This window comes from Mesorhizobium sp. 43Arga (genome assembly GCF_053714255.1).
The window spans coordinates 335954-393624 of sequence record NZ_JBSKBO010000004.1 but is presented as its reverse complement, the minus strand read 5'-3'; the positions used below and the strand labels follow the sequence as shown (position 1 = coordinate 393624).

At 61.5% G+C, this 57671-nt stretch carries 46 protein-coding genes and 1 tRNA gene (2 of these 47 running past the window's edge); 16 read left to right on the top strand and 31 right to left on the bottom strand.

The features are described from left to right. Positions 1-632 carry the end of a hypothetical protein gene (locus ACWGS8_RS17490; RefSeq protein ID WP_454582095.1) on the top strand. It extends 1138 nt beyond the left edge of the window, so the window shows 632 of its 1770 coding nt (coding positions 1139-1770); the start codon falls outside the window, past its left edge; the stop codon is at positions 630-632. A 51-nt stretch (positions 633-683) separates the two neighbouring features. Here the strand turns inward: ACWGS8_RS17490 and bglA are convergent, their stop codons facing one another. The 10 genes from bglA to ACWGS8_RS17440 form a co-directional block, all read right to left on the bottom strand. Beyond that, complete coding sequence (gene bglA / locus ACWGS8_RS17485; protein ID WP_454582094.1) at positions 684-2318, bottom strand: beta-galactosidase BglA; 1635 nt, start codon at positions 2316-2318, stop codon at positions 684-686. Next, positions 2318-4375 (bottom strand): glycogen debranching protein GlgX, encoded by a 2058-nt coding sequence (gene glgX, locus ACWGS8_RS17480; RefSeq protein WP_454582093.1) that lies wholly within the window; start codon positions 4373-4375, stop codon positions 2318-2320. The genes bglA and glgX overlap by 1 nt, the downstream gene beginning before the upstream one ends. Before the next feature lie 172 nt (positions 4376-4547). Further along, positions 4548-6176, bottom strand: coding sequence for an alpha-D-glucose phosphate-specific phosphoglucomutase (locus ACWGS8_RS17475; protein WP_454582092.1), 1629 nt, complete (start codon positions 6174-6176; stop codon positions 4548-4550). Between the two features lie 3 nt (positions 6177-6179). Continuing rightward, positions 6180-7625 (bottom strand): glycogen synthase GlgA, encoded by a 1446-nt coding sequence (gene glgA / locus ACWGS8_RS17470; protein WP_454582091.1) that lies wholly within the window; start codon positions 7623-7625, stop codon positions 6180-6182. Positions 7626-7709: 84 nt separating this feature from the next. After that, positions 7710-8975, bottom strand: a complete 1266-nt coding sequence (glgC, locus tag ACWGS8_RS17465; RefSeq protein WP_454582090.1) for a glucose-1-phosphate adenylyltransferase — start codon at positions 8973-8975, stop codon at positions 7710-7712. A gap of 34 nt (positions 8976-9009) precedes the next feature. After that, the gene (gene glgB, locus ACWGS8_RS17460; protein ID WP_454582089.1) at positions 9010-11229 is read right to left on the bottom strand and encodes a 1,4-alpha-glucan branching protein GlgB; all 2220 of its coding nucleotides are present in this window, start codon (positions 11227-11229) and stop codon (positions 9010-9012) included. Positions 11230-11335: 106 nt separating this feature from the next. Next, positions 11336-13804: a glycogen/starch/alpha-glucan phosphorylase gene (locus ACWGS8_RS17455; protein ID WP_454582088.1), complete on the bottom strand. Its 2469-nt coding sequence runs from the start codon at positions 13802-13804 to the stop codon at positions 11336-11338. 131 nt (positions 13805-13935) lie between these two features. Continuing rightward, entirely contained in the window at positions 13936-14739 is an 804-nt protein-coding gene (locus tag ACWGS8_RS17450) for an ATP-binding cassette domain-containing protein (protein ID WP_245318013.1), read from the bottom strand. Next, positions 14715-15776 (bottom strand): ABC transporter permease, encoded by a 1062-nt coding sequence (locus tag ACWGS8_RS17445; protein WP_454582087.1) that lies wholly within the window; start codon positions 15774-15776, stop codon positions 14715-14717. The genes ACWGS8_RS17450 and ACWGS8_RS17445 overlap by 25 nt, the downstream gene beginning before the upstream one ends. Before the next feature lie 161 nt (positions 15777-15937). Beyond that, positions 15938-16915, bottom strand: a complete 978-nt coding sequence (locus tag ACWGS8_RS17440; protein WP_454582211.1) for a substrate-binding domain-containing protein — start codon at positions 16913-16915, stop codon at positions 15938-15940. A 267-nt stretch (positions 16916-17182) separates the two neighbouring features. Here ACWGS8_RS17440 and ACWGS8_RS17435 point away from each other — a divergent pair, with 267 nt between their 5' ends. The 4 genes from ACWGS8_RS17435 (at position 17183) to ACWGS8_RS17420 (ending at position 21183) form a co-directional block, all read left to right on the top strand. Then, positions 17183-18409: an ROK family transcriptional regulator gene (locus ACWGS8_RS17435; protein ID WP_454582086.1), complete on the top strand. Its 1227-nt coding sequence runs from the start codon at positions 17183-17185 to the stop codon at positions 18407-18409. Beyond that, complete coding sequence (locus ACWGS8_RS17430; protein ID WP_010914960.1) at positions 18410-18856, top strand: RbsD/FucU family protein; 447 nt, start codon at positions 18410-18412, stop codon at positions 18854-18856. Further along, complete coding sequence (locus ACWGS8_RS17425) at positions 18853-19776, top strand: carbohydrate kinase family protein (protein ID WP_454582085.1); 924 nt, start codon at positions 18853-18855, stop codon at positions 19774-19776. Before ACWGS8_RS17430 ends, ACWGS8_RS17425 begins: the two co-directional genes overlap by 4 nt. Positions 19777-20040: 264 nt before the next feature. After that, positions 20041-21183 (top strand): DegT/DnrJ/EryC1/StrS family aminotransferase, encoded by a 1143-nt coding sequence (locus ACWGS8_RS17420; RefSeq protein ID WP_454582084.1) that lies wholly within the window; start codon positions 20041-20043, stop codon positions 21181-21183. Positions 21184-21193: 10 nt separating this feature from the next. Here the strand turns inward: ACWGS8_RS17420 and cysQ are convergent, their stop codons facing one another. Genes cysQ through cysD form a run of 3 tightly spaced genes read right to left on the bottom strand, consistent with a single transcriptional unit; the run spans position 21194 to position 24841 of the window. After that, positions 21194-21985, bottom strand: a complete 792-nt coding sequence (gene cysQ / locus ACWGS8_RS17415; protein ID WP_454582210.1) for a 3'(2'),5'-bisphosphate nucleotidase CysQ — start codon at positions 21983-21985, stop codon at positions 21194-21196. Positions 21986-21995: 10 nt separating this feature from the next. Then, a complete protein-coding gene (cysN, locus tag ACWGS8_RS17410) occupies positions 21996-23933 on the bottom strand; it encodes a sulfate adenylyltransferase subunit CysN (protein ID WP_454582083.1) in 1938 nt (645 codons plus the stop codon). Positions 23934-23935: 2 nt separating this feature from the next. Next, positions 23936-24841, bottom strand: a complete 906-nt coding sequence (cysD, locus tag ACWGS8_RS17405) for a sulfate adenylyltransferase subunit CysD (protein WP_010914955.1) — start codon at positions 24839-24841, stop codon at positions 23936-23938. Positions 24842-25431: 590 nt separating this feature from the next. On the opposite strand from cysD, the gene ACWGS8_RS17400 reads away from it, so the two are divergent. Both ACWGS8_RS17400 and ACWGS8_RS17395 read left to right on the top strand, forming a co-directional pair. Then, on the top strand, positions 25432-26685 hold the full coding sequence (locus ACWGS8_RS17400) for an O-antigen ligase family protein (protein ID WP_454582209.1): 1254 nt from the start codon (positions 25432-25434) through the stop codon (positions 26683-26685). A gap of 18 nt (positions 26686-26703) precedes the next feature. Further along, complete coding sequence (locus tag ACWGS8_RS17395) at positions 26704-27657, top strand: NAD-dependent epimerase/dehydratase family protein (protein ID WP_454582082.1); 954 nt, start codon at positions 26704-26706, stop codon at positions 27655-27657. Here the strand turns inward: ACWGS8_RS17395 and ACWGS8_RS17390 are convergent. Next, on the bottom strand, positions 27636-28190 hold the full coding sequence (locus tag ACWGS8_RS17390; protein WP_454582081.1) for a sugar transferase: 555 nt from the start codon (positions 28188-28190) through the stop codon (positions 27636-27638). The two genes, ACWGS8_RS17395 and ACWGS8_RS17390, sit on opposite strands and share 22 nt — an antisense overlap. A 154-nt stretch (positions 28191-28344) precedes the next feature. After that, a complete protein-coding gene (locus tag ACWGS8_RS17385; protein WP_454582080.1) occupies positions 28345-30333 on the bottom strand; it encodes a UDP-N-acetylglucosamine 4,6-dehydratase in 1989 nt (662 codons plus the stop codon). A gap of 430 nt (positions 30334-30763) precedes the next feature. Between ACWGS8_RS17385 and ACWGS8_RS17380 the strand changes: the two genes are divergently transcribed. After that, a complete protein-coding gene (locus ACWGS8_RS17380) occupies positions 30764-32179 on the top strand; it encodes a phosphomannomutase (protein ID WP_454582208.1) in 1416 nt (471 codons plus the stop codon). Between the two features lie 83 nt (positions 32180-32262). Here the strand turns inward: ACWGS8_RS17380 and ACWGS8_RS17375 are convergent, their stop codons facing one another. Beyond that, positions 32263-33195, bottom strand: coding sequence for a glycosyltransferase family 2 protein (locus tag ACWGS8_RS17375; RefSeq protein WP_454582079.1), 933 nt, complete (start codon positions 33193-33195; stop codon positions 32263-32265). A 404-nt stretch (positions 33196-33599) separates the two neighbouring features. On the opposite strand from ACWGS8_RS17375, the gene ACWGS8_RS17370 reads away from it, so the two are divergent. Together ACWGS8_RS17370 and ACWGS8_RS17365 are read left to right on the top strand one after the other, a co-directional pair. Further along, on the top strand, positions 33600-34487 hold the full coding sequence (locus ACWGS8_RS17370; protein WP_454582078.1) for an ABC transporter permease: 888 nt from the start codon (positions 33600-33602) through the stop codon (positions 34485-34487). Positions 34488-34492: 5 nt separating this feature from the next. Further along, positions 34493-35194 carry an ABC transporter ATP-binding protein gene (locus ACWGS8_RS17365; RefSeq protein WP_010914947.1) on the top strand — a complete coding sequence of 234 codons (702 nt, stop codon included), beginning with the start codon at positions 34493-34495 and terminating at the stop codon, positions 35192-35194. A 139-nt stretch (positions 35195-35333) separates the two neighbouring features. Here ACWGS8_RS17365 and ACWGS8_RS17360 read toward each other — a convergent pair whose 3' ends face one another. The 10 genes from ACWGS8_RS17360 to ACWGS8_RS17315 all read right to left on the bottom strand — a co-directional run bounded on the left by ACWGS8_RS17360 (position 35334) and on the right by ACWGS8_RS17315 (position 47634). Further along, the gene (locus tag ACWGS8_RS17360) at positions 35334-37256 is read right to left on the bottom strand and encodes a rhamnan synthesis F family protein (protein WP_454582077.1); all 1923 of its coding nucleotides are present in this window, start codon (positions 37254-37256) and stop codon (positions 35334-35336) included. A 508-nt stretch (positions 37257-37764) separates the two neighbouring features. Next, complete coding sequence (locus ACWGS8_RS17355; protein WP_454582076.1) at positions 37765-39594, bottom strand: rhamnan synthesis F family protein; 1830 nt, start codon at positions 39592-39594, stop codon at positions 37765-37767. 160 nt (positions 39595-39754) lie between these two features. Beyond that, positions 39755-40813, bottom strand: coding sequence for an NAD-dependent epimerase/dehydratase family protein (locus ACWGS8_RS17350; protein ID WP_454582075.1), 1059 nt, complete (start codon positions 40811-40813; stop codon positions 39755-39757). A gap of 224 nt (positions 40814-41037) precedes the next feature. After that, a complete protein-coding gene (locus ACWGS8_RS17345) occupies positions 41038-42402 on the bottom strand; it encodes a hypothetical protein (protein WP_454582074.1) in 1365 nt (454 codons plus the stop codon). Beyond that, positions 42399-43304 carry a dTDP-4-dehydrorhamnose reductase gene (gene rfbD / locus ACWGS8_RS17340; protein WP_454582073.1) on the bottom strand — a complete coding sequence of 302 codons (906 nt, stop codon included), beginning with the start codon at positions 43302-43304 and terminating at the stop codon, positions 42399-42401. The genes ACWGS8_RS17345 and rfbD overlap by 4 nt, the downstream gene beginning before the upstream one ends. Then, the gene (gene rfbB / locus ACWGS8_RS17335) at positions 43301-44371 is read right to left on the bottom strand and encodes a dTDP-glucose 4,6-dehydratase (RefSeq protein WP_454582072.1); all 1071 of its coding nucleotides are present in this window, start codon (positions 44369-44371) and stop codon (positions 43301-43303) included. The genes rfbD and rfbB overlap by 4 nt, the downstream gene beginning before the upstream one ends. A gap of 19 nt (positions 44372-44390) precedes the next feature. Further along, positions 44391-44942: a dTDP-4-dehydrorhamnose 3,5-epimerase gene (gene rfbC, locus ACWGS8_RS17330; RefSeq protein WP_454582071.1), complete on the bottom strand. Its 552-nt coding sequence runs from the start codon at positions 44940-44942 to the stop codon at positions 44391-44393. 3 nt (positions 44943-44945) lie between these two features. After that, positions 44946-45827 carry a glucose-1-phosphate thymidylyltransferase RfbA gene (gene rfbA, locus ACWGS8_RS17325; protein ID WP_454582070.1) on the bottom strand — a complete coding sequence of 294 codons (882 nt, stop codon included), beginning with the start codon at positions 45825-45827 and terminating at the stop codon, positions 44946-44948. A gap of 132 nt (positions 45828-45959) precedes the next feature. After that, positions 45960-46979 (bottom strand): NAD-dependent epimerase, encoded by a 1020-nt coding sequence (locus ACWGS8_RS17320; RefSeq protein WP_454582069.1) that lies wholly within the window; start codon positions 46977-46979, stop codon positions 45960-45962. A gap of 64 nt (positions 46980-47043) precedes the next feature. Next, positions 47044-47634, bottom strand: a complete 591-nt coding sequence (locus ACWGS8_RS17315) for a biotin transporter BioY (protein WP_454582068.1) — start codon at positions 47632-47634, stop codon at positions 47044-47046. A 114-nt stretch (positions 47635-47748) separates the two neighbouring features. On the opposite strand from ACWGS8_RS17315, the gene ACWGS8_RS17310 reads away from it, so the two are divergent. Beyond that, positions 47749-48654, top strand: coding sequence for an MBL fold metallo-hydrolase (locus tag ACWGS8_RS17310; protein ID WP_454582067.1), 906 nt, complete (start codon positions 47749-47751; stop codon positions 48652-48654). Positions 48655-48709: 55 nt separating this feature from the next. On the opposite strand, the gene ACWGS8_RS17305 is transcribed toward ACWGS8_RS17310, so the two are convergent. Continuing rightward, on the bottom strand, positions 48710-49495 hold the full coding sequence (locus ACWGS8_RS17305; RefSeq protein ID WP_454582066.1) for a DUF1499 domain-containing protein: 786 nt from the start codon (positions 49493-49495) through the stop codon (positions 48710-48712). Positions 49496-49574: 79 nt separating this feature from the next. Further along, positions 49575-51203, bottom strand: a complete 1629-nt coding sequence (locus tag ACWGS8_RS17300) for a fatty-acid--CoA ligase (RefSeq protein WP_454582065.1) — start codon at positions 51201-51203, stop codon at positions 49575-49577. A gap of 323 nt (positions 51204-51526) precedes the next feature. Between ACWGS8_RS17300 and ACWGS8_RS17295 the strand changes: the two genes are divergently transcribed. Together ACWGS8_RS17295 and ACWGS8_RS17290 are read left to right on the top strand one after the other, a co-directional pair. After that, positions 51527-51883 carry a hypothetical protein gene (locus ACWGS8_RS17295; RefSeq protein WP_010914922.1) on the top strand — a complete coding sequence of 119 codons (357 nt, stop codon included), beginning with the start codon at positions 51527-51529 and terminating at the stop codon, positions 51881-51883. A gap of 127 nt (positions 51884-52010) precedes the next feature. Beyond that, the gene (locus ACWGS8_RS17290; RefSeq protein ID WP_454582064.1) at positions 52011-52400 is read left to right on the top strand and encodes a DUF427 domain-containing protein; all 390 of its coding nucleotides are present in this window, start codon (positions 52011-52013) and stop codon (positions 52398-52400) included. 30 nt (positions 52401-52430) lie between these two features. On the opposite strand, the gene ACWGS8_RS17285 is transcribed toward ACWGS8_RS17290, so the two are convergent. Beyond that, on the bottom strand, positions 52431-53171 hold the full coding sequence (locus ACWGS8_RS17285) for a polysaccharide deacetylase family protein (protein ID WP_454582063.1): 741 nt from the start codon (positions 53169-53171) through the stop codon (positions 52431-52433). Positions 53172-53419: 248 nt separating this feature from the next. Further along, positions 53420-56098, bottom strand: coding sequence for a pyruvate, phosphate dikinase (ppdK, locus tag ACWGS8_RS17280; protein ID WP_454582062.1), 2679 nt, complete (start codon positions 56096-56098; stop codon positions 53420-53422). 225 nt (positions 56099-56323) lie between these two features. Between ppdK and ACWGS8_RS17275 the strand changes: the two genes are divergently transcribed. The 3 genes from ACWGS8_RS17275 (at position 56324) to ACWGS8_RS17265 (ending at position 57352) form a co-directional block, all read left to right on the top strand. Further along, positions 56324-56668 carry a VOC family protein gene (locus ACWGS8_RS17275; RefSeq protein WP_454582061.1) on the top strand — a complete coding sequence of 115 codons (345 nt, stop codon included), beginning with the start codon at positions 56324-56326 and terminating at the stop codon, positions 56666-56668. Between the two features lie 128 nt (positions 56669-56796). After that, positions 56797-56871 (top strand) — tRNA-Gln (locus tag ACWGS8_RS17270). Between the two features lie 112 nt (positions 56872-56983). After that, the gene (locus ACWGS8_RS17265; RefSeq protein ID WP_454582060.1) at positions 56984-57352 is read left to right on the top strand and encodes a hypothetical protein; all 369 of its coding nucleotides are present in this window, start codon (positions 56984-56986) and stop codon (positions 57350-57352) included. 48 nt (positions 57353-57400) lie between these two features. Here ACWGS8_RS17265 and smc read toward each other — a convergent pair whose 3' ends face one another. Continuing rightward, a protein-coding gene (gene smc / locus ACWGS8_RS17260; protein WP_454582059.1) for a chromosome segregation protein SMC crosses the window boundary here: on the bottom strand, positions 57401-57671 show its 3' end. It continues 3188 nt past the right edge of the window; the window shows 271 of its 3459 coding nt (coding positions 3189-3459); its start codon lies off the right edge, out of view; its stop codon occupies positions 57401-57403.

Sequence of the window (57671 nt, the reverse complement as noted above, 5' to 3'; positions counted from 1 at the left end):
GCCTCGGCGGCGGCATCAGCCTGCTCGCCGTTAACCTGCCGCTCAATGTCGAAGTCGCCTATGCCGAGGCCAAGCTGACCGACATCACCTGTCCGACAGGGCCTTCCAGCATCAGCGTTTCCATCGCCGCACACCCGGGCGTCGCCCAACTGAACCTGGCCAACAGCAACAATCCCTCCGGCTTCGCCGATTTCAGCCAGCCGCAGACCTTCACCGATGCCGACATCGCAGATGTGAGCGTTCATCTGTTGCTGATCAACATCCCCCTGATCCAGGTGATGGGCTCGGCCGCGACCGCGATCACCAACAACAGCCCGCAGACCTTGACCTTCAACGCAACCGACATTGCCAACAAGACGGTGAAAACCGTTTCGACGCGCAACATCTCGCAGTCGCTCACCACGTCGCTGGTCAACAACCTGTCGCTTTCCGCCAACGTGCTTGGTCTCGGTATCGATCTCAGCTCCTTGCTCGGAACGGTCAAACCGGCGGTGGTGACCCTGCTCAACACCGTAACGGGGCCGGTCGACGACTTGCTTTACAATGTGCTGTCCGCCCTGGGTGTCGGCGTCGGCCAGGCCGACGTGCGCGTCACCGGTGCGACCTGCGGACGGGCGGTGCTCGTTCAGTAAGGTTTTCGTGGCCAAGCGGATCGCTTGGCCAAGGCGCGGTCGAACCGCCAGTCAGTCGAGCCGGCCAAGGAAGCAACCGACAGTCGGCAGCGAGAGCGCTTCTTCCTCGACAACAGCGGTGCCAGCCAGGACAGCAGCGACAGCGCCAATATCCGGTGGCAAGGGCCAATTCGCCGGCTCTGCAGCGAAATTGAAGACACAGAGCAGCCTCTGACCGCCGCCTTCGCGGATGAAGGCCAGCACGTCGCCGTCGGCGTCGAGAAAGCGGATCGAACCGCTGACCAGCGCGCGATGGCGCCGGCGCAAGGCAAGCGTCGAGCGGTAGGCGGACAGCACCGATTGCTCGTTGCCGTTCTGCACATCGGCGGCACGGGCGCGATGGCTGGCGGGGACCGGCAGCCAGGGCCTGGCCGTCGAGAAACCCGCATTGTTGGCGCCGGCCTCCCAGACCATCGGTGTGCGGCAGCCATCCCTGCCCTTCACACCGGGCCAGAAGCGGATGCCGACGGGATCGCGCAGATCCTCATAGGCAAGCTCCGCCTCCTCCAGGCCGAGCTCCTCGCCCTGATAGAGGCAGATCGAACCGCGCAGGCAGGCGAGCAGCATGATCGAGAATCTGGCCACCGCGTCCGCATCGCCGTCCGGCCCTGTCCAGCGGCTGACATGGCGCACCACGTCATGGTTGGAAAACGCCCAGCAGACCCAGCCGTCGGCGACCGCATGTTCGAAGGCCTCGACGCAGCCGCGCACATGCGCCGCCGAAAATTGCGGACCGAGCAGATCGAAGGTGTAGCACATCTGCAGCTTGTCGCCGCCGGAGGTGTAGGCGGCCAGCGTCTGCAGAGAGCGGCCCTCATCGCCGATTTCGCCGACGGCCGCGCGGTCTGGATATTCGTCGAGCAACGCCCGGAAACGCCTGAGGAAAGCCAGGTTTTCCGGCTGCGTCTTGTCGAACAGATGCTCCTGGTAAAGGTAGGTGTTGGTCTCGCCATTGGTGCCGGCGACGCTCGACGCCAAGGGCGGATTGCTGCGCAGCCAGCGGTCGTGGACATAGTAGTTGACCGTATCGAGCCGGAAACCGTCGACGCCGCGCTCGAGCCAGAAGCGCACCGTGTCCAGCAGCGCGTCCTGGACCTCCGGATTATGGAAATTCAGATCGGGCTGCGAGGCGAGGAAATTGTGCATGTAATATTGCCGGCGGGTCGAATCCCACTCCCAGGCCGGGCCGCCGAAGACGGACAGCCAGTTGTTGGGCGCGTTGCCGTCGGGTTTCGCATCCGCCCAGACGTACCAGTCGGCCTTGGGATTGTCGCGGCTGGCGCGGCTTTCGACGAACCACTCATGTTTGTCGGATGAGTGCGACAGGACCTGGTCGATGACGACCTTCAGGCCCAGCCGGTGCGCTTCGGCGACCAGAGCGTCGAAATCCTCCAGCGAACCGAACATCGGGTCGACGTCGCGATAGTCCGAAACGTCGTAGCCCATGTCGGCCATTGGCGACTTGAAGAAGGGCGACAGCCAGACGGCATCGACGCCGAGCGAGTCGATGTGGGCAAGCCGCGTGGTGATACCTTTGAGATCGCCGCTGCCGTCGCCGGTCGTGTCCTGGAAGGAGCGCGGATAGACCTGGTAGATGACGCAGCCGCGCCACCATTCGGCCCCCTGCCCCGCATTGTCATCGGCCATCACGACCCCTTCCTGGCGCGGCCCTTTGCGGTCCGGCGCGAACTATTTTTGTTTGCATCGGATTGCCCGAAAACCGGTTGCCACTTTTCGGTCCGATGCTCTGCCATGAAATGGACGCTGCGGCCCGGCAGCGGCCGCGCGAGGTCGATCGCCTGCGTCTCGATCGCCGGCCGCCAGTGGAAGCCTTCCCGTTCGGGCAAGGTGAAGACGCATTGACGGCGATCGCCGTTGATGATGACGGCAAGGCGGCCGCCTGCGTCGCGAAGCAGCATGACGAGGCGGTGCCGGGCGGGGTCGTTCCAGTCCGCCCCGGCAAGCGACATGCCGGTCTCGGTCAGCCAGGCGACGTCCGGGATGCCTGAAGCATCGGCCGGTTTTCCCGTGAAGAAATGCGTGTCCGACAGCGCGGGGACGGCACTGCGCAGCATGCCGAGCGCCGATGCGTAGCGCTCCAGCACCTGGTCGCGGCCGGCCCAGTCGAGCCAGGTGATGGCATTGTCCTGCGCATAGGCGTTGTTGTTGCCCTTCTGCGAGCGGCCGAACTCGTCGCCCGCCGTCAGCATGATGGTGCCGCGCGAGGCAAACAGCGTGGCGAGCAGCGCGCACTGGTCGTCGAATCGCGCTTTGGCGATCGCCGCGCTGTCCGTCTCGCCCTCGGCGCCATTGTTCCAGGACAGATTGTCGTTGTGGCCGTCGCGGTTCTGCTCGCCATTGGCCTGGTTGTGCTTGCGCTCATGGGCGACGAGATCGGCCAGCGTCATGCCGTCATGGGCGGCGATGAAATTGACCGTGCGGCTGGCTGGCTGGCTGGCCTTGCCAAAAACATCGGACGAGCCGGCAAGCCGCGTCGCCAGCGCTCCCACCGCGCCGGCATCGCCGCGCCAGAATCGCCTGGCATCGTCGCGATAGCGATCGTTCCATTCGAGGAAGCGCGCCGGGAAGTTGCCGAGTTGATAGCCGTCAGGGCCGATATCCCAGGGCTCCGCGATCAGCACGCGATCGGCGAGCACCGGGTCGACGGCGATCGCCTCGAGCAAGGGCGCCGCGGGATCGAATACGCCGTCGACGCGGCCCAGCACCGGCGCCAGATCGAAGCGGAAGCCATCGACGCCGGCATGGCGGACAAAGTGGCGCAGCGTGTCGAGCACCATGTCCCGCACCACCGGATGATCGCAGGCGACAGTGTTGCCGGTGCCGGTGTCATTGACCAGCCTGCCATCCGGCTGGTGCCGGTAGTAGGCCTGGTTGTCGAGCCCGCGCAGCGACAGCGTCGGCCCCAGCCGGTCGCTTTCGCCCGTGTGGTTGAAGACGAGATCGAGGATGGTGCCGATGCCGGCCTTGCGCAACGCCGCCACGGTGTCGCGCAATTCATTGAGGCCGCCGGGCGCGAGACGCGGGTCGAGCGCCATGAAGGTAACAGGATTGTAGCCCCAGGCATTGCTGAGGCCCAGCGGCGGCAGATGCCGCTCGTCGATCGACGCCGTCACCGGCATCAGTTCGGCGGCCGAAACGCCCAGCCTTTGCAAGTGCTCGATGACGACAGGATGAGCAAGCGCCGCGATCGTGCCGCGCTGCGCTTGCGGAATGTCCGGATGCAGCTTGGTGAAGGCGCGCACCGGCACCTCGTAGATCAGGCCGCCCGGGCGGAACAGCGGCGGCAGCGCATGCACCGCTTCGGGCAAGGCTTTCGCCACGGTCTTGGGCATCAACGGGGCGGTGTCGGAGCCCTCGTTGCGCCGCGCGGCGAGCCGCCAGTGATAGGCATAGGGGCGGTCGATTTCGACGGCGTAGGGATCGGTGAGCAGCTTGTCCGGGTCGAACCACAACCCGCGATCGGGCGCATAGTCGCCATCGGCGCGAAAGCCATACCGCGTTCCCGGGGCGAGGCCGGAGACGAACAGCGCGTGCACCCTCTCGCCTTCCGGCTGCAGTTCCAGCCGGTCGAGTTCACGGTTTCCGTGCTCGTCGAAGATCGAGACCCAGAGGCGACGAGCCGACAAGGACCACACGGCAAAGCGGATACCTTCGGGGGTGACGGTGGCGCCGAGCTGGGTCATGCGGGCCCCACCTTCTCCCCTTGTGGGAGAAGGTGTCGCCGAAGGCGACGGATGAGGGGTGCTCCAGCTTGGCAAGGACCGCGATCCGTCACGCACCCCTCATCCGTCTCGGCGCTACGCGCCGATCCACCTTCTCCCACAAGGGGAGAAGGAAAGGCGCGCCGCACCACTCTCAAGTAATCACGCTCGGCTTGTTGCGGCCGGTGTGGCTCTTGATCCCGGCGATGTCGTCGGCGGCCGCGATAAGGTCGGCAAGGGCTGCCTGCGTGTCGAGATCGTGCCTGGCCTTGTCCGGCTCGTAGCGCTCGATATAGACGCGCAGCGTCGCGCCGGACGTGCCGGTGCCGGAAAGCCGGAAGACGACGCGCGAGCCGCCTTCGAACAGGATCCTGATGCCCTGGTGTTCGCTGGTCGAGCCGTCGACCGGGTCGTGATAGGCGAAATCGTCGGCCTTGGCGATCTTCAGGCCGCGCACGCTGGTGCCGGGCAGCGAACCGAGCTTGGCCCTGAGTTCGTCGACCAGTGCATTGGCGCGGTCGCTCTCGACCTCCTCATAGTCGTGGCGCGAATAGTAGTTGCGCCCGTAGGCCGCCCAGTGCTCGGTGACGACCTGCTTGCAGCTTTCGCCGCGCGCGGCGAGGATGTTGAGCCACAACAGCACCGCCCACAGGCCGTCCTTTTCGCGCACATGGTTGGAGCCGGTGCCGGCGCTCTCCTCGCCGCAAATCGTCGCCATGCCGGCATCGAGCAGATTGCCGAAGAACTTCCAGCCGGTCGGCGTCTCGTAGATGCCGATGCCGAGTTTTTCGGCGACGCGATCGGCGGCGCCACTGGTCGGCATCGAACGGGCGATGCCCTTCAGCCCGTCCTTGTAGCCGGGCGCCAGACGGGCATTGGCGGCAAGCATCGCCACCGAATCCGACGGGGTGACGAAAATGCCCTTGCCGATGATCAAATTGCGGTCGCCGTCACCGTCGGAAGCCGCACCAAAATCCGGCGCGTCCGGCCCCATCATCTCGTCATAGAGATGCTTGGCGTGCACCAGGTTCGGATCCGGATGATGGCCGCCGAAATCCGGCAGCGGCTTGAAATTGCGGCAAGTGCCGCTGGGCGCTCCAAGCCGGTTCTCGAGGATTTCCTTGGCATAGGGACCGGTCACCGCATGCATGGCGTCGAAGCGCATGCGGAAGCCCGATCTGAACAGTCTACGCAGCGCGTCGAAATCGAACAGGCTTTCCATCAGCTCGGCATAATCGGCGACCGGATCGATGATCTCGACCGTCATGCCGGCGGCCTTGACGGTGCCGATCGTGTCGATGTCTATCGGATCGATGTCGGATGTCTTGAAGCTCGATATCGCCTTGGTCTTGGCGAAGATGGCGTCGGTCAGCTTTTCCGGCGCCGGGCCGCCATTGCCGGCATTGTACTTGATGCCGAAATCCTCATGCGGGCCGCCGGGATTGTGGCTGGCCGACAGGATGATGCCGCCGAAGGTCTTGTATTTGCGGATGACATGCGAGGCGGCCGGCGTCGACAATATGCCGCCCTGCCCGACCATCACCTTGCCGAAGCCGTTGGCCGCCGCCATGGCGATGGCCTTCTGGATGACCTCGCGGTTGTAGAAGCGGCCGTCGCCGCCGATCACCAGCGTCTTGCCCTGGAAGCCGTCCAGCGCGTCGACGATCGACTGGATGAAGTTCTCGGCATAGTGCTCCTGCTGGAACACGGGCACTTTCTTGCGCAGGCCCGACGTGCCGGGCTTCTGGTCTGAATAGGGCTTGGTGGGGACGGTCCGTATCATGCTTCAGGCAACCCTTTTCGAAAGCAGCAGGCGATAGAGTTCAAGATATTTTTCCGCGCTCTTGTCCCATGACACATCGGCCTTCATGCCCTGGCGCTGGATGGTCTCGAAGGCCGCGGGATCGGCGTAGGCATCGACCAGGCGGCGTATGGCGTGCAGCATCGCGCCGCCATTGTTGGGAGCAAACTGGAACCCTGTGGCCACGCGGGCCGCCATCGCCGCTTCGTTGGCGTCGATGATGGTGTCGGCAAGGCCGCCGGTGCGGGCGACCATCGGCACGCAGCCGTAGCGCAGGCCGTAGAGCTGCGTCAGTCCGCAGGGTTCGAAGCGTGACGGGATGATGATGGCGTCGCAACCGCCCTGCATGGTGTGCGACAGCCCTTCGTCATAGCCTATTACCACGCCGATGCGGCCACGGTGGCGTGCGGCGGCGGCAAGCAGCGCGCCTTCGAGGCCGGCGTCGCCCGAGCCCAGTATGGTCAGCCGCGCCCCGGTCGCGACGATGCCATCGATCACCGTCGCCAAAATGTCCATGCCCTTCTGCCAGGTCAGCCGGCTGATGACGCAGACGATCGGGCTGTCGTCGCGGTCGAGGCCGAAACGCTCCTCAACAGCCGCCCTGTTCGGCGCCCGTGCCTTGAGCGTTGCGGCCGTATAGTTCGACACCAGATGCTTGTCCGTCTCCGGATCCCAGATGGCGGTGTCGATGCCGTTGACGATGCCATAGAGATCGCTGGAGCGCATGTTGATCAGGCCGTCGAGGCCCATGCCGAATTCCGGCGAGCGGATCTCCTGCGCATAGGTCGGGCTGACCGTGGTGATCGCCCAGGCTGCCTGCAGGCCGGCCTTGAGGAAGCCGACGCCGCCATAATATTCGACGCCGTCAAGCGCCATCGCCACCGCCGGCAGGCCGAGTTCGCCGAAGATGCCGGCGCCGAACTGGCCCTGGAAGGCGAGATTGTGGACGGTCATCATCGACGGCGTGCCGACCGCCTTGCCGTAGCGCATATAGGCCAGCGTCATCGCCGACTGCCAGTCATGGGCATGGACGATGTCGGGCAGGTAGCCGGAGACGGCGCCGCCGGCGATATCGGCGCCGGCCTGGCTCAGTGCCGCGAAGCGCCGCCAATTGTCCGGCCAGTCGGCGCCCGCAGCGTTGCCGTAGGGACCGCCCGGGCGGTCGAAGAGATGCGGCGCGTCGAGCACGAAAAGATCGAGCCCGGCGATCTGGACAGCATGGATCGAAGCCTTGCCGCCCTGCAGCAGCGGGTATTGGTAAACAGTCTTCTTTTTCTTGAAGGCATCCATCACCACGGGAAAGCCTGGAATGAGCGTGCGCATGGTCACGCCCTTGGCTGCCAGCGCGACGGGCAGCGCACCGGTCACGTCGGCAAGCCCGCCGGTCTTGATCAGCGGGAAGATTTCGGGCGTGACCGACAGAACCTGCATGCGTCTATCCCGATCCTGTCCAATTCTTTATTTCCAGGCAATTCCCCGGACGGAAAACCGTTTCGCACTTTTCGCGGAATTGCTCTAGAGCCCGAGTTTGTTGATCATGTCCTGCGTGACCAGGCAGATGCCCTTCTCCGAAACGCGGAAGCGCTTGGCGTCGAGCGCGGGATCCTCGCCGACCACCAGCCCCTCCGGTATCCTTACACCGTGGTCGATGACGACGCGCTTCAACTTTGCGTTCCGGCCGACATGAACGTCGGGCAGCATGACGACCTCTTCCAGCGTCGAATAGGAATTGATACGCGCGCCGGTGAAGATCAGGCTCTTCTTCAGCGTCGCGCCGGAGACGATGCAATCGCCCGAGACCAGCGAGGAAACGGCCGAGCCGCGCCTGCCATCCTCGTCATGGACGAATTTTGCCGGCGGCTTCAACTCGGCATAGGTCCAGATCGGCCAGTCGCGGTCGTAGAGGTCGAGCTCCGGCGTCACGTCGGTCAGGTCGATATTGGCTTCCCAATAGGCGTCGACCGTTCCGACATCGCGCCAGTAGGCTTCGTTCTCGGCGGTCGAGCGCACGCAGGACTTGGTGAAACGGTGCGCGATCGCCTTCCCGTGCTGGACAATATAGGGGATGATGTCCTTGCCGAAATCGCGGCTTGAGCCCGGCTCGGCGGCGTCGCGGCGCAACTGCTCCATCAGGAACTTGGTCTTGAAGACGTAGATGCCCATCGAGGCCAAGGCGAAGTCCGGATTGCCCGGAATGCCGGGCGGATCGGCGGGCTTTTCGACGAAGGCGATAATGTTGTCCTTGGCATCGACATGCATGACGCCAAAGCCGGTGGCCTCCATGCGCGGCACTTCGAGGCAGCCGACGGTCACGTCGGCATTGGCGTCGACGTGCTGACGCAGCATCATCTCGTAGTCCATCTTGTAGATGTGGTCGCCGGCGAGGATGACCATGTATTCGGGGCTATAGGCCTCGATGATGTCGATGTTCTGGTAGACGGCATCGGCCGTGCCTTCATACCATTGCGTTTCCGAGACGCGCTGGCTGGCCGGCAGGATGTCGAAACTCTCGTTTCTTTCCGGCCGCAGGAAGTTCCAGCCGCGCTGCAGGTGGCGGATCAGCGAATGCGCCTTGTACTGCGTGGCGACGCCGAGGCGGCGAATGCCGGAGTTCAGCGCGTTGGAGAGCGCGAAGTCGATGATGCGTGTCTTGCCGCCGAAATAGACCGCCGGCTTGGCGCGACGGTCGGTCAGTTCCTTGAGGCGGCTGCCACGGCCGCCGGCCAGTACATAGGCCATGGCATCGCGCGCCAGCGGCTGGGTCCGTTTCAAGTCTGCCATTTCTACCCTCCCAAGTTACTCAAGTCTCGCCCTGTTAGTCAGCCTCGGCAACGAGTTCGAGCATGATTGTCGACAGCGGCGGCAGAAGCATCGTTGCCGAGATGCTCTTGCCTTCCGCCCTTGCCTCGACCATGCCGCCATTGCCCATGCCGGAGCCGCCATATTCGGATGCGTCGGTGTTGATGATCTCGCGCCACTTGCCGGCCTTCGGCAGCGGCACGCGATAATTGTCGCGCGGCACCGGCGTGAAGTTGGAGATGACGGCCACCGGGCTGCCACCCGGCGCGTTGCGCACCCAGGCGAAAACCGAATTCTGGCTGTCATCGACGATCAGCCAGGAAAACCCTTCCGGCTCGCAGTCGCGGCCGTGCAGCGCCGGGCGCGACCGGTAGAGATAGTTGAGATCGCGCACGGTCTGCCAGACGCCGCGATGCGCGCGGAAATCGAGCAGGTTCCAGTCGAGCGCGCGCGCCTCGCTCCATTCGCGGCGCTGCGCGAATTCCTGCCCCATGAACAGGAGCTTCTTGCCGGGATAGCCCCACATGAAGCCGTAATAGGCGCGCAAGGTCGCGAATTTCTGCCAGTCGTCTCCGGCCATCTTGCCCAGCAGCGTGCCTTTGCCATGCACGACCTCGTCATGCGAGAGCGGCAACACGAAATTTTCCGAGAAGGCATAGGTCAGGCCAAAAGTCAGGTCGTTGTGGTGATGCTTGCGGAAAATCGGCTCCTTGGAGAAATACTCCAGCGTGTCATGCATGAAGCCCATGTTCCACTTGAAGCCGAAGCCCAGCCCGCCTTCATGCACCGGCGCCGAAACCTTCGGCCATGAAGTCGATTCCTCGGCGACGGTCATGACGCCGGGATGGTGGCCGTACACCTCCTTGTTCATCTTCTGCAGGAAAGAGACCGCCTCGAGGTTCTCGCGGCCGCCCTTCTCATTGGGGATCCACTCGCCGGCCTTGCGCGAATAGTCGAGGTAGAGCATCGAGGCGACCGCATCGACGCGCAAACCGTCGACATGATATTTCTCGGCCCAAAACAGCGCGTTGTTGACCAGGAACGACACCACCTCGCGGCGGCCGAAATTGTAGATCGCGGTGTTCCAGTCGGGATGAAAACCCTTGCGCGGATCGGCATGTTCATAGAGCGCGGTGCCGTCGAAATGGGCCAGGCCATGCGCGTCGACCGGGAAATGCGCCGGCACCCAGTCGAGGATGACGCCGACGCCGGCGCGGTGCGCGCCATCGACGAAACGGGCAAAGCCGTCCGGATCGCCGAAACGGGCCGACGGCGCATAGAGGCCGGTCGTCTGATAGCCCCAGGACGGGTCATAGGGGTGCTCGGAAATCGGCATGAACTCGATGTGGGTGAACCCCGTCTCGACCACATAGGGGATCAGCCGGTCGGCCAGTTCGTCCCATGACAGGAACGTGCCATCGTCGTGAAGCTGCCAGGATCCGGCGTGGACCTCGTAGATCGAGACGGCTTCGCGCCGGGGATCGGCATTGCGCCAGTAGTTGCGATGCGCCTCGTCGCCCCACTCATGCGCCGGCGGCACGGCGACAACCGAAGCCGTGGCGGGACGCAGTTCGGATTTGAACGCAAACGGATCGGCCTTCAGCGGCAGCCTGACGCCATCGGGTCCAATGATCTCGTATTTGTAGGGTCGCCCGGCACCGATGTCGGGGATGAACACCTCCCATATGCCGGTGTCGCGGCGATCGCGCATCGTGTGGCGCCGGCCGTCCCAGTCGTTGAAATCGCCGACCACCGAGACGCGTTTTGCGTTGGGAGCCCAGACGGCGAAATGCACGCCGGTAGCGCCTTCGTGTTCGATGACGTGCGCGCCAAGCTTGTCGAACAGCCTGAGATGCGAACCTTCGGCGATATAGTAATCGTCCATCGGGCCGAGAACCGGGCCGAACGAATAAGGATCGGTCAGCCACCAGTCACCGCCGGCATTACGCGCGTGATAGCGCAGCGGCTGCCGCTTCTTGATCGACAGCCTGCCTTCGAAGAAGCCGGCATCGTCTCGCCTGGACAACGCACCGGCCTCGATGCCCGTCAGCGTATAGGCAGTGACGGTCTCGGCATGGGGAACGAAACAACGGGCAAAAAGGCCTTTGCCGACCTCATGGACACCGAGGACCGCGAACGGATCTCCGTGCGTACCGGCGACAATCGCCGCAACATCGCTGGCTGGCGCCAGTCCGTCCGGCCCGCTTGTCGCAGCGGTCACGCGCGGCTTCCTCATCAGGCAGTGTCCCTCCCAGGGCACCAGGTGTCTATTTCTGATGATATGAGTTGGCATCCAACCCACGTCACCGGGACCACATTGTTCGTGGCCTCATGCAATCACATCAGGCAGGCACGTTCCAGATTTCTTTCGCGTATTGGCGGATGGTGCGATCGGACGAGAACCAGCCGACGCGCGCAACATTGCGGATTGCCCTGGCATACCAGTCCGGGCTGTTGCGCCAAACAGCGTCGACATCACGCTGGGCAGCGGCGTAGGCGTCGAAATCGGCGGCGACCATGAACCAGTCGCTGGTGTAGAGGCCGTTGATGAGCTCGCGGTAACGGTCCGGGTCATCAGGCGAAAAGACGCCCGAGGAAACGGCCGCGACCGCCTGCGACAGTTCGGGCGAGCCTTCGATCACGGCCCGCGGGTTGTAGCCATTGTTGCGCCGCTCGGCGACTTCGGCCGTGGTCAGGCCGAAGATGAAGATGTTGTCGTCGCCGACGCATTCCTTGATCTCGACATTGGCGCCGTCGAGCGTGCCGATAGTCAGCGCGCCGTTGAGCGCGAACTTCATGTTGCCGGTCCCCGACGCTTCCATGCCCGCGGTCGATATCTGCTCTGACAGGTCGGCGGCCGGCATCATGACCTCGGCCAGGCTGACATTGTAGTTCGGCACGAACACCACTTTCAGCAAGCCGCGGACCGCCGGATCGCGGTTGATGACCCTGGCGACATCATTGGCGAGTTTGATGATCAGCTTGGCGTTGTGGTAGCTGGGCGCCGCCTTGCCGCCGAAGAATTTTACACGCGGCATCCAGTCGCGCTCGGGATGCGAGCGGATCTGGTCGTAGAGCGCGATCGCCTCGAGGATGTTGAGGAGCTGGCGCTTGTACTCATGGATGCGCTTGACCTGGATGTCGAACAGCGCCGAGGGATCGACCTTGATGCCCAGCCGGTCGGCGACGAGATTGGCCAGCCGCGCCTTGTTCTGGCGCTTGACGCCCGCGAACTTCTCGCGGAACGCGCTATCGTCGGCAAAGCCGTCGAGCCCTTTGATGGCGTCGATGTCGTCGAGAAAACGATCACCGATCGCCTCGCGGGCGAGCGAGGTCAGCCCGGGGTTGCACTGGATCAGCCAGCGCCGCGGCGTGATGCCGTTGGTCTTGTTGTTGATGCGATCGGGATAGAGCTTGTGCAGCTCGGCGAACACCGTTTCCTTCATCAGCTCGGTATGCAGCGCCGACACACCATTGATCGAGTGCGAGCCGACAAAGGCCAGATTGCCCATGCGCACGCGGCGGTCGCCATTTTCCTGGATCAGCGAAATATGGCTGATCTGCTCGCCCGAAAACTGGTCTGTGGCGCGTGCCTCCAGAAGCACCTGCGCGTTGATGGCGTAGACGATCTGCATATGGCGCGGCAAAAGCCGCTCGAACAGCGGCACCGGCCAGCTTTCCAGCGCTTCGGGAAGAAGCGTGTGGTTGGTATAGCCGAAGGTGCGCTTGGTTATGTCCCAGGCGAGGTCGAAGTCCATGCCGTGGACATCCATCAACAGCCGCATCAGCTCCGGCACGGCGATCGCCGGATGGGTGTCGTTCAAGTGGATCGCCGCCTTGTCGGGCAGCGACTTCAGGTCGCCATACTGGCTAAGATGGCGCTGCACGATGTCCTGCAGCGAGGCGGTCGAGAAGAAATACTCCTGCCGCAGCCTGAGCTCCTGCCCGGCCATGTGGGAATCGGCGGGGTAAAGCACGCGCGAGAGCGCGTCCGCCTTGTTGCTTTCGGCGAGCGCGCCGATGTGGTCGCCGGCATTGAACTTGTCGAGCAGGATCGGATCGACCGGCATGCCCGACCACAGCCGCAGCGTGTTGACGCGATTGCCCCGCCAGCCGACGACAGGCGTGTCGTAGGCGACAGCCAGGACATGTTCGGTCGGCTTCCAGACGTGGCGTTCGAGCCGGCCGTCCTTTGACGTGATGGACTCCACCGAACCGCCGAAGCCGACTTCGAAGGAGCGTTCGCGCCGTTCGAACTCCCAGGGGTTGCCATGATCGAGCCAGGTCTCGGGCAGTTCGACCTGCCAGCCGTCGTGGATCTCCTGGCGGAACATGCCGTTGGCGTAGCGGATGCCATAGCCATGCGCGGGAATGTCGACGGTCGCCATGCTTTCCATGAAGCAGGCGGCAAGCCGGCCAAGGCCGCCATTGCCAAGCGCGGCATCGGGTTCGAGCGCCGCGATGAGATCGAGGTCGACGCCGAGCGACGACAGCGCCTCGCGCATATTGTCCATCAGGCCAAGATTGGAGAAGGCGTCGCGCATCAGGCGGCCGATGAGGAACTCCAGCGACAGATAGTAGACGCGCTTTTCCTGCTGGTCATAGGCTTCCTTGGTTGCCTGCATCCAGCGATCGACGATGCGGTCGCGCACGACCTTGATCGAGGCTGTCAGCCAGTCGTACTGGGTCGCAACGGTGGTGTCCTTGCCGACCCGGTATTTGAGGGCCACCAGGACTTCCGTTGCGAGCGTCTTCGGATCAGGATTTTCGAGCAGTGGCGGAAGGGTTTCGGATGTCATTGCGCGCGTCATGCTGCCTCTCGTGCGGTTGCAACGATCATACCGGCTTTTACCATTCATCCCAGCCCATGCTACCGCATTGCAGCATATATTCAATCGATTTAGATGAATGCCCGTCCGCTTACCCTGCGGCAATTTGACAATCAGGCGGCGAGCGCAGCCTCCGGAGGCGCCTTGGCGCCGGTCATGAAGGCGACGGCATCGGACATCGTATATTGCTTGGGATCGATGACGGCGAGGCGACGGCCGAGGCGATGGATGTGGACGCGGTCGGCCACCTCGAAGACATGCGGCATGTTGTGCGAGATCAGCACGATCGGCAGGCCGCGTTTTTTCACGTCGAGGATCAGTTCGAGCACACGGCGGCTCTCCTTGACGCCAAGGGCTGCCGTCGGCTCGTCCATGATCACCACGCGGCTGCCGAAGGCGGCAGCCCGCGCCACGGCGACGCCCTGGCGCTGGCCGCCCGAGAGCGTTTCCACCGCCTGGCCGATGTTCTGGATGGTCATCAGGCCGAGTTCGGTGAGCTTGTCGCGGGCGCGCTTTTCCATCGCCGGACGGTCGAGCATGCGCAACCATTGGCCAAGGAAGCCGGGTTTGCGGATCTCGCGGCCGAGGAACATGTTGTCAGCGATCGACAGTGCCGGCGACAGAGCGAGATTTTGGTAGACGGTTTCGATACCGGCTTCGCGGGCCTCCATCGGCGACTTGAAGGCAACTGTTTTGCCTTCAAGTCGGATTTCGCCTTCGTCGGGCACGACAGCGCCTGAAATCGCTTTGATGAGCGACGACTTGCCGGCGCCGTTGTCGCCGATGACGGCGAGGATTTCGCCGGGATAGAGGTCGAAGTCGGCATTGTCGAGGGCGGTGACGCGGCCATACCGCTTGACCAGGCCACGCGCGGTGAGAATGGGGTCCTGGGTCATGCCGAAACCTTTCTGATCCATTGGTCGACCGCCACGGCGCCGATGATCAACACACCGGTGAGCAGCACTTTCCACTGCGGGTCGGCGCCCAGCATGTTGAGGCCCATGGAGACGACGCCGACGATCATCGCGCCGAACAGCGTGCCCAGGATCGAGCCGCGCCCGCCGAAGAGGGAAATACCACCGATCACCGTCGCGGTGATCGCTTGCAGATTGTAGTCGGTGACCGCGGCCGACGGCGATATCGAACCGTTGCGACCGATGGAGACCCAGGCGGCGAAAGCGGCGATCAGCCCGGCAAGGGTGTAGACCGTCACCAGCACCTTCTTGGTCTGGATGCCCGACAGCTTGGCCGCTTCCTGGTCGTCGCCGACAGCGTAGACATGGCGACCCCAGGCGGTGTGGTTGAGGACGTACCAGAGGAGCATCACCAGCGCGACCATGGCGATGACGCCGAGGGTCAGCACCGCGGTACCCACCTTGAAGCTCATGGCGAACAGGTGCAGCAGCGGCGCCTGGGTGTCGACGTCGGTGTCACGGATCGTTTCATTGGCCGAATAGATGAAGTTCGTGGCCATGACGATGTTCCACGTACCCAGCGTCACGATGAAAGGCGGCAGCTTCATGTAGGCGACCAGCAACCCGTTGAGCAGCCCGCACGCGGCACCCGCGGCAAGTCCGAGCGCAACTGCAACCACGCTCGGCAAGCCGTAGCTGACGGCGCAATTGCCCATGATCACGGCTGAGATCACCATGATGACGCCAATCGACAGGTCGATGCCGGCGGTCAGGATGACCAGTGTCTGCGCAGCGCCCAGAATACCGACGATGGCGATCTGCTGCAGGATCAGCGTCAGCGTGTAGGACGAGAAGAAGCGCCCGCCAATGGTGATGCCGAAGATGATGATCGACAGGACCAGCACGATCAGCGGCACCGCCGCCGGCGTCGAATGCAGGAAGTGCTGGACGCGCCTGACTGCGGATTTGTGTTCGTCGAATGCGGCAACGCTGGTGTCGCTGCCCGAGAGAACTTTCTCGAATTCCTGAGCTTGAGCCATGTTTCCTCCCCGTGGGGTGTCAGCCTAGCGCCAACGCCCGTCCACGCCTTTCCGGTCTGTCGCCGGGATTGTTCGCGGTCACGCGACCCATCGTCCACCCGAAGCGGCCGGGGATCAAGCCCCGACCGCTCGAGTTCGGTAATTTGCCGGTCAGACCAGCATCAGCCCCAGCACTTGGCGAGGCCTTCCTTGGTGTCGATGGACTTCACGCCATTGGCCGGCTTGTCGGTCACCAAATTGACGCCGGTATCGAAGAAATTCTTGCCTTCGGTCGGCTTCGGCTTGGTTCCATCCTTGGCGAAGGCGGCGATCGCCTCGATTCCGAGCGCTGCCATCTGCAGCGGGTACTGCTGCGACGTCGCGCCGATGACACCTTCCGTCACCGACTTCACGCCGGGGCAGCCGCCGTCGACGGAGACGATCAGCACCTGCTTTTCAAGGCCGACAGCCTTGAGCGCCTGGTAGGCGCCGACTGCGGCGGGCTCGTTGATAGTGTGGATGACGTTGATGGTGTTGTCCTTCTGCAGAAGGTTCTCCATCGCCTTGCGGCCGCCCTCTTCATTGCCGTTGGTGACGTCGTGGCCGACGATGCGCGGATCGGTTTCGTCGCCGATCTTGTTGGGGTCCTTCACGTCGATGCCGTAGCCCATCATGAAGCCCTGGTCGCGCAGCACGTCCACGGTCGGCTGCGACGGCGTCAGGTCGAGGAAGCCGATCTTGGCGTCCTTGGCCTTGTCGCCGAGCGTGGCCGCCGCCCAGGCGCCGATCAGTTTGCCGGCCTCGAGATTGTCGGTGGCGAAGGTCGCATCGGCCGCGTCGATCGGGTCGAGCGGCGTGTCGAGCGCGATCACCAGCAGGCCGGCGTCTCGCGCCTTCTTCACGGTCGGCACGATGCCCTTGGTGTCGGATGCGGTGATCAGGATACCCTTGGCGCCATCGGCAATGCAGCTTTCGATCGCCGCTACCTGGCTCTCGCTGTCGCCGTCGATCTTGCCGGCATAGGTCTTGAGAGCGACGCCGAGTTCCTTCGCCTTTGCGGTCGCGCCTTCCTTCATCTTGACGAAGAAGGGGTTGGTGTCGGTCTTGGTGATCAGGCAAGCGCCGACGCCGGCCGCGGAGGCGGACGACGCAAACGCCATCAGACCCAGGGCGGCCGCGGCAAACACGGTCGATTTCAACAATTTTGTATTGGTCACGATCTTCCTCCCAGTGGAACTATTCCGGATGCCGGCCACCGGCATCTACGGCGCATCCTACGAAATTCTCCCAGCGTGGACGCTGCCTCAACAGACACCAGACCGCGGCCGCTGTCAATAATTAAATCACTCTTATTTATTATTGACAGCCTTGCGTCGTTCACTCATTCTGGCCCAAAAGCATTGAGGGGAAACGATGGGAGGAACAGGGTGGAGACCGCCACTGCGAGGCACGGTTCGCCCGAAGCGAATGACAGCCTGATTCACCGCGGCACCAACCAGAGCGGCATGCGCGATCACAACGAGCGGCTGGTGCTCTCGCTGGTGCGCCAGCACGGCAGCCTGGCGAAATCCGACATCGCCCGCATGACCGGACTTTCGGCGCAGACGGTTTCGGTGATCATGCGCGAACTCGAGGAAGAAGGCCTGCTCGTGCGCCAGGCGCCGCTGCGCGGCAAAATCGGCCAGCCCTCCATACCGATGGCGCTCAATCCGGAGGGCGCCTTCTTCATCGGCCTCAAGATCGGCCGCCGCAGCGCGGAACTGGTGCTGATCGATTTTCTCGGGCATGTGCGCTCGATGCTACAGCACTCCTATCGCTATCCGGCGCCACACGAGACGGTTGAATTCGTCACTTCAGGCATGAAGAAGATGCGCGACGAACTGACACCGGCGCAGGACAAGCGCATCGCCGGGCTCGGCATCGCCATGCCGTTCGAACTGTGGAACTGGGCCGACACCGCCGGTGCGCCGCGCGACGTCATGGACGAATGGCGCCACCGCGACATCAGGTCCGATATCCAGTCGCAATGCGATTTTCCGGTCTATCTGCAGAACGACGCCACCTCGGCCTGCGGCGCCGAGCTCGTCTTCGGCCAGGCCGGCGGCGCGCGTGACTTCGTCTATTTCTATATCGGCGCCTTCGCCGGCGGCGGCATCGTGCTTAACGGCCGGCTGTTCGGCGGCCCGACCGGAAATGCCGGCGCGCTCGGCTCCATGCCGGTGCCCGGACCGGACGGCAAGCCCACCCAGCTGATCGACGTGGCGTCGATCGCCATGCTCGAAAAAGCGCTCAATGCCCGCGGCGTCGAGGCCTCGCATCTATGGACGTCACCCGAGGACTGGGGCGAGATCGGTCCCGAACTCGACGACTGGATCGCCAGCGCGTCACAGGCGCTCGCCTATGCCATCGTCGCGGCATCCTCGGTCATCGATTTCGAGGCGGCTGTGGTCGACGGCTGGATGCCGCAAGCGGTGCGCCGCCGGCTGGTCGATGCCATTATCGCGGCCATTGCGACAATCGACGGCGAAGGCCTGAAACTTCCAGCCGTTCGCGAGGGAACCGTCGGCATCCATGCCCGCGCGCTCGGCGGCGCCAGCCTGCCGCTTTCCGAACGCTTCCTGATCGGCTCGACGACGATTTCCAGGAGCGCCTGAATGCTGATCGGAATCCCGGCGCTGCTCGGTCCGGACCTTCTGGCGACACTGCGCGCCATGGGCCATGGCGATGAGATCGCCCTGGTCGACGGAAATTATCCGGCCGAGGAGCAGGCAAAGCGCCTGATCCGGGCCGATGGCCATCATCTCATTCCGGTGCTCGATGCGATCCTGAGCGTGCTGCCGGTCGACGACGCCGTTCCGGAAGCCCTGTTTCGCGCCTCGGTCAAAGGCAATCCCTCGATTGCCGATCCAGTCCATCACGAGATTGAGGCGATCTGCGCCAGGCGCGCGCCTGGCCGCAAGGTGGTTGCACTGGCCGGCGCCGACTTCTATGCACGGGTCAAGTCGGCGCATGCCATTGTCGCGACAAGCGAGCCCAGGCTTTACGCCAACATCATCATCCGCAAGGGCGTGATCTATCCGCCGGAGACCAAGACGCCATGATCCTCTGCTGCGGCGAAGCCCTGATCGACATGCTGCCGCGCATCACGACGCAGGGTGAGCCGGCCTTTGCCCCCTATGTCGGCGGCGCGGTGTTCAACACGGCGATCGCGCTGGGCCGATTGGGCGCGCCGGCCGGCTTCTTTTCGGGCCTGTCGTCCGATCTTTTCGGCGGCCAGTTCAGGGACGCACTCGGAGCGAGCAAGGTCAGTTCCACCTATGCGCACACCTCGCCCAGGCCGACCACGCTCGCCTTCGTGCGGCTCACCAACGGCCAGGCGACCTACACCTTCTACGACGAGAATACCGCGGGACGCATGCTGACCATCGACGACCTGCCGTCGCTCGGCAATGAGATCGAGGCCATGCTGTTCGGCGCCATCAGCCTGATCTCGGAGCCGGCCGGCGGCGCCTATGAAGAGTTCATGCGGCGCGAGCATGCAAGCCGCGTCATGATGCTCGACCCCAACATCAGGCCGAACTTCATCCCGGACAAGGCCAAGCACCTCAGGCGCATCCGCGAAATGATGGCGATGGCCGACATCGTGAAACTGTCGGACGAAGACCTCCATTGGTTCGGCGAAGCCGGCTCGCATGAGGATGTCATCCGCAACTGGCTCGACCGCGGCCCCAAGCTGATCGTGGTGACCCATGGCAGCGAAGGTGCCGTCGGTTACACGAAGGACCACGCCGTCACGGTGATGCCGGAAAAGGTCGAAGTGGTCGACACGGTCGGCGCGGGCGATACGTTCAACGCCGGCATCCTCGCCTCGCTGCATGAACAGGGCCTGTTGACGAAGGCGGCCATTGGCGGCCTTCCGCAAGACGCCATTCGCAAGGCATTGGCGCTTGGTGCCAAGGCAGCTGCGGTGACCGTGTCGCGCGCGGGCGCCAATCCGCCGTGGCGGCATGAAATCGCCTGAGTAACGCTCAATTTAAGTTGAGCCAGCCGATCACTTTATGTTTCGCGGGGCCGCTCAGCGGGACTATAAGGGCGCAAAACGCGCCCGACGAAGCCCGGATTTCCGGCATCTTGTGAAGATGCGCCTGATATCAGAGGTAACAGACTGCGACACCCAGGCAATTGGCGGCTCTGGCTGTCCGGCTTTCTCGGCAAGCGCAACTCTGGTACCAGCGGGCCGTTATTTGGCTAAACCGCCCGGTTTAAAATCGTTTTTGAGGCAGACATGCAGTTCATCGATCTTGGCGCACAGCGCGAACGCATTCGCGACAGGCTGAAGGCCGCGATCGACCGTGTCGTCGACGAAGGCCGCTATATCCTGGGACCGCAGGTCACCGAATTCGAAAACAAGCTTGCGGCCTATATCGGCACCAAACATGTCGTGGCCTGCGCCAACGGCACCGATGCGCTGCTGCTGCCGCTGTTTGCCGCCGGGATCGGCCCGGGCGACGCGGTGTTCGTGCCGAGCTTCACTTTCGCCGCCACCGCGGAAGTGGTGGCGCTGGCCAAGGCGGACCCTGTCTTCGTCGATGTCGATCCGGTGACCTACAACATCGATATCGCCAGCCTCGAGGCGGCCATCGCCATGATCAAGAAGGAAGGCCGGCTAAAGCCGAAGGCGATCATCCCGGTCGACCTGTTCGGTCTCGCCGCCGATTATGATGCGATCATGGCGATCGCCAACCGCGAAGGGCTGTTGGTGATCGAGGACGCCGCCCAGTCGATGGGTGGGTCGCTCGACGGCAAGATGTGCGGCGCGTTCGGCCATGTCGGCTCGACCAGCTTCTATCCGGCCAAGCCGCTTGGCTGCTATGGCGACGGCGGCGCGATGTTCACCAACGACGACGAGATGGCCGACAAGCTGCGTTCCTTTGCCTTCCACGGCAAGGGCGAGACGCAGTACGACAACATCCGCGTCGGCATCAATTCGCGGCTCGACACGCTGCAGGCGGCGATCCTCATCGAAAAACTCGCCATTCTCGAAGACGAGATGGTGGCGCGCCAGGTGGTGGCAAACCGCTATGCCGAGGGGCTGGGCGATATCGTCACCGCAGCCCGCAACCTCGACGGCAGCCGTTCGGCCTGGGCGCAGTACGCCATCGAGACGCCCAAGCGTGACGGCCTGAAGGCGCATCTGGGCGAAAAGGGCATTCCGTCGGTCATCTACTACGTCAAGCCGCTGCACGCCCAGATCGCCTATGCGGACTACCCACGCACGCCGACCGGTCTTGCCGTCTCGGAGGAGCTGCCGAGGCGGATCCTGTGCCTGCCGATGCACCCCTATCTCAGCGAAGCCGACCAGGACCGGATCATCGAGACGATCCGCAACTATATCGGCTCGAACTCGGCGCAGGCCGCGGCCGAGTAGTCGTTCCCTCTCAGGCGGGGCTTGCCCCTGCCCTGCCGCTGGCGATGAAATGCGGGTTGGCGAAATCCTCGTCGTCGGCCTGGTCGCGTTTGCCGTAGGCCAAGGGCTTGCCGTCCAGCGTGCGTGTCGTGCCGCCCGCCGCGCGCAGCACCGCGTCGCCCGCCGCGGTGTCCCATTCCATGGTGCGGCCGAAGCGCGGATAGACATCCGCCTCGGCGCTGGCGAGAAGACAGAATTTCAAGGACGACCCAACGGAAACGATCTCGGCGGCGCCCAGGTCGCGAATATAGGCTTCGGTTTCCGGCGTGTTGTGGGAGCGGCTGGCAACCACGGCGAGCGGTGATGCGGCCGCTCTCACCGAAATCGGCCGGCGGCCGACGATCTGATAGTCGTCATCGATTTCCAGGGCTTCCGCGCTGCCCGGCCGTCCCGAAAAGAAGCGGCCGGTGCACGGTGCGAAGACGACGCCGACTTCCGGCACGCCATGACGGACAAACGCGATGTTGACGGTGAAGTCGGTGCGGCGATTGACGAATTCCTTGGTGCCGTCGAGCGGGTCGATAAGGAAAAAGGCCTCGCCGAGATCGGTCGGCATGATTCCAGCCGCCGCTTCCTCTTCGGCCACGCAGGGAATCTCGGGAAACGCCGCGCGTAGGCCGGCAAGTATGATCTTCTCGCTCTCGCGGTCCGCCTCGGTCACCGGCGAGGCGTCTGATTTCCGGTCGACGGCGCAGCCGGCGTGGAAAACGCGCATCACCTCGCGTCCAGCCGCCAGGGCCAGCCGCTCGAAGATGTCGAGCATCGACCTGTCGTCAGATACCGCCGCCACTTTCATATTGGTCTTCGGCAATGTCGCGCTCATTCAGCCAATGTTCCAGGGCATCTACCATCTCTTCCGCCGATTTGCCGAGCGTCTTCAGATGGACCTCCGGTTTTTCCGGCGCTTCGTAGGGCGAATCGACACCGGTGAAGTTCTTGATCTCGCCATTCAGCGCGCGCGCATAAAGGCCTTTCGGATCGCGCCTGGCGCACTCCTCGAAGGGCGTGTCGACAAACACCTCAATGAACTCGCCATCGGCCATCAATTCGCGCGCCATGCGCCGTTCGGCGCTGAACGGCGAAATGAACGAGACAATGACAATCAACCCCGCATCTGCCATCAGCTTGGCCACTTCGGCGACCCGGCGGATGTTCTCGACTCGGTCGGCATCGGTGAAGCCGAGATCGCGGTTGAGGCCGTGGCGGACATTGTCGCCGTCCAGAATATAGGTGTGGCGGCCGGTGGCGAACAGCTTCTTCTCGAACAGGTTGGCTATGGTCGACTTGCCGGAGCCGGAAAGCCCGGTGAACCAGAACACTGCGGGCCGCTGGTTCTTCATGTCGGCGCGCACGCGCTTGCCGACATCGAGCGATTGCCAGTGGATGTTCTCGGCACGACGCAGCGAGTGCACGATCATGCCGGCACCAACCGTGGCGTTAGAGATGCGGTCGATCAGGATGAAGGCACCGGTGGTGCGGTTCTCGGCGAAGGGATCGAAGGCGATCGGCGCCCGCGTCGAGATGTTGCAGATGCCGACTTCATTCATTTCAAGCGACTTGGCCGCCTCATGCGCGAAGTCGTTGACGTTGATGCGGTATTTCAGGTCGGTGACGGTGGCGCTGGTCTGGTCGGTTTCGGTGCGCAGGATGTAGGAGCGGCCCGGCAGCAGCGCGTGCTCGTCAAACCAGACGATGTTGGCGGCGAACTGGTCGGCGACCTGCGGTCGAGCGGCCGGCGAAACCAGCATATTGCCTCTGGAGACCTCGACCTCGTCGTCGAGAACAAGCGTGATGGCCTGGCCGGCCACCGCCTGTTTGAGATCGCCGCCATGAGCGACAATGCGTTTGACATGCGAGGACTTGCCGGATTTGGCGACGACAACCTCGTCGCCTTGCGCGATGGCGCCGGATGCGATTGTGCCGGCAAAGCCGCGGAAGTCGAGATTGGGGCGGTTGACGTACTGCACAGGAAAACGGAACGGCTGCTCGACGGCAGCCTCTTCGACCGACACCGTCTCGAGGTGCTCGATTAGCGTTGGACCGGAATACCATTGCATGTTGTCGGAGCGGCCGCTGACATTGTCGCCGTAGCGGGCCGACATCGGGATCGGCACGATGGTCTGGAAGCCGAGATCGCGCGAGAATTGACCGTAGTCTTCGACGATCCGGTCGAAGACCGCCTGGTCGAAATCGACGAGATCGATCTTGTTGACGGCCAGCACGATGTGCCGGATGCCGAGCAGCGAGGCGATGATCGAATGGCGCCTTGTCTGGCGCAGCACCCCTTGCCTCGCATCGATCAGCACGATCGCCAGATCGGCGGTCGAGGCGCCTGTCGCCATGTTGCGGGTGTATTGTTCGTGGCCAGGCGTGTCGGCGACGATGAATTTGCGCTTCGGCGTGGCGAAGAAGCGGTAGGCGACGTCGATGGTGATGCCTTGCTCGCGCTCGGCCTCGAGACCATCGACCAGCAGCGCGAAATCGATGTCATCGCCGGTGGTGCCGTGCTTGCGCGAATCGCGTTCGAGCGCGGCAAGCTGGTCCTCGAAAATCTGCTTGGTGTCGGACAAGAGGCGGCCGATCAGCGTCGACTTGCCGTCGTCGACCGAACCGCAGGTCAGGAAGCGCAGCAGCGACTTCTTCTCCTGCGCGGCCAGGTAGTCGCGGACGCTGTCGGTGGGGGCGAGGCTTTTTGCCATGATATGACGCATGGTCAGAAATACCCCTCGCGCTTCTTCTTTTCCATCGAGCCGGCTTCGTCCCGGTCGATCAGGCGGCCCTGCCGCTCGGATGTGCGCGCGGTCAGCATCTCGCCGACGATGGCTTCGAGCGTGTCGGCATCGGATTCGATGGCGCCGGTGAGCGGATAGCAGCCCAAAGTGCGGAACCGCACCAGGCGGTTCTCCACTGTCTCGCCGGGGCGCAGTTTCATGCGGTCGTCGTCCTTGAGGATCAACATCCCGTCGCGCTCCACCACCGGCCGTTCCTTGGCGAAATAGAGCGGCACGATCGGAATGTTCTCCTGCAGGATGTACTGCCAGATATCGAGCTCGGTCCAGTTCGACAGCGGGAAGACGCGGATCGATTCGCCCGATGCGATGCGGGTGTTGAAGATCTTCCACATTTCGGGACGCTGGTTCTTCGGGTCCCAGACATGCTGGGCATTGCGAAACGAGAATATGCGCTCCTTGGCGCGCGACTTTTCCTCGTCGCGCCGGGCGCCGCCAAAGGCGGCATCGAAACCGTATTTGTCCAGCGCCTGGCGCAGCGCCACGGTCTTCATCACATGGGTGTGGGTGTTCGAGCCGTGATCGAACGGATTGATGTTGTCGCGCACGCCGTCTTCATTGACATGCACCAAAAGGTCGAAGCCGAGTTTTTGCGCCATCTGATCGCGGAACGCGATCATCTCGCGGAACTTCCAGGTGGTGTCGACATGAAGAAACGGGAACGGCGGCTTGGCGGGATAGAACGCCTTCATTGCCAGATGCATCAGCACGGATGAATCCTTGCCGACCGAATAAAGCATGACCGGCTTGGCAAAGGCGGCCGCAACCTCGCGGAAAATGTGAATGGACTCGGCTTCAAGCCGCTGCAGATGCGTAAGCGCAATTGTCATAGACTGTGAGCGTTCTCTCGTGCCTTGCGACAGAAGACCTTGCGTCAAATCATCGAGCTTTTGTGCCCGGTTCAAGCTTCGCTTCTGGACAAAGTGTTTCGTGCGGGCGTTCTAGCAGATCGGTGCACGGCAGAACAATGCAAGACGAGCCCAGCAGCGGCCAGTTCGGGAATGATTTTTCCATGCTTTCCCCAAAACCCGGAAATTTCTGTTCGCAAGGCCTGCACCCGGGAAAAGGCTGGGAAAAAATTGCTCGGCAGACCATGACGCCGAACGCTGCTTGAGCCCTTTCCCAATCGTCGGGCACCGGCCGCCGATTTTAGGTGGCCGCAAGCTCCACAGCACTATCGAAAAGACAGCCCAGCCGCTATACAACCTCCGAAGCGGGCAAGATGCGTCATCAGGCATGGGCAAATTTCAACGCGAGCACATTCGGTTCCGCTGAACAGGATGTGCCGCATAGAGCTACTCGAGAATAGCGGGCCCGAAACTTGACCGGTCTTTCGTCTGCAAGACAGCAACTCACGCCGTCGCGGATCAATATCTACTTCTCCACCATTTGCTTCTTTTTTCCACCGGTTTTGGGATCGGTGGTCAGCTTCGTATTCAATGGTGGCGCTCTGTGGTCCGTCCTGTTGCTCGCCCTCAGGAAAAGGCGCTTCAATATCGACCCGGCGATGATGGCGATGACGATTGCGATCTATGCCTATTGCGCGGCCAATCTGGTGGCGTCCATCGTCAACAACGCTATCGCCAGGGATGCATTGCACCTGATCCCACTCGTCACCTTTCTGTTTTTCCCCATCTCCTATTCGACCTGGAGCATTACGCAGAAGACAACGCTTGTCCGCATCATCGTGCTGAGCAGCATGGCGGCCTGTTTTGTCGCGCTGCTTCTGGCGGTCTTCCAACAGCATTGGCTTGGTATCCGCTCCGAGGGTGGGGCTGGGAATCCAATCGTGTTCGCGGAGGTCCTCTGCCTTGCCGTGATGGTCTGCGTGGCCGGCGCCCTGTCGGATATCGAGAGATACAGGATCGCCCTCCTTTGCGCGACACTTGGCGGGACGATCGCCATCGTCTACTCCGGCACCCGCATCGTCTGGCTGGCACTTCTGATTGCCGGTATCGCCGTTCTGCTGATCAACCAGCACAGGCTGAAGGGAAGGAACGCCATTCGCCTGCTAGTGCTGTTGCTGGCGGCCGGCGCCGTCATAGCGGCTGTTGGCTTCCAGACAATATCCGGGCGTGTCGACTTTCTGCGTTCCGACTTGGACGCGCTCGCCGTCAATGGTGACCACACGACGGCTATAGGATTGCGATTCGCCCTGTGGGATATTGGTCTGAAGGCGTTTCGAGAGATGCCGCTGTTCGGCCACGGAGTGGGTGCCACCCAGACCTTGATAAAACAGGGCTTCCACGATCAGTTCGGGATGGATGCAGGCTTCAATCATTTCCACAACGGCTTTCTGACCGCCCTGGTGCAGGCAGGCATCCTGGGCGCCGTGACGCTGGCGGCGATCTTCGTCGTTGCCGCCAGGAATGCAGCCGTGGTTTTGCGAAATAGCACCGATCCGATCGAGCGTTTCGGCGCCACAATGATTGTCATCATGGTGATCACCTATCTCACGTCCGGGATGACAGGCATCCTGATTGGTCACGACATTCTGGACTCGGTGTTGATGGTCTTCCTGGTGTCGGGAACGTATCTCGCCTCGGGCCGTCAGGCTCCGTTGCCGCAAGACCAAGCGCTTCCGCCCGAGACGGAAGAGCGAGCGCCTGCTCCAGTGGCGGAAGACGCCCTTCTTCCAGGGATGGAACATCGAGCGCTGCGATTCACTCAATAGCCGTTCAGGGCAAGACCAATGAAAGTCCTGGTCACAGGCGCGACAGGCTTCATCGGCCGTCAGGTGGTGCATCGGCTTCGTGAGGCGGGCGCCGAGCTTCGCCTTGCGTCCCGTCACCCGGAGAGGCTCGGTCCGGGACAGGATGCCATGCGGATGCCCGATGTCGATGCGCCGACGGCGGCCTTCCTGGCGCTCACCAGGGGTGTCACCGATGTCGTTCATTGCGCGGGTCTGAACAATGATGAGGGCAACGCCACCGAAGCCGATTTTCGGGCGGCTAATGCGGAATTGAGCGCAAGGCTGGCGCTAGCGGCGGCCGAACAGGCAAGCGGACGGTTCATCCAGCTCTCCTCGATCCGGGCCGTGATCGGTGCGCGCGTCAGCGCAACGATCGATGAGGACACGATTCCCGATCCGCAATGCGCCTATGGGCGCTCGAAGCGCGAAGCTGAGGTCAGGGTGCTGGACGCCTATGCGTCGCACGGCCGTTCCGACGCCACCGTGTTGCGGCTGCCGCCGGTCTACGGAACCGGCATGAAAGGAAACCTGGCAACGCTGATGCGCCTAGCCGATACGGGCATGCCGCTGCCGACAGGTGCCCTGAGGGGAACCCGCTCGCTGCTGTCATCGCAATCGACCGCGGGCGCGGTATGGCATCTGCTCAGCCTTTCGGGGCGGCTGCGACCGATCCATCTTGCCAGCGATGTGCCGCCGGTTTCGATCGCCGACATTGTCGGCGCCTTTCGCGACGGTTTCGGACGGCCGACGCGCCTTGTGACCGTGCCGGCCGGGCCGTTGCGGGCAGCCGCGATCCTCTTGGGCAAGCGGACGTCCTGGGACAGCCTGACCGCGACACAGATATGTGCCCCTTCCCTGCTCGTATCCGAAGGTTGGCTGCCGGAAACCGGGACGCTTGAGCGGCTGGCCGAAATAGCGCGGCTCGGAGACGCTCAATCGCCCCCCTTGCGATAGAGCGTTCCAAACAGGATGCGAAGGTCGAGCCAGAACGATGCGGTCCTGAGATAGGCGGCATCCGTTTCGGCCAGACGCTCAGGGTTGGACATGTCGATGCCTCTGATCTGGGCCATGCCGGTAATGCCCGGACGCGCCGCCAACACGCCCAGCTGCCTGCGACGCTCGATCAGTTCCGTCTGTGTCGGCAGGCAAGGGCGCGGCCCGACCAGGCTCATCTCACCCCGAAGAACATTCCAGAATTGCGGCAGCTCATCGAGCTTGAACTTCCGCAAGGTCCTCCCGACCGCGGTCACGGCATTCGCTGGCGCTTCGTGCGAAGGCAGGGACGGCGTTCCCTGATACATCGTCCGCAATTTGTGGCAGCGAAACAACGCACCATCGCGGCCAACCCGCGTTTGCGAAAAAATCACCGGACCGGGCGACGATGCCCGCACCGCAAGCATGCAGGCCAATAAAACAGGGGATGTCACCAACAACAGCAAGGCTGATGCGACGAGATCGAAGGCACGCTTCAGTCCCTTCACGGCCATCCCCTGATCACCAGAGCCATTCCAGGAAAAGTGTGAAACGGCCTTCCCGGCAAAAGCCAGTCGCGCTTTCCCCCTGGGAATTGCTGCGACAATGCGGGCCGCGGGATCGATATCCGGGCAAAATCCCGCCATTCAACCGTCAGCTGCAACGTATCTAACCTGCTTGCCCGACCGTTCTCGGGCCGGTTTCCTGCAGCGCGTCGGGCGCTGGCGTCTCCGGCCGAGGGAGTTGCGCCAACACCGCAAGAGCGGAAGCTTTGTCCTGGTTCTTCATGGCCACGTGCAGCGCGGCCAGCGCGGCCTGAACCGTCGGCCACGCCACCACATCGGTCCTGAGGCCGAAGATCTTGGCGATGTCGAGCGTGACGATCTCTTCATTGGCCCCCTGGAGCGTCTCATGCAGCTTTTCACCGGGCCTGATGCCGGTGAAGCGGATCGGGATATCCGCATAGGGCGTCTTGCCGGCCATGCGGATCATGGTTTCGGCGACTTCGAGAATCGGCACGGGTTTGCCCATGTCCAGCATGTAGATGGCATAGTCGTCCTTGCCGTTACGCGACTGTGCGTCGGCTGCCGCCATGATGACGAGGTCGACCGCTTCCGCCACCGTCATGAAATAACGGGTCATGCGTCGATCGGTAATCGTGACCGGACCGCCGGCCTCGATCTGTGCCTGGAAGATGGTTGCCACCGAACCATTGGAGCCAAACACGTTGCCGAACCGCACGGCTATGAACTTGGTGCCGGAACGGCGCCCGTCCGGCGCGATTGCGTGGCTTTCGTGCAGGGCGCTGACGAGTTGCTCGGCGGCTCTCTTTGTGATGCCAAGCACCGAGGTCGGATCCACGGCCTTGTCGCTCGATATGAGCAGGAACTGTGGAACCCCGCATTTGGCGGCAACCTCGGCGCAGACAAGCGTGCCGAAAACATTGGTCTGGATGGCCGATTCCCAGTTCTCCTCGAGGAGCGGAACGTGCTTCAGAGCAGCGGCATGGAAGATGATGTCCGGCTTGAATTCCGTGACGACACGAGTCATCTGGCGCCGGTCCGCGACATCGACAATGCGGACCTTCAGGCGATCATGGTCTTTTTCGTCGACATACTGGCTCAACTGGAAGATGCCGAATTCGGAATTGTCGGCGACCAGCACGGCCCCTGCCCCCAGCTCCAGTGACCGCTTGACCAGCGTGCGGCCGATAGATCCGGCGCCTCCGGTCACCAGGACGCGCTTGCCGCCGACGAAGGCGCCAATACGCGCGATATCGGACGGCACGGTCGGGCGGCGCAGGATCGTTTCCATCTCGACTTCGTCGAGCACGATCTTTCCCTCCTGCCCCAGTTGCGAAAGCCTCGAGAACTGCGCGACGGCTATGCCGGCGTGCCGGGCGACACGCACAAGCTCGGAATACTCCTCGATCTCATGCTCGACGCCGCTGCCGAAAATAAGCAGGTCAATGCTCTTGGTGCCCGCCGCGTAGTCCTCCAGGACATCGATCAGGCGTGGCCGGAACGCCACCACGGCAACACCTTGAATCCGCGTGCCTAGGGGTGCGCCGCGCTCGGTCGCCATGATGCCGGCAATGGAATAGTCGGCCGGCTCTGCCGTGCGCGTGAAGCGAATGATCAGGTCGGCCTCGCCAAGCCGGCCGACGAACAGCGCCCGCTTGGCCTGCACTTTATTGGCGCTGTGGGTGAGGATGCCCCAACTCGCGCCGTCGCGAAGAAATCGGTAGAACAGCCTCGGCGCCGATATGATGGTGAAGGAAACGAGGAAGAAGACGATGAATTGGCGCTCGTTGAGGCCAGCCACGGGCTGGAAGAACCGAAACACCAGCGAAAGAGTATAGAGCACGACCGTCAGAATCGCGCAGCTTTTCAGAATGTTGAAAAAGTCCGGGGTCGAGGCAAAGCGCCAGATCGTGGTGTAGAGACCACAATATCTGAACAGCAGGTGGCTGATGAGAACGATCCCGACCCACGTGACCAGGCCTTCGTAGGAAAGTGCATCGAACGAAAGGTCTGACCTGGAGAGAACGAGACTAAGCGCCACCGCGACCAGGACCATGAGCAGATCCTGGACCATGATGATGACGCGCCGCATCTTCGGTCGAAATCCGAAAACGGCTTCTGCATAGGAAGTCATTGGCGAGTATTGAACTCCAGGCGTGAGAACTTCAACACTAATGCGGCGTCAGATCGAATACCATCCGTCACCGGCCACTCGTTCTCAGCGTCAAATCCCCGGCCCCCGCCGTCGCTACCGCATAGCGTGGACTTGAGGCCATCGCCAGAGATTTTTTCACGGACGGGTTGATTGGGATCACGTGTCGACCAAGATACCGCGCAACCAGGGGAAAGGTTGAGGATTCACGCTGTTGCCACGGACAGGTCAGGCGATGCAATTGGCCGCCGTTTGACGCACTTTCCACAGCGCTGCCGTTGCCATTTCGTTTATCGACGCACTATTTCAAGCTCTCGAGGAAAACCCCGGGTGGGCGGCAAAGCGCTTTTCAGGTAACATGGGAACCTACCGCAACCTGACGGCCTATCCTCTCACCAGCCAAAGTGAAGTGATGAAATTTGGATCGAGTGGCCTTAGAGGCCTGGCTTCGGAACTGGTCGGCAACCCTAGTGGACTTTATACCGAGGCTTTCGCGTGGCGCCTGGCTGCCCACGGGATTCAGCCGAATGCCATGGTGCTGGTGGGGCGTGACTTGCGCGACAGCAGCCCCGCTATTGCCGCCAACTGCATGGCAGCCCTGGCGGCAAACGGGCTTCAACCGATCGATTGCGGCGCCATTCCAACGCCGGCTTTGGCGCTGTACGGCCAGCAGCATGGCGCAGCGGCCCTTATGGTGACGGGTTCGCATATTCCCTCTGATCGCAACGGTATCAAATTTTATGGCCCGCACGGCGAAATCAGCAAGGCCGATGAAGCCGCCATGGCACGATACGCCGCCGAAAGATCGGGAGCCTATTGCCCGCCGACGCCGCCAGGAACGGCCTTACCAACACGCCATGATCAGGCGATCGCAGCCTATCGCGCGCGCGCTGAGATCATACTGGAGCCCGGCTCCCTTCCCGGCATGAGGATCGGCGTTTATCAGCACAGCTCGGTGGCGGCGGATCTGCTGGTCGAGGTTCTCCAATCCCTTGGCGCTAATGTGACGCCTGTCGGGAAATCCGGTACCTTCGTGCCCGTTGACACTGAAGCTGTCAGCCCGACCACATTAGCAAAATTCAAGCGTTGGGCTCGGGAATTCAGCCTCGATGCCATCGTATCGACAGACGCCGATGCCGATCGTCCGCTCATCGCCGACGAGAATGGCGATCTCTTTCGCGGCGACCTGATCGGCCTCGCCACGGCTTTGTTCTTGCGGGCAGACGTCGTCGTGACGCCGGTGACCTCCAATTCGGGCATTTCGAACGCCTTGGGTTTCGAGGTCGTGAGAACGAAGGTCGGATCTCCCTTTGTTATCGAAGGGATGGAAGCATCACACCAGGCCGGTCGCATCGTCGTCGGCTTCGAGGCCAATGGCGGCGTTCTCCTGGGATCGGATTGTTTCTTGCGCGGAAAGACACTGACGGCATTGCCGACACGGGATTCCCTACTCCCGATCCTCGCCGTCCTGGGTCTGGTTGCATCGACAGGAAATACCCTGTCGCAGTTGCGCGCGGTCTGGAAGCTTCCGGTTTGTGCAAGCGAGCGACTTGAAAACTTCCCGGTGGAAAGCTCGCACAGCTTGATGCGCCGCCTCGCGGATCGGGATGCCCTGCGGCAATTCCTGGCGCCTTTCGGGACCGTTGCCGAAATCGACGAGACCGACGGCTTCAGGATGCGAATGCAGACTGGTGAGATCATCCATTTGCGGCCCTCCGGCAACGCACCTGAACTTCGCTGCTATTCGGAGGCTGCAAATCCTGACAGAGCGGCTGCGATCGTGGCATTGACGCTTGAAAGGGCGCGGGCGATCACGTCCACGGATTAAACAGCGGCCGTCTCGTGAAATGGTTCACGCACTGGCGCAAGACCCCTTCCGACCGCTCGACCACACCTTGAAGCGCTTCGCTTTCAAATACGACCCAGGACGAATGCAAGATAAAGCCCCAGCGTCCCGGCAAGGGTCTGGCGATAGACACCGCTTGCGGGCAGAGTGCGCAAACGCTGGAAAAGACTGCCCTGCCGACCACTTGCAAACAGGTCGAGGCACGCCGCGGCATCCGGCGTAAGCAGGTCGCGATTGACCGCCAGACCGGCAAGGTTGAGATCGGTCCAGTCGGCAAACTCGCCCTTGAACAGGCGCCCAAGCCGCGAGACCCTTGCCGCCCACGACACGTTCGCGCCGACGAGGTTCGCCGCATGCTGCCGGTAGCGCACCAGGGGCCGCGGGTCGTAATGGACGACGCCGCCGGCGCCGGTGACAACCAGATAGGCCCACCAGTCGTGGCTGACGAAGCCCGTGCGTGCCGAAGCCCTTGCCAACAGATCGCGTGCCGCGCGATTGAGCAGGATGGTGTTGCCGCCGGCGATGCTTTGCACGAGCGCGTTGCGGAAGGATGGCGGCCGCTGAAACAATGGCGAGTGGCCGGCAAGGCTACCCGTTTCAGTCATGGTCGCGGTTCGCGAGCAGAACATCAACGGGGGTTCCGCGCCGAATGCCTGCATCCATTGGATGGCACTTTCCAGCCTGTCCGGCTCCCAGACGTCGTCCTGATCGCTGAAGGCATAGAAGTCGGCATCGATACGCCGGTCGAGTATCATCGAACGGAAATTGGCGGCGAACCCTTCGCGCGGCCCCTGCACCAACGTCACTCGACCCTTTGTCCAGCGGGACTTCCAGGCTTCAATGATGGGAACCGTGCCGTCGACGGAGCCATCATCGGAGATCCAGAGGTCGATGAGCGGATGCGACTGGGCGAGCAGGGATTGCAACTGCTCATCAATGAACGCGGCGCCGTCTTTTGTGCCCATCAGCACCGCTATGCGCAGAGCTGCCTTATCCACGAATGTCGAACACCCTGCTTGAGTTCCTCATGGAGGCGAGGCGCATCCGTGGCCGAAGTCCGAATACAGATTCCAGCTTCATCGGATGGCGCTAGGCTCCAGGCTCGTGGACGTCAACACCAGCAAAGTGCGAACACGAAAATCGCTCATGGCCGTTCACTTTTAAAGGGAAATTTCCGGCCCGTTGCGTTGTATCGCATACTGTGGGCTCGAAGTCATAGCCAGAGGTTTTTTCGGTATGAGCGGACGATCAATGGGGGAGCGTGGTGCATCAATCCCGGGTGAGTGCCGCGAGCTTAACATTAGTCTCAACTAACGAAAAAAGCCGCACGGCATCAGCATGTGCCCGGTTTTGCCGCAGTTGACTCTGCTTTTGACCTCGTTACGACGCAATGCGTTGCCATATGCCTGTCGAAATGGCTATTAGAGATGGGTTTGGTGGTTCGCCATGGCCCGCGAAAGACAATGCGCCAGAACAACGGATTGCGATACTCCCAGCTATGATTGCGGCACTAAACGGCGCTTTTGACGACATCTCAAAAGCCATGAGATTACACCGGGTCTGGATCGCGCTTGCCCATGAGGACATCGGCGACCAGCACAGACGCACGACGCTCGGCCCGCTTTGGATGCTGGTCAACTATTTCGCTTTCGTCGGCACATTTGCCTTTGTCTTCGTGACCAAGGACGCAAGCAACCCAAGCTATATAGCCTATGTGGCCATCGGCATGCTGGTGTGGTTCTACCTCACCGAGACCATCACCATGAGCGTGTCTCTCTTCCAGCGCGAAGCCAGCTTCATTCAGGGCACGACGCTGCCGTTGTTCGTATATGTGATGCGCTTGACGATGCAATGCATCATTCGGGCCGGTTATTCGCTGGCGGGTTGCGTTCTTATTTTGCTTTTGAGCGGTTACGGAATCAACACAAACTGGCTGCTGTCCTTGCTGGGGTTGTTGCTCCTGATCCTGGCAACCCCTGCATTTGTGGTGGTTTTTGCGTTCCTGGGCGCATTCTTTCCCGACAGCGAATTCATCGTTGGCAACCTGATGCGGGTGGGCATGTTCTTCACGCCGGTCTTCTGGGTCTATAGTGGGCAAGAGGGCATTCAAGCATACGCCTATCATTGGAACCCGTTCACCTATTTCCTGGAGAGCGTGCGAGACCCGATCACGACGGGCATATTTCCGGGGCATGCCTTGGCGGTGACAGGTTATTTCTGCCTCGGCCTCTGGGCACTTGCGCTGCTGCTGCTGGGCCTTTATCGCAAGCGCATCGTTTTCCTGATCTGAGTTCCATGACCTCCATCACACTGAACAATGTCAGCCTGGTCTACCGCCTGTTTGAAAAGTTGACGCTTTCGGCTCCCGGCCGGCGTCGGAGCGCTCTCGGCGGCAATATTGCCAAGTCGGGCACCAAACAGGTCGTGCAGGCGCTCGACGGTGTCAGCTTCGAGCTCAAGGCGGGCGACCGGTTAGGGCTTGTCGGCCCGAACGGCGCCGGCAAGACCACCCTGCTCAAGGTGCTATACGGAATCTACCAGCCATCGGGTGGCACGATATCGATCACCGGCAAGGTCGATGCCCTGTTCAACATCCACATAGGGTTTCGTCCCGAGGCCACCGGGCGCAGGAACATCGTGCTGAGGGGGTTGATCAGCGGTTGGACGGCGGCCGAGATCGAAGAGAAGATGGAAGAAATAATCGATTTCAGCGAGCTGGGCGACTTCATAGACCTGCCGTTCAAGGCGTACAGCCAAGGCATGGCGGCACGTTTGGCATTTGCTGCAGCGACCACTCTCGAGCCTGAAATTCTGCTGATGGATGAATGGATTGGCGCCGGCGACGCGTCGTTCCAGGAGAAAGCCAAACGACGCATGGACGAACTGGCGGAAAAGGCCGGCATCATCGTGTTGGCCAGCCACGACGATGCGCTCATCCGGCGCGTCTGCACGAAGAAACTCACACTTCGAGCCGGCCGGGTGGAGTCGCTGGCTTAAATCGCAAAGCGTGCGCATTCAAAGTGCCATCTCCGCCCCCGCCAACGAGCGGAACGTTGCATCCGCTCGAGAACCAGGCCGTCTTAAGGCATCGACCAAACTGCGCCTTACGATTCATGTAACGCGCATAAATCGACGGTCATTTCACGAGAGACCTTAGCCGTCTGCCGATCCGATAGAACGGCCGCAAGGCATAGAATACACCCGGCGCCCTCGCATGCAGGGACCGCTTGGCAGCGCCGACAGTCGCGACGATCGATTCCTTGAGCAGCGGCTGGCGAGCGGCCAGAACAGAATTGCCCACGTTGCCCCCGACTTGAACTTCACGGGACTTCGCAACACGCAACCTGTCGACAATCGCAAAGAAACTGTCGTTGGGGAAATGCGACATCACTTTTTGCAGCTTGTATTCAAGCATCGTGTAATTGAATGCAGCCTGCCTTGGGGAGATGATATGGTGCGCCAGATAGCCGGCGTCCTGAGCCACGTAGACGATGGCCCTCTCCAGGGCGTGCGGCAGGTCCCCATCCGCATATTCCGTGTCGGATGGGAAATCGCTGTGCTTCCATTCTCTGTCAAACAGCTTCTGCAACGCTTTTGGCCGGAACCAGAACATCGAACCATACGGGGCGACGGGCGTGTCGTCATCAAGGGGCACTTTGACGTTAAGTCGTTTCAGCAGGGCTCTCACCGGCTCCTTGTTGGCAAACCATGACCGGCCCATGGTATCGAAGGAGATATGGATAATCGGCGGGAGGGCAATTCCGACAACAGGATTCTTGCGAAACAACTGTATGACATTCTCGACATAGCCAGGGCTATTCAGCAGATTCTCCAAGAGGTGATTCTTGAAGAGCAACGCTCGCGGACCTGAAACCTGGAGCGTTTTCTTTGTGTGTATCCTGCACACGAGATCGTAGTTGTCCTGCAGAAAAATGTCTCTGCACGTGATGAAAAAAGCGGCCATGTCGCGCCCGCGGTTGCTGTCGACGACACGAACAATTACCTTTCCAATGCCCGCTTCCGATTTAAGGCGATCTTCGATAAATTTCTTCTTTTCCTTGGAGTCAGTGGTGGCGATAAAGTCATATTTGGTATTGATATTCTTGGAATATGATACCAGTTCATCGAGCAGATCAGTGTAGTAAACATGCGCGCATACCGCAATACGCAAGTCGTCCGGAGCGCCAGCCTCAAGCTGTTGATCTGGCAACACGGACATAAGCGCGGCATTGGTATTAATTATTCTCGGCGCCGCAGTGCGCGAAATATTCTTCCAAATAAGATTAACGTCGTAATCGGACGTCCTGGCAATTATATCCATTGCCTTCGGCAGATTTATCGCGTTGTTGTCGTGGAATAATGAGTCGTGAAAAAATAGACGCCGCTTTAGCAGCGGCAATCTATTCTTCATCGATTCATCGATATCAATAAAACACGGATAGGCCGAACCGTAGTCGTCCGGATCTTGATAAGAGTCGAACTTATACTTCAGCTTGGCGAAATTTTTGGTAAACTGGGTTTCGTGCTTTAGTACCGAGTCGTTGTAACTCTTTATTTCCGGCATCGTTTCCCAGTACCGGCGAAACGCCAAGGATGTGAGCATGGGCTTTCGAATGGCTATGAAATGGGAATTGATGTGACGAGGAAGGACACCTTCCCCTGTAAAGGGATTGGGAATCATCTCCTTGTGAATCGTAATCCCCCAGAAATCCAAGGCAGTTCGCTTTTCCATCGCCTGGAACATCTCGGAAAAGGGGTAAATGGGGCCGTAGAACGTATGATTGTAGAGTAGCAGTTCGTCATACTCGCCGAGGTTCTCGTAACCAACTGATTCAATCGCCGTCTTGTAGGCCCAAACATCGAATCCGCTGTTGTCTCGAATTATTACTTCCTCGGCCAACGCCCTCGCGGCGATTTCGGAATCGCGCGACAAGGGGCCGTTCGACACAAAAATCGTCCTGCTTACGAATGGTTGCAGAGATTTGATCAGGTGCAGAAAGTAATCATCCACCACACCCTCTTCATCATAAAAGAAGGCTACGGCAAGTCGCTTTGTCATTTACCCGGATCCAGATGTTACGAAGGAGGGAGGATGCCACAGATTGATCGATACGGTACTTCAGCTGTTTCTTGGTTGCTCAGCGAGCGCTTCCGCCTTGTAGGGCATCCGCCCAGCAGGAACAATCGACTGAAGGCGCTTTGGCCGCTGGACGGAACCGAAAATCCCCGTGGCAAATGAACGTTGGAGCATTTCGTGTCAACCTTTCCCGCTTCCTTCTATCAACAATTCGAGAGCGATATATGACGGCGATGTGCCCCGCCCTGCCGCGTCCTTGAAGAGCGGTCTAGCCCATACGGCGAAAGACGAAAGGGAGACGGATGGAAACTCGACTGCCGGGCAAGGCCTGGGACAGGGAAGAGGTCGCAGACAAATTTTCGGGCAGACAAGCCAATTTCAGCTTAAACATTCAGAGGGTTTAAAACCCGATCACCGCTCAGCGGCAGAGAGCGGGCAGCACTACCTACCTGAGCACAAGCTTACCAAGCCCACACGCAACAGGCGCCCTTCACGCTTTCCGGACCCGACGATTACCTACGGCTCTGAGAGCCTGGTAAGCCGGTCTGAGAATACGAAACAAGAATGGCGATCTGCGCATTGTCGATCGCTTTGCAGCATTAATCAGGGCTTTGAACGCCGGTTTCACGCCAAAGTTTGGAGACTGCCCGGAATGGACAGCAGATAATTTTGCTTCCAGCATTGTATAGTTTCGAGCTGCATGGCTTGGCGTCAGGACATGGCGGAACATGTAGCCGGCATCCAGCGCGACATATGCCACGATCCGCTCGATCGCATAAGGTAAACTGCCATCCTTGTGACGCACTCCAGCGAAGTCGCTCCATTTCCATTCATGCGCGAACAACTTCTTCAATGCCGGCGGTCTGAACCAGTACATTCCTCCGTAAGGCGCCACTGGCATGTCGTCATCGAGGTGTATTTTCAGGTCCAGCTTTTCGGCAAGCAGAGCGACATTGTCCTTGTTTCCAAACCAGGAATTCCCGATCGTCGGATAGCCGATATGGATTATCGATGGCATGACAAGCCCCAATGAAGCGTCTTCTGCAAACAGGCCAAGTATGTTTTCGACATAGGCTGGGGAGCAAAGTAAATTGTCCAGCATATGCATCTTGAATTGCTCGCCCTTAGCGCCATCCTGGGGCGATTTCTTCGAATGCACGCGACAGACGAGATCGTAATCTTCCTTCAAGACATAGTCCCGACAGGCGATCAGCAGCGCCGATGTATCTCGACCCTCATTGGATTCAACGACGTGAATGATCACACAGTTGGCACCGCGCGTCCCAGCAATTGCGGTTTCGATCGCCGCCTTTTTTTCATAGGTGTCGGTCGTGACGATTAGGTCATATCCAGCGGGAATATTCTCCACATAGGCCAATATCTCCGCCGTCATCTCCGTATAGAATATATGAGCGATAACGGCGATGCGAAATGACTTTTCTGCAATATGAGCCGTCGTGACTTCATCAGGAAGCACCGACAACAGAGCGGCATTGCAGCTAAGCGTTCTCGGCTTTGCAATTCTGCCGACACTGCGCCAGACCAATGAAAGATCATATTCAGAATTCTCTTTTATGATCTCCAACGCTCTTGGCAAATTTATCGATTCACTCTCCAGAAATAGCGTTTCATGGAAAAATAGCCTTCTCTTCAGTATTGGGCTCCTATCCTCCAGCGTCTTGTCGACTTCCATAAGAACCGGATAGGAAGTTTTGTATCTTTCGGGATCGAGATAGACCGCGCACCGGTATCCAAGATCTTCGAAATGCTTGGTGAAGACGGTCTCGTGCCTCCCAATCGAATCCATATAGGTTTCGATCTTGCCCATACGTTCCCAATAAAGCTCGAAAGCTTTCGACTGGTGAAGAGCCTTCCGAACCGCGATAAAGTGCGAATTGAGATGAAATGGCAGTTCGGATTTCATCGAGTCGAAGGGATGCGGGCGCATCGCACGGTGTGCCGATATACCCCAGAAATCACACACGCGACGCTCCATTTGCGAGAACATCTCGGAAAATGGAAAAATTGGACCGTAAAACGTATGATTGAAAAGGAGCACTTCATCGAATTGCGCTAGCTGCGACCAGCCGATGTCATCAAGGCCGGCCTTGTACGCCCAAACGTCGAATCCGCTGTTCTCCCGGACAATCAGCCTATCAACAGCCTGCGAGAGGCGACGATCGGATTCTTGATCCAAGGACCCGTTGGACACAACGATCATGCGTTCGACAAAAGGCCTCAACGAGGCCAGCAAATGAAGGAAATAGTCCTCCACCTTGCCGTCTTCATCATAGTAGAATGCGATGGCCAAACGCTTCATTGTATTCCGCTACGCGCTCTTCAACACGCGCACGACCCTTCGGCGCGAAATATCGGTCCTAGAGCAAATTCCAGGAAAAGTGTGAGCGGTTTTCCGTCTGGAATTGCGGCAAAACAAAGAGCTAGAGCGGTTCGCCGTTTCCATGAAACGGTGAAACGCTCTAGCCAAGCCGCGAATCGATCCATTCGGAAAGTTGCCCTATTCCTTCGTCGACACCGTGCAACGGCCGCCATTCCAGCTCACGCACGGTGCGGTCAATGTTCGCGACGGCACAACGAACATCGCCGTTGCGGAACATTCCATTGACGCGCGGCTCTGGCGCCCCATACCTCTTTGCGACGATCCTTGCCAACTCGAGAACCGTGGTCTTGGAGCCGGTACCCACATCATAGGGGAGCGATTGCGACAAATCCACATGCGCCGCCTTGTCGAGCGCCGAGGCCACGTCAGCTATGAAAACGAAATCCCTGCCTATATCCCCGTCTTCATAGATCGGAATGCTTTTTCCTTCTTTGGCCATCCTGATGAACAATGACACAATTCCTGTGTAGCTGTTCGTCAGGGACTGCCCCGGACCATACACATTCTGAAGACGAAGCACGTTGACTGTTGTTCCGAATGAAAGAGCCCAAGCTCGCAATATCTGTTCTTGAGTTAGTTTCGTTGCCCCGTAGATACTGGTTGGATTCGGTATCGTCTTTTCCGCGTCCATTGGAAGAGGCTCAAGCCCAGGGAAATTCCACTCCGCGCGTTCAAGCTGCGACTTCGATCTCTGGCCCGGATACGTCACTTCGCCCGTCGCCTTGGATCGCCATGCCCCTTCTCCATAGACGGCCCGGCTCGAAGCCAGGACAAACCGCTCGGGAATATGCGATGCCGTGGCGAAGGCGTCCAACATGCGGGTCGTGCCAAGGACATTTGCGATCGCGTGGCGAGAGGCCTCTGTGAGCGACTGTCCCGTGCCGGTTTCAGCGGCCAGATGCACGACAACATCAGGTCGGGCGGTTTCCAACACCTGCGCCCAGGTAGAAGCCTCGGTCACATCCGCAACGACAAGTTCAACGCGGGGATCAAGTTCGGCCGGACGTTTTCGCTCAGCGTGAATTTGCGGATGCAAACTGTCGATGACTATCACACGCCCGAAACGGCTTGCCAATTTGGTTGACAAGGCACATCCAATGAATCCGGCCCCGCCGGTAACTACGCATGTTTTGGACATTCAAGCAGCATTCCCGTTTCATTAATCCGGCTGTTCGCTATCAGCGTCAATCTCATTTGGATAGATACAAGAGGCTCCCGCCTAACTTGAAGCGTCGCGTCAGGCGTCCGTGCCTGCGGAAAGCCGTACCAAACGGCAGGTATGCCGATCGATGAAAGCTAGCAACAAGGACCGCCTCTTTGGAGGATATAATGCAAGATGAGACCCGAGAGGAGCGCCTGACATCAGTTGCGCCCTTTTTTCCCAAGGGCAGCCCAAAGCTGCTTTGCTGCTCTTAGCGGCGCAGCGGCGCGCCAAGAAGCGCTGGCATAAATGGCGTCAATTTCGGCGCGGGTATTGTCGCGATCGGCGAGCAGCAGCGCGATTTCGGCATCGCGCGCATCGATCATTTCACGGGCCGCCGCAAGCTGGGCGTCAAACTCATTCCTCAGCTCGGCAAGAGCTTTCCTCTGCTCGGCAAGAGCTTTTTCGAGGTGAGCCATCCGTTCCCGAGCGGCCTTGCTTTCTCGATTCATCGACGCAATGGTTTCGCGTGCGACGGACAATTCGTTCGCAACCACTGCCTGACGTTCCTTCAGCGCCGCGGTCTCGGCCTCGGCGTGCTTGGCGTGGTCGGCAAGCAGGCTAGCCTGCTGCTCGCGCCTTGCCAGTTCGGGAAAAGTGGCCTTGCCGAATACCGCCGACGCCTTGTCGAATTCCCGCCTGATGCGTGAAAGCTCGTCCTGCGCGAGATGGCTTTCCGGCCTTTGCTTGCCAAGTGCACACAAGGCTGCATAGGCATCGCGCACCCAAACATTGACGGCACCCGCCTGCAATTCGCCCCAGCTCGATGTATGGTGCTGAAGCTCCGGCCTGAGATAAGCCTCGATGTCGGCTTCCGCTGCGGCGATCGCCGTGGGCCAAGACAAGTCCAGAGCCTCGCCCACGCGACCGATCGTGTCGCGCCAGTCGCGAAGGAATTCTTCATAGGAGATGAAGCTACGCCTCTTGCCGCGCGTCGCGGCCTCGGCGTCAAGAACATGACGCAGCCAAACGAAACAGGCAAAGTCAGCCGTGATGCCGTCCCGCTCCTTTAGCGAAGCGAACACCGCCAGCGGATGACGGTTGGGCAGCACGAAGAGAGGCACGACGCCCATATCTGCAAGCAAGGACTCGTAAAACGGTACAAATCGACAGATGCGCGGGTCTTTCAGGACGAACAACGGCGCGTCGCCGAATTCCTCCAGTATAAGCGCCTTGATGTCGTCCCTGTAACGGGCAAGCCGCGGCTCGCCGAGCGTGGTCGGATCGAAAGCCCGCCAATCGTCCCATCGGCTACTGGCTTCGGCCAGCATTTGGTCATGCAGTTCCACGAGCCGCGCCGGCTCCCAATGACCTGTTTCGTTGGTCGGATAGGCGCCCAATATGTTTCTCGGCAGTTCCGCGCCAAGCAGGCTGATCGCTCGCGTCAGCGCGCTGGTGCCGGAGCGATGCATGCCCAGCACCATGATGCAGGTGCGCTTGGCAAGCTTGGGTTCACGCGGCTTCGACGCCACCTCGCCGTCCGGCGCCGCATCTTGCAGATTTTCTGCCGAGGCCCGCTTGTTCATGCAGGCGGTGCCCGTTTCATGTCGCCCACCAGCCGGCGCACCCCGGCTTCCGTCGATTTCCGCCAGTCCGGCGCGTCCCAGCCGAAGGCTGACGCGAATTTGGCGCTCGAAAGCCGGGAATTGGCGGGGCGGCGCGCCTTGGTTGGATAGTCCGTGGTGGCAATGTCCCGCACCCGTGCCCAAGGACCATCAAAAGCCCGGCTCGTGTCCAGGATATGGCGGGCAAAACCGCTCCAGTTGGTCTCGCCCGTGCCGGCCAGATGATAGGTCCCGAACGCGGCGAAGTCCTTGTTGCGGTGCAGCATCGTCGCGGCATGCAGGATCGCATCGGCGATATCGAGCGCGCATGTGGGATTTCCCCATTGATCGGCCACCACTGAAATCTCGTCGCGGTCGGCGGCCAGCCGCAGCATGGTTTTGACGAAATTTTTGCCAAACGGGCTGTAGACCCAGGCCGTTCGCAGGATCAGGTGGTTCGGGCTGGCGGCGGCCACCGCCTGCTCGCCGGCGAGCTTGGAAGCGCCGTAGACGCCGAGGGGTGCAGTTACATCGGTTTCGACATAAGCGCCGGGAGCGCTGCCGTCGAAGACATAGTCGGTCGAAAGATGGATGACGGGGACGCCGAGCCGCGCGGCGGCCTCGGCCACCTTGCCTGCGCCGGCCGCGTTGACCGCAAAGGCGAGATCAGGTTCATCCTCGGCCTGGTCCACGGCCGTGTAAGCAGCGGCCGATACGACGATGTCAGGCTTGGCCGCAGCGATGGCGTCGATGACGGTCTCCGGTCTTGCCAGGTCGAGCTGCGGACGGCTGATGGCGACGACCTCCACATCGGCGTGCGCCTGGCCGACTTCCAGCAGGCTAGCCGCGACCTGGCCGTCGCGTCCGGTGACAACGAGCCTCACGCGTCCACCTTGCGGGCTTGGCCCAGTCTTTCGCCGGCATAGCGCTGCTCGCGGATCGGCCCCCACCACCATTTGTTGTCGAGGAACCAGTCAACGGTTCTAGCCAGGCCGCTGTCGAAATTCTCGCTCGGCGCCCAGCCGAGCTCGCGGCCGATCTTGGAGGCATCGATGGCGTAGCGGCGGTCGTGGCCCGGGCGGTCGGTGACGAAGGAAATCAGGTCGCGATAACGCCTGCCGCCGACCCGGGGACGCCTGATGTCGAGCAGGTCGCAGATCGTCTCGACGACGGCGAGGTTCGTGCGTTCCGAATTGCCGCCGACATTGTAGCTCTCGCCCGGCGTGCCCTTGGTGGCGACCAGTTCCAGGGCTCGGGCGTGATCCTCGACGAACAGCCAGTCACGCACATTGGCGCCGGCGCCATAGACTGGCAGCGGTTTTTCGTCGAGCGCGTTGAGAATGACGAGCGGGATCAGTTTTTCGGGAAAATGATAGGGGCCGTAATTGTTCGAGCAGTTGGAGAGCACGACCGGCAGGCCGTAGGTCTCGTGCCAGGCCCGCACCAGATGGTCCGAGGCCGCCTTGGAGGCCGAATAGGGCGAAGATGGCGCGTAGGGCGTCTCCTCGACGAACATGCCACCGTCGAAAGGCAGATCGCCGAACACTTCATCGGTCGAGACGTGATGGAAGCGGAAGCGGCTTTTCCTGTCGTCGGGCAGGCCGCGCCAGTATTCGAGCGTGGCATTGAGAATGCGGTAGGTGCCGACAATGTTGGTCTCGATGAAGGCGCCTGGGCCATCGATCGAGCGGTCGACATGGCTCTCGGCGGCGAGGTTCATGACGATGTCGATATCGTCGCGGCGCAGCATGTCGAGCACCGCCTTCTCGTCGCAGATATCGGCATGGGCGAAACGATAATTATGCGCGTTCTCGATCTGCCGCAGCGAAGCCAGGTTGCCGGCATAAGTGAGCTTGTCGAGATTGGTCACCCGATAGGCCGGATTGGCGCACAAATGCCGGCACACCGCCGAACCGATAAAGCCAGCCCCGCCTGTCACCAGAAAATTCATGCCGCTATCCTCATTCCCATCAGGCAAACACTTCCGCATCGGCAAGCACCGGCGCCTTGAGATCCTTGTCCGAAAGCTGGAACCCGCCGGCCACTGAAGGCCATTCGATGCCGATGGTGGGATCGTCGAAGCGGACAGACCGATCGTGCTGGGGCGAATAGGTGTCGGTAACCTTATAGAGAACCTCGGTGTCGGGCACGAGCGTCACAAAGCCATGCGCGAAACCCTTTGGCACCAGAATCTGATTGCCCTTTTCAGCCGAAATCTCGCAGCCGACCCACCTCCCAAAAGTTTTCGAACCACGGCGGATGTCGACCGCGACGTCGAGGATACTGCCGCGAATGACGCGCAGCAGCTTGTCCTGGGCTCGCGGCTCGAGCTGGTAGTGAAGCCCTCGTAAGACGCCTGCCGTGGCGGAATAGGAATGGTTGTCCTGCACGAAAACCAAATCGATGCCTGCCTGCGAAAACCGCTCGGCATTGTAGGTTTCCATGAAGAAGCCGCGTGCATCGCCATGTCGCTTGGGAACGATTTCCAGCACGCCATCGATGCCGAGGGACCTGATCTCCAACGCTTAGCCCTCCAACAGATCGGCGACGCGCCGCCGCAGATAGGCAGCATATTCGTTTTTGCCCAACCGGGTCGCGCGTTGCAGCACTTGCTCCGCCGTCAGCCAGCCCTGCTCGAAGGCGATCTCCTCAGGACAGGCGACCTTGATGCCTTGCCGATGTTCGATCGTGCGCACGAAGGAAGAGGCTTCGTGCAAACTGTCGTGGGTGCCGGTGTCGAGCCAGGCATAGCCACGGCCCAAACGGTGCACATGCAGCTTGCCGCGCTCGAGATATACATTGTTGACCGCCGTGATCTCGAGCTCGCCACGCGCCGAGGGGCGGATCGTCGGGGCGATGTCGACCACCTCATTGTCGTAGAAATAGAGACCGGTGACAGCCCAGTTCGACTTAGGCTTCCGCGGCTTTTCCTCAATCGTCAGCGCGGTCCCGGTTGCCTTGTCGAAGGACACGACGCCATAGCGCTCGGGATCCTCGACATGGTAGGCGAACACCGAAGCACCCGCGTCGCGCGTAGCGGCGGCGCGGCAAAGCTGCGACAGGCCATCACCGAAATAGATGTTGTCGCCAAGGATCATCGAGACGCTATCCTTGCCGATGAAATCCCGGCCGATAATGAAAGCTTCCGCAAGACCATTGGGCTGCGGCTGCTCGGCGTAGGAAAACGCCAGCCCGAACTCCGATCCGTCGCCGAGTAAATCACGAAAAGCCGGCAGATCACGCGGTGTCGAGACAATCAGAATCTCTCGGATTCCCGCCAGCATCAGTACGCTCAGCGGATAATAAATCATCGGCTTGTCGTATATCGGAAGGATTTGCTTAGAGACCGCTAATGTCAGTGGATAAAGACGCGTTCCACTGCCCCCAGCAAGGATAATTCCTTTCAAGAAGCTCTCCTTGACATGCCGAAGCCCCCCGGCCCTGACCGTCCGTGCTTAGGTTTCATTCAATGGCTTGTCAATGCGGCACGCGACACAGGAGAGGTCTGTTTCGCACGCTAGGACATGACCTCAGCCACCCTAGCCAAAATACGCCTTGTACCACTCGACGAACCGCCCTACCCCGTCCGACACGGACGTGCCGGGACGGTAGCCAACAGCCTCCTGCAGCGCGGTGGTGTCGGCGAAAGTGTCCGGCACGTCGCCGGCCTGCAGCGGCAAGAGCTCGATGACGGCCTTGCGGCCAAGCGCGCTTTCCAACGCCTCGACATAGGCGGTCAGCTTGACCGGATTGTTGTTGCCGATGTTGAAGATGCGCCAGGGCGCGCTGCTCGTTGCCGGATCCGGATGGCCGGAATCCCAGGCGGGATTGCCGGCGGCAGGGCTGTCGCTGGCCCGGATCACGCCTTCGGCGATGTCATCGATATAGGTGAAGTCGCGCGTGTGGTTGCCATTGTTGAACAGCTTGATCGGCTCGCCGGCCAGGATGCTCCTGGTGAACAGGAACAGCGCCATGTCGGGACGCCCCCAGGGGCCGTATACGGTGAAGAAACGCAGCCCGGTGGTCGGCAGCCCGAACAGGTGGCTGTAGCTGTGCGCCATCAGCTCGTTGGCGCGCTTGGTCGCGGCGTAGAACTGCAGCGGATGATCGGCCGGGCGGTGCTCCGAAAACGGCATGTCCGTGTTGGCGCCGTAAACGCTCGAAGTGCTGGCATAGGTCAGGTGCGCCATGCCGGCATTGCGGCAGGCCTCCAGCATGTTGGTGAAAGCGACGATGTTGCTTTCGACATAGGCGCGCGGATTTTCCAGGCTGTAGCGCACCCCGGCCTGAGCGGCGAGATGGATCACCCGGTCGAAGTCGTGATCGGCAAAGCAGCCGTCCACGACTTCTCTGTCGGCAAGATTGCCGTGGATGAAATGATAGCCGGCATTGGTGCCGCGGCTGGCTTCGGCCAGCAGCCGCAGCCGTGCCTGCTTGATCCGCGGGTCATAGTAGTCGTTGACGCTGTCGATGCCGACAATCTCGTCGCCACGCTCCATAAGCCGCCTGGCGACATGATAGCCTATGAAGCCGGCGGCGCCGGTGACCAGAACCTTCATCGGAAGCGCCCGTCCTCGGGAATGGATCCCTACGCCTTATGGCACGCCAAGCTTCCTGCAGACCTCAGGCGCGCTTCAGCAGCGACCAGACGGCCGGCACAAGGCTTGCCGCCAGCGCAACCTTGATCAGGTCGCCGACGACGAATGGCACGACGCCGAACTGCCAGGACTTTTCCGGGCCGATCAGCAGCGCCAGCCAGGCAAAGCCCATCGCCATCATCACCACTTCGGCAACCAGCATAGCGTTGAAAAGCTTGATCGGGTGGCGATCCCAGCCGCGATCCGCGGCCCAGCCGACAATCGCCGCCATGACGACAAAGCCGGCGAGATATCCACCCGTCGGGCCGACCATGTAGGCAAGGCCAATGCCCTTCTCCGGTGTGCCCTGGAAGACCGGGAAGCCCATCGCGCCCTCCGCCATGTAGAGCAGCAGCGTGGCGACGCCGAGGCGCAGGCCGAAGGCGGCGGCGATCAGCAAGACGGCGAGCGTCTGCATCGAGATGTCGACGGGGCCCAGCACGACCTTGGTCTTGGCCGACAGGGTCAAAAGCAGCGTTCCGGCGATCGCCAGGAAAAGCTGTGTTGCCAGTCGCGCCGCGCCTTCCTGCGGCAAAGCCAGAGTAACAAGCGGGCGCATCGTCGTTGCAGTTGCCATGGTCTTCCCCAATCCGATCTAGCGCGATCCGATAATCGCGGTCCTGCGTTTTCCTATATTGGCTTGCGTGCTATGCGGCAATCGGTTTTGCCGTTCCGGGAGCAATGTGCCGATATGGCGCTCAAATTCGATACCAGCTTCGATCCGCATTACGGCCAGGGCGTGAACGTGGCACCGGACGTGCAGCGCGTCACCGTCCGGAACCCCAGCCCCTTCACCTTTCATGGCACCAACAGCTATATCGTCGGGCGCGATACGCTGGCGGTGATCGATCCCGGGCCGGATGACGAGGCGCATCTTCAGACCTTGCTCGGCGCGATCGCCGGCAGGCCGGTCAGCCATATCTTCGTCAGCCACACGCATCGCGACCATTCCCCGCTGGCGGCCCGGCTGAAGGAGAGCACCGGCGCTTTGGTGATGGCGGAAGGGCCGCACCGGCCGGCGAGGCCACTGCATATCGGCGAGACCAATGCGCTCGACGCCAGCGCCGACACCGCTTTCATTCCCGACATCGCAATGCCGGACGGCGCGTTGGTCGCCGGCGACGCCTGGGCGATCCGTACGGTTCTGACCCCCGGCCACACCGCTAATCATGCGGTGTTCGCGCTGGAGGGGACCGGCATCCTGTTTTCGGCCGATCATGTCATGGCGTGGGCGACATCGATTGTCGCGCCGCCCGACGGGGCGATGGCCGACTACATGGCATCGCTGGACCGCCTGATCGAGCGCGACGACCGCCTGCTGCTGCCTGGGCACGGCGGGCCGGTGACGAAGCCGCGCGCATTCATGCGGGGATTGAAGACGCATCGCAAGATGCGCGAGCGGGCCATATTGGAGCGGGTCAGGGCCGGAGACCGGACGGTTCCCGACATGGTCAAGGCAATCTACAGGGATACCGATCCGCGGCTGCATGGTGCCGCCGGACTGTCGGTGCTTGCCCATCTCGAGGATTTGGTGGCGCGCGGCATGGTATCGACGGATGCCGCCCCCGCTATCGACGGCATTTTCACCCCGGCTTGATAAGCCCGCCGGCCCGGGTTCCCACCCTCCCCTCAGGCGCGGCGCTGGGAAATGCCTATTCGGCCGGAGCCGCTCCGACCTGGCCGGCGACTTCCTGATCCAGCTCCGCCAGGAAATCGGTGATGCGCGCGGCATTGTCGCCAAGATCATAGCGGCCATAACGCGAGGCCGACCGCATGTCGACGATCACGCTATCGCCATTATCCGTCACGCGGATCGCCACATCGGCCGGAAGGCCGAGCACGAAGCCCTTGGCGACAGCGGTAATGGTCACGTCGCTTTGCCCGGCAAGGTCGGGATAGGGTTCGGAAAGATCCCAACTGCGCCGGTCGAGAACGGTTTCGACGGCATTGACGATGGTCTCGAATGGTAGGTCGTAGCTGCGCGCGGTGACCAACGGATAGCTGTCGGCCTGCAGCCTTTGTTCGCCTGGCGTCGATGGGGACAGCACATTCATGTCCTTGGTCCGCTCGCTGACGTCGAGTGCGGGCGGCTCGTCGAAATCGGTCGAAATGTCCCTGAGCGGCGGATAGATCGTCGCCCAGTAGGCGGCAACGCCATAGGGGACCAGCACCAGCAGTGCCAGCAAGGTGCCGACGGTCAGGTCGCGGCCGCCGCGATCGCCGAATTTCCAAAGTCTCGAAAAGGCAAAGGCGGCGAACAGCAGCGCCAGCGCCGCCAGCAGCGCGACGATGCCGAGCACCCACAGGAACACCGGCGTTTCGACGAGATCGAAGCGGTGGCCGACGAAGTCGGTCAGCAAAAGCACCGCTGAAAATGCTGCCGTGCGCCGCGACCAGCCGGCAGCCTTCGACGTTCGCCGTTCGGGAATGCTAACCATGGTTCTCTGCGTTGCCCCAACCCGGACGGAGGTTTAGTGCCTTTTCGCGGCGGCTTGAAGCCGAAACACGCAACATCCCTCAATCCGTCGGCAGGCGGTAGTCCCTGAACTGCTGGCGCAAGGTTGTCTTCTGGATCTTGCCGGTGGCGGTGTGCGGTATTTCGCCGACGAAAGCGACATCGTCGGGCATCCACCACTTGGCCACCTTGCCATCCATGAAACCGAGAATATCCGCCTTGGTCGGCTCCTTGCCCGGCTTGGCAACGACAACCAGCAAGGGTCGCTCGCCCCATTTCGAATGATGGACGCCGATGGCCGCCGCTTCGGCCACGTCCGGGTGACCGACGGCCAGATTCTCGAGGTCGATGGTCGAAATCCATTCGCCGCCGGACTTGATGACGTCCTTGGCCCGATCGGTGATCTGCATGTAGCCGCCGGCGTCGATGTGAGCGACATCTCCGGTATCGAACCAGCCCTCCGCGTCGAATTGCTCCGCCCCGGCGCCACCATAATAGCCGCGTGCGACGGCCGGGCCGCGCACTTTCAGGCGGCCAAAGGTCTTGCCATCCCAGGGTTGCGCATTGTTCTCGTCATCGGTCACCTTCATTTCGACGCCGAAGGGCGGGTAGCCCTGCTTCTGCTTGACATCGAGTCGAGCCTCGCCCTGGAGAGCGGCATATTCCGGCTTCAGGGTACATAGCGTGCCGAGCGGCGACATTTCGGTCATGCCCCAGGCGTGGATGACCTGGACGTCGTAATTGTCCTGGAATTTCGTCATGATCGCGCGCGGGCAGGACGAGCCGCCGATGACGACCTTGTTGAGATAGGGAAGCTTCTTGCCGGTCTCCTCCAGATATTGCAGCAGCATCATCCAGACGGTCGGCACTGCGGCGCTGAAGGTTACCTTCTCGGTGTCGAGCAATTCATAGATCGAGGCGCCGTCCATCTTGCAGCCGGGCATGACCAGCTTGGCGCCGACCATTGGGCCGCTCTGGCCGAGGCCCCAGGCATTGGCATGGAACATAGGCACAACCGGCAGGACCGTGTCGCGCGCCGACAGGCCCATCGCGTCGGGCATGGCGGCGATCATGGCGTGCAGCACGTTCGAACGGTGACTGTAGACGACGCCCTTAGGATCGCCCGTGGTGCCCGATGTGTAGCACATGCCGGCGGCGGTGCCCTCGTCGAAGGTCTTCCAGGCGAAGTCGCCATCGACCTCGTCAAGCCAGTCCTCGTAGGCGACGGCGTTGGCCAAGGTCGTCTGCGGCATGTGCGCCTTGTCGGTCAGCACGATCACTTTTTTCAGCGATTTGACGGCGCCGGCGATCTTCTCGAGCAACGGTATGAAGGTGAGGTCGACGAAGACGGCCTTGTCCTCGGCATGGTTCATGATCCAGACGATCTGCTCGGGAAACAGGCGCGGATTGAGCGTGTGATAGATGGCGCCGACCCCCATGATGCCGTACCAGGCCTCGAGGTGGCGCGCCGTGTTCCAGGCCAGCGTGGCGATACGGTCGCCCAACCCATAGCCGTCCCGCTCCAGCCGCTGGGCGACCTTGAGAGAACGACGATGGATATCGGCATAGGTGGTGCGCACGATCGACCCCTCGATCGAGCGCGACACGATCTCGCGCACTCCATGCTGCCGTTCGGCATTGTCGATAAGCTTGTGGCACAGCAGCGGCCATTCCTGCATCAGCCCCAGCATCCGGTTCCTCCTCCCTCGCGCATTTTGCGTCGTAGCTTTGGCGCATTGTGAAGCGAACCGGCGGATTGTCCAGTCACCCGCTCGCGCGGGACACGAATTTCAGGATCCGTGCCGCAACGGCAAGCAGTTGAATTTTGACATGTTTTGGATTTTGGACTGCAGGGCATTCCTGCCACCGCGATGGCACGAGGGTCGAAAACGCTCCAGGCGCGACGGTGTCCTATCCCACGAAATGACTGGGAAATCCGCCACAATCCGGCCATCGTCGGCGTTAAGCTTCGTTAACGGGTAAAGGGGGCGATTGGCGACTGAAAGAGGTTCGCATGGACACGCAGCTCGACGACAAAGCCCTTGAGAGTACACTTGCCGAAAGCCTGGCCGATCTGGTGCCGGACGAAAAAACTGTTTCCGAAGACGAATTTGTTGAAGTTGTCGGCGGCGCGCTCGAAGCGGTCGGCGGCACGCTCCTGTTCAAGATGTGCGTCCAGAACGAGGGGGAAGGCCAGCACGTCGCGGCCGCATCCGTCGGCGCTGGAGGCAATCGCCAGTTCCTGCTGCTCACCTTGCCGACTGGCGGCGGCTCGCTGAAAGTCGAGACCGTTTCCAGGAGCAGCAACCCGGTTGCGGGCATCGCCGCCGCCTATGCCGGACTGATGGACGCATTCAAGACCGCCGCCTGAGCCACGGCTGCCACTCGAAGCGCCGCAGCGCCACGCCTTGGTGATTGGCGCGCCTGTTTTCGTGATGCCCACCTTGCGCAACAGCTGTGCCCGCCACACTTTAAGGGGCCACGCAAGGAGAACCAGCATGGATAAGATCGCCAACCCGGCACCCGGCTTCCAGCGCAACCCCGACAAGATCATCACCATCGAACCCTATGTCGGCACCGTCACAGTGCGCGCTGGCGATACGGTCATCGCGTCGTCCGCCAAGGCTAAGGTCCTGAGCGAAGCGCCCTATCCCCCTGCCTTCTACATACCGTTCGCCGACATCGATTTCGACAAGCTCAGCAGCACGCAGCACTCGACCCATTGCCCCTACAAGGGCGACGCCAGCTATTGGAGCGTGCTGCCTGCGGGCGAAGCCGGTCAGAATGCGATGTGGGCTTATGAGCGGCCTTTCGACGAAATGAGCGAAATCCGCGACCACGGTGCTTTCTACGCCAGCAAGGTCAGCATCGAAGCCAAGCCGGGTTGAGCAGGGGGCAGTCCAGCACGTCCTGCGGGATTAGTCTGTGGTGCCGTGATTGCCCATGCCGTCGGCGTCGTCGAGGCGCACGAAGGTCATGCCTTTGGCTTTCAGCGCCAGCAGGCCCTGCACCACACCCTCGCCTGCGGCGTGGGTCGGCTGGTTGATGTGTGAGATGATGACGTCGCCGTCCCTGGCCGCGGCGATGCGCCTTGCGGTTTCCTTGGCGCCCAGCAGCGAACCGCCATCGCCATTGATCGAGAAGCCGGCAATCTTGAAGCCGAGCTTGCGGATCATCGCGATCGCCGAGGGGCTGTATTCGGCAGTGGCGCCGCGGAACCATCTCGGTGCCGGCTCGCCGGTCCTGGCGAGCGCCGCGGCCCCCGACTCGACTTCGGCCAGTACGGCGTCCGGGCTACCGGCGCTCTTTATGCCATAGACCTTCTGCGGCGTGTCGACCGCAGGAATGTGGCGGCCGCCGTGATTTTCCAGTTCGAAAAGGTCCGGATGCGCCCGCATGATCTCGACGGCCGCGGCGTTGCGCTTCAGCCAGATTCCGGTGACGAAAATGGTGGCGGGGATCTTGTTTTCCACCAGCGCCGAGAGAATGCGCGTGTCGGTCTGTCCGTCGCAGGCATCGAGCGTGAGCGCAACGCGGCCGGCTCCGCTTGCCGCGGGCTTGATGTGCAGCGTGGGCTCGACCAGCGTCGCGGCACGGGCGCTGGGTACAGCTACCAACGACATGGCGATCATGCAGAGATGTCTTTGCAGCAGACGCATCAAACCGAATTCCTGACTGGCGATTTCAAGCCGGCATCCAAAGACCCGCATGAAGGCGGAAATCGGACTATGGATAGCAGAAAAATGCATGGCGCGGCAATTTGACTGACCTCGTGCATATGCCATTCGGCAGCCTGACGATCGGTCGCCCTTCAGACAACGCGTTCCCGCTTCATCGCGGTGCGACTACGCAATGCCTTCAGCACGTTCGCGTGAGCTTTCAGACAAAGCCGTAGGCTTTGATCTCCCTATCCGCGCCCCGCTTTTGCCACCTGTACCGCGGCCTGTGCGGCCGCCAGCCTGGCGATCGGCACGCGATAGGGCGAGCACGACACATAATCGAGCCCGACCTCCTCGCAGAAGCGGATCGATGCGGGGTCGCCGCCATGCTCGCCGCAGATACCGAGCTTGATCTCCGGCCGCGTCGCCCTGCCCTTGTGCGCGGCCATACGCACCAGTTCGCCGACACCATCGATGTCGAGCGAGACGAACGGATCCTGCTCGATAATGCCCTTCTGGCGATAGGTTTCCAGGAACGAAGCCGCATCGTCGCGCGAGATGCCGAACGTGGTCTGGGTAAGGTCGTTGGTGCCGAAGGAGAAGAACTCGGCCGTAGCGGCGATGACATGGGCGCGGATCGCCGCGCGAGGCAGTTCGATCATCGTACCGGTGAGGTAATCGATCTTGACGCCGCTCTCTTCCATGACGCTCTTGGCGACCGCATCGATGCGCGCCTTCACATAGTCGAGCTCCTTCACCAGGCCGACCAGCGGCACCATGATTTCGGGGACGACAAGCGCGCCGGCCTTCTGGCCGGCCTCGACGGCGGCCTCGAAAATGGCGCGTGCCTGCATCTCGGCGATCTCGGGATAAGAGACGGCCAACCGGCAGCCGCGATGGCCAAGCATCGGATTGAATTCGTGCAAGGCCTCGGTGCGCTGCCTGAGCTTGTCGGGCGACACATCCATGACGGCCGCGACCTCGGCGATTTCGGCCTCGGTCTTGGGCAGGAATTCATGCAGCGGGGGATCGAGCAGGCGGATCGTCACCGGCAGGCCGGCCATGATCTCGAACAATTCCAGGAAATCCGAGCGCTGCATGGGCAGAAGTTTGGCAAGGGCGGCGCGCCGATCCTTTTCGGCGTCGGCCAGGATCATCTCGCGCATGGCGACGATGCGGGCGCCGTCGAAGAACATATGCTCGGTACGGCAGAGACCGATGCCTTCGGCGCCGAAAGAGCGCGCCATGCGGGCATCGAGCGGGGTCTCGGCGTTTGTGCGCACCTTCATGCGCCGCACGGCGTCCGCCCATTCCATGATGGCGGCAAAATCGCCGGACAGTTCCGGCTGCAGCATCGCCACGGCGCCCTTGAGCACCTGGCCGTTGCCGCCGTCGATGGTGATGATGTCGCCCTTGCGGAAGGTCTGCCCCATCGAGAGCAGCGTGCCGGCCTTGTAATCGACGCGCAGTGAACCGGCGCCGGAAACGCAAGGCTTGCCCATGCCGCGCGCGACGACGGCGGCATGGCTGGTCATGCCGCCGCGCGTGGTCAGGATGCCCTCGGCCGCATGCATGCCGTGGATGTCCTCGGGGCTGGTCTCGATGCGCACCAGGATCGCCTTGCGGCCTTGGGCCTTGAGATCCTCGGCATCGCCGGAGGAAAAGACGATCTCGCCGGTGGCAGCGCCAGGCGATGCCGGCAGGCCAACGCCGATGACGTCGCGCGCGGCTTTCGGATCGATGGTCGGGTGCAGCAATTGGTCGAGCGAGGCCGGATCGATGCGGGCGACGGCTTCCTCCTTGGTGATCAGGCCGTCCCTTGCCATTTCGACGGCAATCTTCAGCGCCGCCTTGGCGGTGCGCTTGCCCGAGCGGGTCTGCAACATCCACAACTTGCCGCGCTCGATGGTGAATTCGAGGTCCTGCATGTCGCGATAGTGCTTTTCCAGGCTGTCGGAGATGGTGACAAAGGACTGGAAGGCATCCGGCATCAGCTTCTGCAGCGACGGCTTGTCGGAGCCGGCGGCGATGCGGGCGGCCTCGGTGATGTTCTGCGGCGTGCGGATGCCGGCGACGACATCCTCGCCCTGCGCGTTCACCAGGAACTCGCCATAGAGCTGCTTTTCGCCGGTCGACGGATTGCGCGTGAAGGCAACGCCGGTGGCCGAGGTTTCGCCCATATTGCCGAACACCATGGCTTGAACGTTGACAGCCGTGCCCCAGCTTTCAGGGATGTCGTGCAGGCGCCGGTAGGTGATGGCGCGGTTGTTCATCCAGCTCGAGAACACCGCGCCGATGGCGCCCCAGAGCTGCTCCTGCGGATCCTGCGGGAACGGCCTGCCGAGTTCTTCCTCGACCTTGGCCTTGTAGAGCGCGATCACACCTTGCCATTCGATGGCCGTCAGTTCGGTGTCGAGCTCATGGCCGAGGCTGGCCTTCTGGTCTTCGAGAATTTCCTCGAACACCTCGTGATCGAGGCCCATGACGACATCGGAATACATCTGGATGAAGCGGCGGTAGCTGTCATAGGCAAAGCGCGCATCGCCGGAATCGGTGGCCAGCGCCTCGACCGTCTCGTCGTTGAGGCCAAGATTGAGCACGGTGTCCATCATGCCCGGCATCGAGGCGCGAGCTCCGGAGCGCACCGACACCAGCAGCAGCTTCGACGGATCGCCGAACCGGCGGTCGGTCAGCCGGCCGATGTGATCGAGCGCAGCCGCGACGTCAGCTTCCAACCCCGCCGGATAGGCGCGGCCATTGGCATAGTAGGCATTGCAGACCTCGGTGGTGATGGTGAAGCCTGGCGGCACCGGCAGGCCCAGGCTGCACATCTCGGCCAGATTGGCGCCCTTGCCGCCCAGCAGATTCTTGTCGCCGGCGCGGCCTTCCGCCGCACCATCGCCAAAGGTGAAAACCCATTTGGTCATGCTTTGCTCTCCGGTTGCAGGAGATTGGAAAGATTGGCGAAACGGAAAGTTCCACCCTGGTCCGACTTTGGAGCGATATGATGCTGCAGTGCGAAAGGCAAGCGCCGGCAGAGCCGTCCCGCCGCTACAATCGATTAAGAAAAAGCCCCGTTCGGGCATGCGGCAAAAAGACTTGCCACCTCACGGTTCGATGACTAGAACATAAAGGGAACAAAGAGGTGCCCCATGAAACTGACTGGAAAACTCGACTATCTGGAAATGCCGGCGACGGGCGGCACGCTGGATCGGTTGAAGGCTTTCTACAGTGCCGCCTTTGCCTGGTCGTTCACCGACTATGGGCCGACCTATTCGGCCTTTGCCGAGGGCCTGGATGGCGGTTTCCAGGCGGATGCCGCGGAAGCACCGGCCAGGCCGCTGCCCGTGCTCTATAGTGCCGACCTCGAGGAGACCCTCGGCGCCGTCGAAAGCGCAGGCGGCATGATCGTCAAGCCGATCTTCCCGTTCCCCGGCGGCCGGCGCTTCCACTTCGTCGATCCGGCCGGCAATGAGCTGGCCGTCTGGGGTCAATAGCCCGCCCGAATGGGGATCCGGCGGCATTGTGGATTGCTCGATTTGGGCGTTCCTGCCATCGCTCATAAGCATTGTGCTTTTCGGCTGCTCTGCTAATAACGCGCCGCACAAGCGACTCTGACGGCTATTGGGGCGTCGCCAAGTGGTAAGGCATCGGTTTTTGGTACCGACATTCCCAGGTTCGAATCCTGGCGCCCCAGCCATCCCATTGCGACCGGATGGTTGCGCCGCGGCATGGTCCGCGCCTGGCCTGGATCGTCCTGCGACTCAAGGCTTCGGACCGACGTCAGCTCTCTTCGAAGATTGTTGGAGCAGATGAAATTTTATTCGGTGGCCATATCGACCGCCTTTGTCGTCACGCTCGTTGCGGTTCTGGTCCTCGCACTGCTGCCAGTACCCGAGCTTCAGGAATTCGGGTTCGATATCGGTTTCGACAATGACAAGCTCAATCACGCCAGCGCATTCGCCACCCTGGCTGCACTTGGAGCTCTTGGCTGGCCCAGGCGCATAGTCACGCTGGTCATCTTCCTGGCGCTGGTCGGGGCCGCGATCGAAGTCCTTCAGGGCACCCCGCTGATAGACCGCGATCTCGACGTGTTCGACTGGGTTGCCGATTGCATCGGCATTGCGGGCGGCCTCGCGGTCGCGCTGTGTGTAAATTGGGTCACGCACCGCAAAGGCTGATGGCCAATCGCATCTGGCCCATGGGCTGGACGGCGACCAGCCGATGCGTCAGCTCGCCTCGCGCATCGCCTCGGCGGCCTGAAGGTCGACCGAAACGAGCTGGCTGACGCCCTGCTCGGCCATGGTCACGCCGAACAGCCGGTCCATGCGCGCCATGGTGATCGGGTTGTGGGTGATGATGACGAAGCGCGTCTCGGTGGTCTTGGCCATCTCGTCCATAAGATTGCAGAAGCGCTCGACATTGTGATCGTCGAGCGGCGCGTCGACTTCGTCGAGCACGCAGATCGGCGCCGGATTGGTCAGGAAGACGGCGAAGATC

Excerpts from the sequence above, each read along its gene's own strand:
- bglA (WP_454582094.1), bottom strand. The coding sequence starts at position 2,318 with ATGGCCGATGACAATGCGGGGCAGGGGGCCGAATGGTGGCGCGGCTGC.
- glgX (WP_454582093.1), bottom strand. The coding sequence starts at position 4,375 with ATGACCCAGCTCGGCGCCACCGTCACCCCCGAAGGTATCCGCTTTGCC.
- ACWGS8_RS17475 (WP_454582092.1), bottom strand. The coding sequence starts at position 6,176 with ATGATACGGACCGTCCCCACCAAGCCCTATTCAGACCAGAAGCCCGGC.
- glgA (WP_454582091.1), bottom strand. The coding sequence starts at position 7,625 with ATGCAGGTTCTGTCGGTCACGCCCGAAATCTTCCCGCTGATCAAGACC.
- glgC (WP_454582090.1), bottom strand. The coding sequence starts at position 8,975 with ATGGCAGACTTGAAACGGACCCAGCCGCTGGCGCGCGATGCCATGGCC.
- glgB (WP_454582089.1), bottom strand. The coding sequence starts at position 11,229 with ATGAGGAAGCCGCGCGTGACCGCTGCGACAAGCGGGCCGGACGGACTG.
- ACWGS8_RS17455 (WP_454582088.1), bottom strand. The coding sequence starts at position 13,804 with ATGACGCGCGCAATGACATCCGAAACCCTTCCGCCACTGCTCGAAAAT.
- ACWGS8_RS17450 (WP_245318013.1), bottom strand. The coding sequence starts at position 14,739 with ATGGATCAGAAAGGTTTCGGCATGACCCAGGACCCCATTCTCACCGCG.
- ACWGS8_RS17445 (WP_454582087.1), bottom strand. The coding sequence starts at position 15,776 with ATGGCTCAAGCTCAGGAATTCGAGAAAGTTCTCTCGGGCAGCGACACC.
- ACWGS8_RS17440 (WP_454582211.1), bottom strand. The coding sequence starts at position 16,915 with ATGGCGTTTGCGTCGTCCGCCTCCGCGGCCGGCGTCGGCGCTTGCCTG.
- ACWGS8_RS17430 (WP_010914960.1), top strand. The coding sequence starts at position 18,410 with ATGCTGATCGGAATCCCGGCGCTGCTCGGTCCGGACCTTCTGGCGACA.
- ACWGS8_RS17425 (WP_454582085.1), top strand. The coding sequence starts at position 18,853 with ATGATCCTCTGCTGCGGCGAAGCCCTGATCGACATGCTGCCGCGCATC.
- ACWGS8_RS17420 (WP_454582084.1), top strand. The coding sequence starts at position 20,041 with ATGCAGTTCATCGATCTTGGCGCACAGCGCGAACGCATTCGCGACAGG.
- cysQ (WP_454582210.1), bottom strand. The coding sequence starts at position 21,985 with ATGCTCGACATCTTCGAGCGGCTGGCCCTGGCGGCTGGACGCGAGGTG.
- cysN (WP_454582083.1), bottom strand. The coding sequence starts at position 23,933 with ATGCGTCATATCATGGCAAAAAGCCTCGCCCCCACCGACAGCGTCCGC.
- cysD (WP_010914955.1), bottom strand. The coding sequence starts at position 24,841 with ATGACAATTGCGCTTACGCATCTGCAGCGGCTTGAAGCCGAGTCCATT.
- ACWGS8_RS17395 (WP_454582082.1), top strand. The coding sequence starts at position 26,704 with ATGAAAGTCCTGGTCACAGGCGCGACAGGCTTCATCGGCCGTCAGGTG.
- ACWGS8_RS17390 (WP_454582081.1), bottom strand. The coding sequence starts at position 28,190 with ATGGCCGTGAAGGGACTGAAGCGTGCCTTCGATCTCGTCGCATCAGCC.
- ACWGS8_RS17385 (WP_454582080.1), bottom strand. The coding sequence starts at position 30,333 with ATGACTTCCTATGCAGAAGCCGTTTTCGGATTTCGACCGAAGATGCGG.
- ACWGS8_RS17380 (WP_454582208.1), top strand. The coding sequence starts at position 30,764 with ATGAAATTTGGATCGAGTGGCCTTAGAGGCCTGGCTTCGGAACTGGTC.
- ACWGS8_RS17370 (WP_454582078.1), top strand. The coding sequence starts at position 33,600 with ATGCCTGTCGAAATGGCTATTAGAGATGGGTTTGGTGGTTCGCCATGG.
- ACWGS8_RS17365 (WP_010914947.1), top strand. The coding sequence starts at position 34,493 with ATGACCTCCATCACACTGAACAATGTCAGCCTGGTCTACCGCCTGTTT.
- ACWGS8_RS17360 (WP_454582077.1), bottom strand. The coding sequence starts at position 37,256 with ATGACAAAGCGACTTGCCGTAGCCTTCTTTTATGATGAAGAGGGTGTG.
- ACWGS8_RS17355 (WP_454582076.1), bottom strand. The coding sequence starts at position 39,594 with ATGAAGCGTTTGGCCATCGCATTCTACTATGATGAAGACGGCAAGGTG.
- ACWGS8_RS17350 (WP_454582075.1), bottom strand. The coding sequence starts at position 40,813 with ATGTCCAAAACATGCGTAGTTACCGGCGGGGCCGGATTCATTGGATGT.
- ACWGS8_RS17345 (WP_454582074.1), bottom strand. The coding sequence starts at position 42,402 with ATGAACAAGCGGGCCTCGGCAGAAAATCTGCAAGATGCGGCGCCGGAC.
- rfbB (WP_454582072.1), bottom strand. The coding sequence starts at position 44,371 with ATGAATTTTCTGGTGACAGGCGGGGCTGGCTTTATCGGTTCGGCGGTG.
- ACWGS8_RS17320 (WP_454582069.1), bottom strand. The coding sequence starts at position 46,979 with ATGAAGGTTCTGGTCACCGGCGCCGCCGGCTTCATAGGCTATCATGTC.
- ACWGS8_RS17315 (WP_454582068.1), bottom strand. The coding sequence starts at position 47,634 with ATGGCAACTGCAACGACGATGCGCCCGCTTGTTACTCTGGCTTTGCCG.
- ACWGS8_RS17310 (WP_454582067.1), top strand. The coding sequence starts at position 47,749 with ATGGCGCTCAAATTCGATACCAGCTTCGATCCGCATTACGGCCAGGGC.
- ACWGS8_RS17305 (WP_454582066.1), bottom strand. The coding sequence starts at position 49,495 with ATGGTTAGCATTCCCGAACGGCGAACGTCGAAGGCTGCCGGCTGGTCG.
- ACWGS8_RS17300 (WP_454582065.1), bottom strand. The coding sequence starts at position 51,203 with ATGCTGGGGCTGATGCAGGAATGGCCGCTGCTGTGCCACAAGCTTATC.
- ACWGS8_RS17295 (WP_010914922.1), top strand. The coding sequence starts at position 51,527 with ATGGACACGCAGCTCGACGACAAAGCCCTTGAGAGTACACTTGCCGAA.
- ACWGS8_RS17290 (WP_454582064.1), top strand. The coding sequence starts at position 52,011 with ATGGATAAGATCGCCAACCCGGCACCCGGCTTCCAGCGCAACCCCGAC.
- ACWGS8_RS17285 (WP_454582063.1), bottom strand. The coding sequence starts at position 53,171 with ATGCGTCTGCTGCAAAGACATCTCTGCATGATCGCCATGTCGTTGGTA.
- ppdK (WP_454582062.1), bottom strand. The coding sequence starts at position 56,098 with ATGACCAAATGGGTTTTCACCTTTGGCGATGGTGCGGCGGAAGGCCGC.
- ACWGS8_RS17275 (WP_454582061.1), top strand. The coding sequence starts at position 56,324 with ATGAAACTGACTGGAAAACTCGACTATCTGGAAATGCCGGCGACGGGC.
- ACWGS8_RS17265 (WP_454582060.1), top strand. The coding sequence starts at position 56,984 with ATGAAATTTTATTCGGTGGCCATATCGACCGCCTTTGTCGTCACGCTC.